The organism is Kribbella sp. C-35, assembly GCF_046549195.1.
GTDB lineage: Bacteria > Actinomycetota > Actinomycetes > Propionibacteriales > Kribbellaceae > Kribbella.
Window position 1 is genome coordinate 1,183,034 of record NZ_JAJPWG010000003.1, and the last position, 48,560, is coordinate 1,231,593.

38 protein-coding genes (1 of these 38 cut by a window edge) are annotated in these 48,560 nt (G+C 68.4%); 23 read left to right on the forward strand and 15 right to left on the reverse strand.

Features of this window, described 5'->3' with window-relative positions:
• The 3 genes in view from ACLJOO_RS25610 to deoC are tightly spaced (at most 5 nt apart) and all read right to left on the reverse strand, a layout consistent with a single transcriptional unit that may run on beyond the window.
• Positions 1–460, reverse strand: partial view of an aldehyde dehydrogenase family protein gene (locus ACLJOO_RS25610; RefSeq protein ID WP_131344378.1) — the 5' portion only. 413 nt of this gene lie to the left of the window's left edge; 460 of the gene's 873 nt are visible here — the first part of the coding sequence; it begins with the start codon at positions 458–460; its stop codon lies beyond the left edge, outside the window.
• Positions 450–1,886: an aldehyde dehydrogenase family protein gene (locus ACLJOO_RS25615; protein ID WP_410789904.1), complete on the reverse strand. Its 1,437-nt coding sequence runs from the start codon at positions 1,884–1,886 to the stop codon at positions 450–452. Before ACLJOO_RS25615 ends, ACLJOO_RS25610 begins: the two co-directional genes overlap by 11 nt.
• Before the next feature lie 5 nt (positions 1,887–1,891).
• The gene (gene deoC, locus ACLJOO_RS25620) at positions 1,892–2,848 is read right to left on the reverse strand and encodes a deoxyribose-phosphate aldolase (protein ID WP_410789905.1); all 957 of its coding nucleotides are present in this window, start codon (positions 2,846–2,848) and stop codon (positions 1,892–1,894) included.
• 46 nt (positions 2,849–2,894) lie between these two features.
• Between deoC and ACLJOO_RS25625 the strand changes: the two genes are divergently transcribed.
• From ACLJOO_RS25625 to ACLJOO_RS25640, 4 genes are all read left to right on the forward strand, one after another.
• Entirely contained in the window at positions 2,895–3,455 is a 561-nt protein-coding gene (locus ACLJOO_RS25625; protein ID WP_410789906.1) for a PH domain-containing protein, read from the forward strand.
• Between the two features lie 7 nt (positions 3,456–3,462).
• On the forward strand, positions 3,463–4,359 hold the full coding sequence (locus ACLJOO_RS25630) for an alpha/beta hydrolase (RefSeq protein WP_410789907.1): 897 nt from the start codon (positions 3,463–3,465) through the stop codon (positions 4,357–4,359).
• Between the two features lie 114 nt (positions 4,360–4,473).
• The gene (locus tag ACLJOO_RS25635; protein WP_410789908.1) at positions 4,474–5,433 is read left to right on the forward strand and encodes a neutral zinc metallopeptidase; all 960 of its coding nucleotides are present in this window, start codon (positions 4,474–4,476) and stop codon (positions 5,431–5,433) included.
• Between the two features lie 163 nt (positions 5,434–5,596).
• Positions 5,597–6,046, forward strand: a complete 450-nt coding sequence (locus tag ACLJOO_RS25640) for a hypothetical protein (RefSeq protein WP_130382735.1) — start codon at positions 5,597–5,599, stop codon at positions 6,044–6,046.
• A gap of 66 nt (positions 6,047–6,112) precedes the next feature.
• Here the strand turns inward: ACLJOO_RS25640 and ACLJOO_RS25645 are convergent, their stop codons facing one another.
• Both ACLJOO_RS25645 and ACLJOO_RS25650 read right to left on the reverse strand, forming a co-directional pair.
• On the reverse strand, positions 6,113–7,747 hold the full coding sequence (locus ACLJOO_RS25645) for a phospho-sugar mutase (RefSeq protein ID WP_410789909.1): 1,635 nt from the start codon (positions 7,745–7,747) through the stop codon (positions 6,113–6,115).
• Between the two features lie 9 nt (positions 7,748–7,756).
• Positions 7,757–8,218: a gamma-glutamylcyclotransferase gene (locus tag ACLJOO_RS25650; RefSeq protein WP_410789910.1), complete on the reverse strand. Its 462-nt coding sequence runs from the start codon at positions 8,216–8,218 to the stop codon at positions 7,757–7,759.
• A gap of 31 nt (positions 8,219–8,249) precedes the next feature.
• On the opposite strand from ACLJOO_RS25650, the gene ACLJOO_RS25655 reads away from it, so the two are divergent.
• The 4 genes from ACLJOO_RS25655 to ACLJOO_RS25670 all read left to right on the forward strand — a co-directional run bounded on the left by ACLJOO_RS25655 (position 8,250) and on the right by ACLJOO_RS25670 (position 15,826).
• Positions 8,250–9,629, forward strand: a complete 1,380-nt coding sequence (locus ACLJOO_RS25655; RefSeq protein ID WP_410789911.1) for an NAD(P)H-quinone dehydrogenase — start codon at positions 8,250–8,252, stop codon at positions 9,627–9,629.
• A 250-nt stretch (positions 9,630–9,879) separates the two neighbouring features.
• Positions 9,880–13,986, forward strand: coding sequence for a S8 family serine peptidase (locus tag ACLJOO_RS25660; protein ID WP_410789912.1), 4,107 nt, complete (start codon positions 9,880–9,882; stop codon positions 13,984–13,986).
• 36 nt (positions 13,987–14,022) lie between these two features.
• Positions 14,023–14,922 carry a hypothetical protein gene (locus tag ACLJOO_RS25665; protein WP_410789913.1) on the forward strand — a complete coding sequence of 300 codons (900 nt, stop codon included), beginning with the start codon at positions 14,023–14,025 and terminating at the stop codon, positions 14,920–14,922.
• Between the two features lie 25 nt (positions 14,923–14,947).
• Positions 14,948–15,826: a hypothetical protein gene (locus ACLJOO_RS25670; RefSeq protein ID WP_410789914.1), complete on the forward strand. Its 879-nt coding sequence runs from the start codon at positions 14,948–14,950 to the stop codon at positions 15,824–15,826.
• Positions 15,827–15,888: 62 nt separating this feature from the next.
• On the opposite strand, the gene ACLJOO_RS25675 is transcribed toward ACLJOO_RS25670, so the two are convergent.
• Entirely contained in the window at positions 15,889–16,719 is an 831-nt protein-coding gene (locus ACLJOO_RS25675; protein WP_410789915.1) for a hypothetical protein, read from the reverse strand.
• A gap of 161 nt (positions 16,720–16,880) precedes the next feature.
• On the opposite strand from ACLJOO_RS25675, the gene ACLJOO_RS25680 reads away from it, so the two are divergent.
• The 3 genes from ACLJOO_RS25680 to ACLJOO_RS25690 all read left to right on the forward strand — a co-directional run bounded on the left by ACLJOO_RS25680 (position 16,881) and on the right by ACLJOO_RS25690 (position 20,716).
• Positions 16,881–18,254 carry an N-acetylmuramoyl-L-alanine amidase gene (locus tag ACLJOO_RS25680; protein ID WP_410789916.1) on the forward strand — a complete coding sequence of 458 codons (1,374 nt, stop codon included), beginning with the start codon at positions 16,881–16,883 and terminating at the stop codon, positions 18,252–18,254.
• Positions 18,251–19,435: a SpoIID/LytB domain-containing protein gene (locus tag ACLJOO_RS25685; protein WP_410789917.1), complete on the forward strand. Its 1,185-nt coding sequence runs from the start codon at positions 18,251–18,253 to the stop codon at positions 19,433–19,435. Before ACLJOO_RS25680 ends, ACLJOO_RS25685 begins: the two co-directional genes overlap by 4 nt.
• Positions 19,436–19,546: 111 nt before the next feature.
• Positions 19,547–20,716, forward strand: a complete 1,170-nt coding sequence (locus tag ACLJOO_RS25690; protein WP_410789918.1) for a glycoside hydrolase family 76 protein — start codon at positions 19,547–19,549, stop codon at positions 20,714–20,716.
• 69 nt (positions 20,717–20,785) lie between these two features.
• Here the strand turns inward: ACLJOO_RS25690 and ACLJOO_RS25695 are convergent, their stop codons facing one another.
• The 4 genes from ACLJOO_RS25695 to ACLJOO_RS25710 form a co-directional block, all read right to left on the reverse strand.
• Positions 20,786–21,631 carry a peptidylprolyl isomerase gene (locus ACLJOO_RS25695; RefSeq protein WP_410789919.1) on the reverse strand — a complete coding sequence of 282 codons (846 nt, stop codon included), beginning with the start codon at positions 21,629–21,631 and terminating at the stop codon, positions 20,786–20,788.
• Between the two features lie 113 nt (positions 21,632–21,744).
• On the reverse strand, positions 21,745–22,122 hold the full coding sequence (locus ACLJOO_RS25700; protein WP_410789920.1) for a VOC family protein: 378 nt from the start codon (positions 22,120–22,122) through the stop codon (positions 21,745–21,747).
• The gene (locus tag ACLJOO_RS25705; RefSeq protein WP_410789963.1) at positions 22,122–23,882 is read right to left on the reverse strand and encodes an acetyl/propionyl/methylcrotonyl-CoA carboxylase subunit alpha; all 1,761 of its coding nucleotides are present in this window, start codon (positions 23,880–23,882) and stop codon (positions 22,122–22,124) included. Before ACLJOO_RS25705 ends, ACLJOO_RS25700 begins: the two co-directional genes overlap by 1 nt.
• 92 nt (positions 23,883–23,974) lie before the next feature.
• Positions 23,975–24,424 (reverse strand): Lrp/AsnC family transcriptional regulator, encoded by a 450-nt coding sequence (locus ACLJOO_RS25710; protein WP_410789921.1) that lies wholly within the window; start codon positions 24,422–24,424, stop codon positions 23,975–23,977.
• 28 nt (positions 24,425–24,452) lie between these two features.
• Between ACLJOO_RS25710 and ACLJOO_RS25715 the strand changes: the two genes are divergently transcribed.
• Positions 24,453–25,160 carry an SMP-30/gluconolactonase/LRE family protein gene (locus tag ACLJOO_RS25715; RefSeq protein ID WP_410789922.1) on the forward strand — a complete coding sequence of 236 codons (708 nt, stop codon included), beginning with the start codon at positions 24,453–24,455 and terminating at the stop codon, positions 25,158–25,160.
• On the opposite strand, the gene ACLJOO_RS25720 is transcribed toward ACLJOO_RS25715, so the two are convergent.
• Positions 25,151–26,542 carry a three-helix bundle dimerization domain-containing protein gene (locus tag ACLJOO_RS25720; protein ID WP_410789923.1) on the reverse strand — a complete coding sequence of 464 codons (1,392 nt, stop codon included), beginning with the start codon at positions 26,540–26,542 and terminating at the stop codon, positions 25,151–25,153. The genes ACLJOO_RS25715 and ACLJOO_RS25720 overlap by 10 nt on opposite strands.
• 109 nt (positions 26,543–26,651) lie before the next feature.
• On the opposite strand from ACLJOO_RS25720, the gene ACLJOO_RS25725 reads away from it, so the two are divergent.
• Entirely contained in the window at positions 26,652–27,581 is a 930-nt protein-coding gene (locus ACLJOO_RS25725; protein WP_410789924.1) for an SMP-30/gluconolactonase/LRE family protein, read from the forward strand.
• Positions 27,582–27,669: 88 nt separating this feature from the next.
• The gene (locus ACLJOO_RS25730; RefSeq protein WP_410789925.1) at positions 27,670–28,452 is read left to right on the forward strand and encodes an aminoglycoside 6-adenylyltransferase; all 783 of its coding nucleotides are present in this window, start codon (positions 27,670–27,672) and stop codon (positions 28,450–28,452) included.
• Between the two features lie 78 nt (positions 28,453–28,530).
• On the opposite strand, the gene ACLJOO_RS25735 is transcribed toward ACLJOO_RS25730, so the two are convergent.
• Complete coding sequence (locus tag ACLJOO_RS25735; protein ID WP_410789926.1) at positions 28,531–29,967, reverse strand: Nramp family divalent metal transporter; 1,437 nt, start codon at positions 29,965–29,967, stop codon at positions 28,531–28,533.
• 93 nt (positions 29,968–30,060) lie between these two features.
• Here ACLJOO_RS25735 and ACLJOO_RS25740 point away from each other — a divergent pair, with 93 nt between their 5' ends.
• Positions 30,061–33,084 carry a helix-turn-helix transcriptional regulator gene (locus tag ACLJOO_RS25740; protein ID WP_410789927.1) on the forward strand — a complete coding sequence of 1,008 codons (3,024 nt, stop codon included), beginning with the start codon at positions 30,061–30,063 and terminating at the stop codon, positions 33,082–33,084.
• Here the strand turns inward: ACLJOO_RS25740 and ACLJOO_RS25745 are convergent.
• The gene (locus ACLJOO_RS25745; protein WP_410789928.1) at positions 33,071–33,511 is read right to left on the reverse strand and encodes a YdeI/OmpD-associated family protein; all 441 of its coding nucleotides are present in this window, start codon (positions 33,509–33,511) and stop codon (positions 33,071–33,073) included. The genes ACLJOO_RS25740 and ACLJOO_RS25745 overlap by 14 nt on opposite strands.
• 32 nt (positions 33,512–33,543) lie before the next feature.
• Between ACLJOO_RS25745 and ACLJOO_RS25750 the strand changes: the two genes are divergently transcribed.
• Complete coding sequence (locus ACLJOO_RS25750; protein WP_410789929.1) at positions 33,544–33,876, forward strand: hypothetical protein; 333 nt, start codon at positions 33,544–33,546, stop codon at positions 33,874–33,876.
• Between the two features lie 64 nt (positions 33,877–33,940).
• Here the strand turns inward: ACLJOO_RS25750 and ACLJOO_RS25755 are convergent, their stop codons facing one another.
• Both ACLJOO_RS25755 and ACLJOO_RS25760 read right to left on the reverse strand, forming a co-directional pair.
• The gene (locus ACLJOO_RS25755) at positions 33,941–35,953 is read right to left on the reverse strand and encodes a DUF222 domain-containing protein (protein WP_410789930.1); all 2,013 of its coding nucleotides are present in this window, start codon (positions 35,951–35,953) and stop codon (positions 33,941–33,943) included.
• 152 nt (positions 35,954–36,105) lie between these two features.
• Positions 36,106–38,229 (reverse strand): MMPL family transporter, encoded by a 2,124-nt coding sequence (locus ACLJOO_RS25760; protein WP_410789931.1) that lies wholly within the window; start codon positions 38,227–38,229, stop codon positions 36,106–36,108.
• A 147-nt stretch (positions 38,230–38,376) separates the two neighbouring features.
• On the opposite strand from ACLJOO_RS25760, the gene ACLJOO_RS25765 reads away from it, so the two are divergent.
• From ACLJOO_RS25765 to ACLJOO_RS25795, 7 genes are read left to right on the forward strand one after another with little or no spacing between them, the layout of a single operon-like run.
• Entirely contained in the window at positions 38,377–39,744 is a 1,368-nt protein-coding gene (locus ACLJOO_RS25765) for an MFS transporter (protein ID WP_410789932.1), read from the forward strand.
• Complete coding sequence (locus ACLJOO_RS25770) at positions 39,741–41,861, forward strand: molybdopterin oxidoreductase family protein (protein WP_410789933.1); 2,121 nt, start codon at positions 39,741–39,743, stop codon at positions 41,859–41,861. The genes ACLJOO_RS25765 and ACLJOO_RS25770 overlap by 4 nt, the downstream gene beginning before the upstream one ends.
• On the forward strand, positions 41,858–45,739 hold the full coding sequence (nirB, locus tag ACLJOO_RS25775) for a nitrite reductase large subunit NirB (protein ID WP_410789934.1): 3,882 nt from the start codon (positions 41,858–41,860) through the stop codon (positions 45,737–45,739). The genes ACLJOO_RS25770 and nirB overlap by 4 nt, the downstream gene beginning before the upstream one ends.
• Positions 45,736–46,074, forward strand: coding sequence for a nitrite reductase small subunit NirD (gene nirD / locus ACLJOO_RS25780; RefSeq protein ID WP_410789935.1), 339 nt, complete (start codon positions 45,736–45,738; stop codon positions 46,072–46,074). The genes nirB and nirD overlap by 4 nt, the downstream gene beginning before the upstream one ends.
• Positions 46,071–47,198: a uroporphyrinogen-III synthase gene (locus ACLJOO_RS25785; protein ID WP_410789936.1), complete on the forward strand. Its 1,128-nt coding sequence runs from the start codon at positions 46,071–46,073 to the stop codon at positions 47,196–47,198. Before nirD ends, ACLJOO_RS25785 begins: the two co-directional genes overlap by 4 nt.
• Positions 47,195–47,893 carry a sirohydrochlorin chelatase gene (locus ACLJOO_RS25790; protein ID WP_410789937.1) on the forward strand — a complete coding sequence of 233 codons (699 nt, stop codon included), beginning with the start codon at positions 47,195–47,197 and terminating at the stop codon, positions 47,891–47,893. The genes ACLJOO_RS25785 and ACLJOO_RS25790 overlap by 4 nt, the downstream gene beginning before the upstream one ends.
• Positions 47,890–48,375, forward strand: coding sequence for a hypothetical protein (locus ACLJOO_RS25795; RefSeq protein ID WP_410789938.1), 486 nt, complete (start codon positions 47,890–47,892; stop codon positions 48,373–48,375). Before ACLJOO_RS25790 ends, ACLJOO_RS25795 begins: the two co-directional genes overlap by 4 nt.
• The last annotated feature ends 185 nt before the right edge of the window (positions 48,376–48,560 follow it).

The window sequence follows — 48,560 nt, forward strand, 5'->3', positions numbered from 1 at the left end:
CCACGCCGGTTGCCTCGGGCAACGAGAAGTCGAAGTACGGCCCGGCGACCGGGTTCGACGAGCCGACCACCTGGGCGAGCTTGTCGGCCCATCCGGCGTACCAGACCCAGCGGTCGATCGACGCGTCCACGACCGCACGGGCCTTGGAGATCGACAGGCCTTCACCAGCCGCGACCTCGGCGCTGAACTGCTGGTGCCGGCCCTCCATCACCTCGGCGATCCGGTACAGCACCTGACCGCGGTTGTACGCCGTCCGCGCGTGCCAGCCGCCGAACGCCTTACGGGCCGCGACGACCGCGTCCCGGGCGTCCTTGCGGGAGGCTTGCGACGCGTTCGCCAGGAACTTGCCCTTGGCATTGTTGACGACGTACGACCGGCCGGATTCGCTGCGGGGGAAGGCGCCGCCGATGTAGAGCTTGTAGGTCTTGCGCACCTCGAGCCTTTGCGTGTCAGTGGGCAAGGTAGGCCTCCAGACCGTGGCGACCGCCCTCGCGGCCGTAGCCCGACTCCTTGTAGCCGCCGAACGGCGACGTCGGGTCGAAGCGATTGAACGTGTTCGCCCAGACCACGCCGGCGCGCAGCTGGTTCGCCATCCAGAGGATCCGGGAACCCTTCTCGGTCCAGATCCCCGCGGACAGGCCGAACGGGGTGTTGTTCGCCTTCTCGACCGCCTCGGCCGGGGTCCGGAAGGTCAGCACGGACAGCACCGGGCCGAAGATCTCCTCGCGGGCGATCCGGTGCGCCTGGGACACGCCGGTGAACACCGTCGGCGGGAACCAGTAGCCGTGGGCCGGCAGCTCGCACTCCGGCGACCAGCGCTCGGCGCCCTCGTCCTCGCCGATCTGCGACAGTTCGCGGATCTTCGCCAGCTGGGCCGCCGAGTTGATCGCGCCGATGTCGGTGTTCTTGTCCAGCGGGTCGCCGACGCGCAGCGTGCCCATCCGGCGCTTCAGCCGCGCGAGCACCTCGTCGTACACGCTCTCCTGGACCAGGAGCCGCGAACCCGCGCAGCAGACGTGGCCCTGGTTGAAGAAGATGCCGTTGACGATGCCCTCGATGGTCTGGTCGATCGGCGCGTCCTCGAAGACGATGTTCGCCGCCTTGCCGCCGAGCTCCAGCGTGACCGCCTTGTGCGTGCCCGCGACCGACTTCGCGATCGCGCGGCCGACGTCGGTGGAGCCGGTGAAGGCGACCTTGTCGACGTCCGGGTGCTCGACCAGGGCCTGGCCGGTGCGGCCGGCGCCGGTGACGATGTTCACCACGCCGGGCGGCAGATCGGCCTGCTGGCAGATCTCCGCGAACGCCAGCGCGGTCAGCGGCGTCGTCTCGGCCGGCTTCAGTACGACGGTGTTGCCGGCGGCCAGTGCCGGCGCGATCTTCCACGCCAGCATCAGCATCGGGAAGTTCCACGGGATCACCTGGCCCGCGACACCCCACGGCTGCGGGTCGTCGCCGACACCGGCGTACTCGAGCTTGTCGGCCCAGCCCGCGTAGTAGAAGAAGTGCGCAGCTACCAACGGGATGTCGACGTCACGGGACTCGCGGATCGGCTTGCCGTTGTCCAGCGACTCCAGCACCGCCAGCTCGCGCGAACGCTCCTGGATCAGCCGGGCGATCCGGAACAGGTACTTCGCCCGGTCCTTCCCGCTCATCGGGCCCCAGACCTTGTCGAACGCCTTGCGGGCCGCGCGCACCGCCTTGTCGACGTCGGCCGGCCCGGCCTCGCTGACCTCGGCCAGGACCTCTTCGGAAGCAGGCGAAACGGTCTTGAACGGCTTCCCGTCCGTCGCCTCGACGAACTGCCCGTTGACGAAGAGCCCGTACGACGACTTGATGTCGACGATCGCCCGCGACTCGGGGGCCGGTGCGTACTCGAATCTGCTCATGCCTGTCAGTCCAAGGTGAAGTAGTCGGGGCCCGGGTAGTGCCCGGTGGCCAGCTTGGTGCGTTGCATCAGCAGGTCGTTCAGCAGGCTGGACGCCCCGAAGCGGAACAGCTCCGGGTCCAGCCAGTCCGGTCCGGCCGTCTCGTTGACGGTGACCAGGTACTTGATCGCGTCCTTCGCGGTTCGGATCCCGCCGGCCGGCTTGACACCGATGTGCAGTCCGGTGGCCTCGTGGTAGTCGCGGACCGCCTCCAGCATCACCAGCGTGACGGGCAGCGTGGCCGCGGGGGACACCTTGCCGGTGGAGGTCTTGATGAAGTCCGCGCCGGCCAGCATCGCCAGCCAGGACGCCCGCCGGACGTTGTCGTAGGTGACCAGTTCGCCGGTCTCCAGGATGACCTTCAGGTGCGCGTCGCCGGCCGCCTCGCGGATCGCGGCGATCTCGTCGAAGACCATCGCGTACCGCCCGGACAGGAAGGCGCCGCGGTCGATCACCATGTCGACCTCGTCGGCGCCGGACGCGACCGCGTCCTTGGTGTCCTGGATCTTGATCGCGAGGCTGGAACGCCCACTGGGGAAGGCGGTTGCGACACTCGCCACGTTGATGCCGGAGCCCTGCAGCTCACGCTTCGCGGTCGCCACCAGGTCCGGGTACACACAGACCGCGGCGACCTGCGGAGCCGTCGGGTCGGCCGGGTCGGGCCGTTTCGCCTTCGCGCACAGGGCCCTCACCTTGCCCGGGGTGTCCTGGCCCTCCAGCGTGGTCAGGTCGATCATCTGGATCGCCAGGTCCAGCGCGTACTGCTTCGCGGTGGTCTTGATCGACCGGGTGCTCAGGGTGGCGGCGCGGGCCTCCGCGCCGACCTGGTCGACGCCCGGCAGCCCGAGCAGGAACCGGCGCAGCCGATCCTCGGACGAGGTCACGTCGGCCAAGCTGTCGACGCCGCTGTCGAGTGTGGTCACCCACGGCAGTCTAGTGCCGTTCCGGACTGCCGGTTACTTTGTGCGGGTGAAGTCGAAATCGCCGGAGAGCGAGCAGTACCTGTCCGCCTCGAACCGGATCACCGGGTCCATCGTGATCGTGATCGGGGCGCTCGGCCTGGTCGACGTACTGCTGGAGTGGCGGACCGCGACCGGGCTGCTGGTCGGCAGCGTCATCGGGATGTTCATGGTGCTGGCGTACGTCGGACTGATCCGGCCGTCCGTCACCCTCAGCCCCGAGAACCTGCTGCTGCGTAACCACCTGCGCGACCACCAGATCCCGTGGTCGAAGGTGACCGGCGTCGACGTGACCGACATCCTCCGGGTGCACATCGACGGCGACCGTTTCCGCGCTCCCGGCGTCCAGCTGGTGATGCGGGACCTTCGCAAGCAGCGCGTCGGCGGTCGCAAACTCGCCGCGGACAGCTCGATCTCCAAGGCCGATTTCGTCGTGAACCGGATCGAGCACCACCAGGAGCAGTACGCCGAGAAGTCCCAAGGCGATGTGGTGAGCGGCTGGGCGGGGCCCGAATTGATCGTCCTCGGCGTCCTGGCCGTGATCGCGGTCGTCGCCGCCGTGGTCCGCTGACCGGCACGTGCTGACCCGGCGCGCGTTCGTCCGCACCGGCGCTGCGGCGGCGGTGACCGGCGTTGCCGCAGTGGCTGCCCTGGAAACGGGGGTGATCCCCGGCCGCGCCCGGGTGCACGACCTGCTCGGTCTCACCGGCGCCGACGGCGTCGTACCCGACGTACCCCCAGGTCCGGTGGTGTCCGGGAGCTTCGACTCGTTCGGCCGCCGTACGAAGGTCGGCTACAGCCTCATCTACCCCGACGGGTACGACGCATCGGCCGAGTTGCCCGTCGTCCTCGTGCTGCACGGTCGTGGGGGCGACCACACGTCGGCCGTCAACGACCTCGGCATCGACCGCTACCTGACGGCCGCGGTCCGGGCGGGTACGCCGCCGTTCGCGCTGGCAACCGTCGACGGCGGCCAGGACAGCTACTGGCACCGACGGGCCGACGGCAACGACCCGGGGTTCATGCTCGACCAGGAGTTCCTTCCCTTACTAGCCCGTAGCGGCCTGCAGACGAGCCGGTTCGGCGTCCTCGGCTGGTCGATGGGCGGGTACGGCGCTCTGCTGTGGGTCGCCTTGCACTACTGGCAGCGGCGGGTCAGGCCGTCCGCGCAAGCGGTCGCCGTCGGTGCGCTCAGCCCGGCGCTGTGGCGCACGTACGCCGACGTACAGCCGGGAGCGTTCGACGACGCCGCGGATTTCGAGCGCAGCCAGGTGTTCGACCGGCCGAGCGGATTCCGAGACGTTGCCGTCCGCATCGATTGCGGCCGCGACGACCCGTTCGCCGACGCCGCGCGGGAGCTCCGCGAGCAGTTGCAGGCGTCCGGCGGGCAGCAGGCCGGCGTCCACACTCCCGGCTACTGGCGGCGCATGCTCCCTGACCAGCTGCGATTTCTGGGCGAGAAAGTCGGCCGTTGAGCGGAACTGTGGTGTGAATCGCGGCGTCAGAACCGGTGTCCAGCCCCCGAGTGAACCCCTGTGCACTCCAGGATTGGTCCCGACAGGTCCCTAGACACATCGAGAGTGGAGCTCATGGTCAACCTCTCCCGCTACACCCTGCGTGGTTTCGCCACCGTCGCAGCCCTGGCCGGGCTCGCGGCGACGGCGCTGCCGAACGCCCAGGCCGCGCAGACCTCCAGCACGACCAAGACGGCGGCCACGTCCGTTGCAGCGACGACCGCGGACCCGCTGCCGGTCGGCGGCCCGGCCTTCGCGATCGGCAACCCGCCGGCTGGTGAAGGCGTGAGCACGAAGTCGTCGACGCTGAACCTCGTGCGCTACAACCGCCTGTACAAGACGGGGCCGATCACCCCGTCGAAGTGCAAGGAGGTCAACGTCTCGATGCGCACGCTCGCGGGCGTTCAGGCCTACGTCTCCCAGCACTTCAGGTGCACGTACGCCGAGTGGGCGCTGCCGCTGAAGCAGGCCGGCGCGGCATACAAGGTGGCCCCGAAGCTGGTCTTCTACACCGCCGCCACCGCCAACTCGTACTGTGGCTCGGTCACCAGGACCTCGTTCTTCTGCGGCTACAACGGGAAGGCCTGGATCTACATCTACGCCCCCGAGATCATCAGCTTCTGGAACTCGAGCCCGACCCTGGCGCGTGCCTACGCGACCCAGGTGACGTCGCACGAGTACGGTCACCACGTCCAGTGGCTGACCGGCATCCTGGGCGCCTCGTGGGCGCGTCAGCGCGCCTTCAGCACGTACGCCGCGCAGATGGAGGAGAGCCGTCGTCGTGAGCTGCAGGCGTCCTGCCTCGGCGGGGCCAGCATCGGCGCGAACAAGCGCTACTACCCGATGAGCGGTGGCCTGTACACGCAGTGGCTGTACGTGGTCAACAACTCCGGCGACCAGCCGGGCTACCCGCGTGACCACGGCTCGACGAAGAACCACGGCTTCTGGTCGAAGGCCGGCTTCAACGCGTCGCGCAGCTACACCGTCGCGGGCAACTGCAACACGTGGAACGCGAATTCCACGTACGTCGCCTGATCAGCTGACGTAAGTACGTAACTCAGCCGCCCGGTACGCGTTGGCGTACCGGGCGGCTGTTTCTTTTTGGCGACACCTGCACGATCTGCGATCGTGTGGTTACTTGTTTCGGGTGCGGACGCCCTAGAGTTCTTGAGTCGAGCATCGAACGGCAGGAGTCACAGTGAACTACGACGAGTTCAACACCGAGTACGCGAAGGTGCTGGACAAGATCAAGAGCGGCCGGAGCACCTGGTCGGAGCTGTCCGGGCACGTCACCCGGCTGCGGCAGGCGACCGCGGGGATCACCGTGCCGGTGGAGCGCACCCAGGTCGACCACGACCTCGCCGCGCTGAGCCAGATGGTGGACATGTCCCGGCGGACCAACGACAAGGAGGACGTCTGGACGGTCACGTCCGAGGCGATCCGCCGGGCCAGCAGCCAGGAGGGCTCGGTCGCCGACCGGATCGCCCGGATCGACGCGGCCATCAGCGACATCGCCGCCCTGGCCAACCGGAACCCGGACGAGCGGGACGCGCTGATGCAGTCCACCAGCACGCTCCGCATCCTGCACTCGTCGCTGCAGAGCTCCCTGCACGCCGAGGAAGCCGAAGCGGCCGCAGCCGCCCGCTGAGCTCCAGAGCCACCCGCCAGGTGTTCTGAAGCCCAGATACCTGCCGCGGCTAGATACCTGCCGCGGCTAGATACCTGCCGCGGCAGCCAGGTCGGTCTTGACGGCTGCCAACGCGGTGGCGGCCTGAGCGCGTGCCGCGGTGACGTCCGTCGTGACCGGGACGACCACCTCGAGGTAGCACTTCAGCTTGGGCTCCGTACCCGACGGGCGCACGACCACGCGTGCGCCGTCGGACAGCGTGTACCGCAGGCCGTCCGTCGGCGGCAGCGACTCCGACCCCTTGCTCAGGTCGTCGATGCGCTCGACGGCGTACGCCCCGAGTGTCGTGGGCGGTACCGCACGGAGCCGGTCCATCGCCTGAGCGATCAGTGAAAGGTCCTCGACCCGCGCCGACAACTGGTCGGTCGCGTGCAGCCCGTGCTTGACCGCGAGATCGTCCAGCAGGTCGAGCAGCGTGCGTCCCGCCGCCTTCGCCTGCGCGGCTAACTGCAGCACCCGGACCAGCGTCGACACGCCGTCCTTGTCCTTCACGGCCGCCGGATCCACGCAGTACCCGAGCGCCTCCTCGTAGCCGAAGACGAGCTCCGGCACCCGCCCGATCCACTTGAACCCGGTCAGCGTCTCGACGTACCGGACGCCGTACGACGCCGCGATCTTGCCGAGCAGCGACGACGACACGATCGAGCAGGCCGCCACACCGTCGGGGCGGGACGACAGCAGGAACTCACCGAGCAGCGCGCCGAGTTCGTCGCCGCGCAGCATCCGCCAGCCTCCCGCAGCCGCCGCGTCCGGGATCGCTACCGCGCACCGGTCCGCGTCCGGATCGTTCGCCGCCGCGATGTCCGCGTCCATCGAGCGGGCCAGCTCCAGCGCGGCGTCGATCGCGCCCGGTTCCTCCGGGTTCGGGAACGAGACGGTCGGGAAGTCCGGATCCGGGTCGGCCTGCGACGCGACCACCTGCGGTACGGCGAACCCTGCGCGGGCGACCGCGGCCTCGACGAGGGTCCGTCCGACCCCGTGCAGCGGCGTGTACGCGACGTTCAGGTCCCGTGGCGCATCGGGCGGCACCAGCTCGGCGATCCGGTCCAGGTAGGCGTTCAGCAGGTCGTCCCCGGTCGTCTGCCAGTCGTCGCCCCGCGGTACGTCGGCCAGCGGGCCGACCGCGGCGATCGCGGCCGCGATCTCGGCGTCGGACGGCGGCACGATCTGCGAACCGTCACCCAGGTAGACCTTGTAGCCGTTGTCCTGCGGCGGGTTGTGCGACGCGGTCACGACCACGCCGGCGACCGCGTGCAGGTGCCCGATCCCGAAGGCGACGACCGGTGTCGGGGCCGGCCGGTCGAGCAGTACGGCGTCCAGGCCGGCGCCGCGCATCACGGCCGCCGTGTCCTGCGCGAACACGTCCGACTTGTGGCGGGCGTCGTACCCGATCAGGACCGGGCCGTCGGTGAGCCCCTTCGCCTTCAGGTACGCCGCGAGTCCGGCGGCGGCGCGGATCACGACGACCCGGTTCATCCGGTTCGGTCCGGCGCCGACGGCACCGCGCAGACCCGCCGTACCGAACTCCAGGGTGCCGGAGAAGCGGTCGGCCAGCTCAGTAGTGTCCCCGGAGTCCAGCAGCGCCTCGAGTTCGGCGCGGGTGTCGGGGTCGGGGTCTTCGCTCAGCCACGCTTCGGCGGCGGCCTTCAGATCATCGCTCACATGGGCACTCTAATGACCCGACGACTGACAGGGCCGTGAGCGGATGTCCGCCACGTAGTCGTCGGGGGCTCCGGCCGCTTCGGCGGCCTCGGCCAGGATGCCCAGGTAGCGGGCCGAGGGCAGACCGCCCTCGTAGGCGTTCAGCACGTACATCCAGGCCAGTTGCTCGCCGTCCAGGGTCTGCACGCGGACCTGGATCTTGCGGTAGATGCCCTGGTCGATCGCTTCCCACTCGTCCAGCCGCTCGACGTCCTTGGGGTGGATGTCGTAGAGCGCCACGAAGACCTGGTTGGCGGGGTCGGCCGGGTCCTCGACCACGGTGGCCATCGCGCCCTCCCAGCCGAGCTCCTCGCCGCCGAAGGTGAGGCGCCAGCCGGTGATCCAGCCGGTCCCGCGCAGAGGCGAGTACGGGCACCGCTCGGACATCAGGTTCGGGTCCAGATTCGACGCAAACGCGGCGTACAGGGTCACGGAATCAGAGGATACGGAAGAATGACCTCCCGTGGCGCGAGTTGTGATCATCGGAGGCGGTCCAGGCGGGTACGAAGCGGCCAGTGCGGCCGCGCAGCTGGGCGGGGAGGTAACGGTCGTCGATTCCGACGGGATCGGCGGTTCCGCCGTGCTCACCGACTGCGTACCGAGCAAAACCCTGATCGCCACCGCGGAGGTGATGACCGAGGTGGAGGAGGCCGGGGAATTGGGCGTCCGGCTGGACGACGGTGACGACGACCCGGCGAACTCCGTGCGTGTCGATCTCTCCGTCGTCAACAAACGGGTGAAGGCGCTCGCCACCGCCCAGTCCGAGGGCATCGAGCGCCGGCTGGACCGCGACAAGGTCCGGATCGTCAGGGGCCGCGGCCGCCTGGACGGGCCGGAAACCGTCGTCGTCGGGGACGAGCGCCTGGCCGCCGACGTGATCCTGATCGCTACCGGGGCAAGGCCCCGCATCCTCCAGGGCTCGGAGCCGGACGGCGAGCGGATCCTGACCTGGGAGCAGGTCTACGAGCTCGAGGAACTGCCCGAGCGGCTGATCGTGGTCGGCTCCGGCGTCACCGGTGCGGAGTTCGCCAGCGCGTACGACGCGCTCGGCAGCGACGTCGTCCTGGTCTCGTCGCGGGACCGGGTGCTGCCCGGTGAAGACGCTGACGCGGCAGCGGTCCTGGAGGACGTGTTCAAGCGCCGCGGACTCACCGTCCTGGGCAAGTCCCGGGCCGAGTCGGTCAAGCGGCAGGGCGACGGCGTCGTGGTGACGCTGACCGACGGCCGGAAGGTCGAGGGGTCGCACGCCCTGCTCGCGGTCGGGTCGCTGCCGAACACCGACGACATGAACCTGGTCGAGTCGGGCGTGTCGCTGACCGACGGCGGGTTCGTCCAGGTCGACCGGGTCTCGCGGACCACGGCCCGCGGCGTCTACGCGGCCGGCGACTGCACCGGCGTACTGATGCTGGCCTCGGTGGCCGCGATGCAGGGCCGGATCGCGATGGCGCACGCGCTCGGCGACGCCGTCACGCCGTTGGACCAGTCAACGGTCTCCGCGAACGTCTTCACGGCGCCCGAGATCGCGACGGTCGGCCTGACCCAAGCGGTGGTCGACGCCGGCGGCAGTACGGCGATGGTTGTGAAGGTGCCGCTGGCCGACAACGCCCGCGCCAAGATGCAGGGCGTCCGCGACGGTTTCGTGAAGCTCTTCTGCCTCCCCAACACCGGCATCGTCGTTGGCGGCGTGGTCGTGGCCCCCCGCGCCAGCGAGCTCATCCACCCGATCTCCCTCGCCGTCGGCGCCCGCCTGACGGTCGACCAGGTAGCCCAAGCCTTCACCGTCTACCCGTCGGTCTCCGGCTCAGTGGCCGAAGCCGCTCGCCGTCTGCACCTGCGCAGCTGAGAGACCCCCCGGAAAGTTGCGGGAAAACCTGCACGTGGGGTGTGTACGCAGCGTAGCCGCCCTCAAGGGCGGGATTCCGGGGAGAAATCGGCTCCGAGAATGTATTGGGCACGAATAGTTACCGTTGTCGGCGGCAACCACCGAAGACGGCGTCGTGAATCGCTACCGGAACCGTGACCAGCGCCTTACTCTCCGGATGTTGAGCCTGCGGTTGGCTCGGGGGAGCCGCTCCACGTCCCGGAGGGGAAGTATGAGACGACGCCTGAAGTACGTCGCTGGGCTGGTTGGCCTGGGCAGTCTGATCGTCGCATCGATGTCGGTGCCCGTTCAGGCCGCAACCGGCGAGCACTCGCCGCCGGGACCGAAGCCCGGAGCGCTACAGGTGCAGTCGGCGGCCGATGCGGCGCTGGCGAAACTCGACCCGAAGCTCGAGGCGCGCGTGAAGAAGGGTGACACCGCGGCCGTCGCGGTGTTCGCCACGGTGCAGGGCGACACCTCGAAGGCGCAGCAGGCGCTGGACAACGCGCACGTCGCGAAGTCCGGTGACGCCGCGCTCGTGATGGGTTCGATCCCGGTGCAGGCACTGCCCAAGCTGGCCGCCGCGCCAGGCGTCGTCGCAGTCCGGCCGATCGAGCTGTCCCGTACCGGGCAGCCGCTGTCCGACCCGGATCCGGACCTGCACCAGGCGCCGACCGCGGCCGAGCAGCAGGCCGCGCTCGCCAAGGTGAAGTCCGACGACGTTCCGTACGGCGAAGCGCCGCCGCTGCGGCCGTCCAACTTCGACAAGCTCCGCAAGCAGAACCTCCTGGACGCCAAGTCGCACAACTTCACCGGCGCCTGGAACGCGGGCTTCACCGGTCAGGGCGTGACCGTCGGCGTACTCGACGGGGGCACCGACTTCGGCCACCCGGACCTGCTGAACACCTGGCAGACCTGGACCGGCCAGACCGGAGCGAAGGCCGGCTGGAACGGGTGGCCGAAGGCCTTCGACCCGTACGGCACCCTGCAGTGGCTGGCCGCTCCGGACCAGGTCGACCAAGGCCTGTCCTGGTACACGAAGACCACCGCGGCGACCTGTGCTGTCAACGGATCGACCTGCTCCGTCGACTTCGCCACCAAGACCGGACCGTCCCGGAACTTCAACGCACCGGCCGGCACCAAGCAGCACACGTACAGCTTCCCGGCGAAGTGGAGCAAGTCCGGCAAGGTCATGCTCGGCAGTCACCCGGACGACCACCTGCTGCAGCTGTACGGCGAGCGCCCGGGCTTCCTGGTCACGGACCCGCACACCGCCGGCGTCTACGACACCGTGTACGTCGACCTCGACGACGACTACTCGTTCGCCGACGAGAAGCCGGTGACCAAGTCCTCGCCCGCGTCGTACCGCGACATGAACGGCGACGGTTACACCGACCTGTCCGGCGGCCTGATGTACTACGTCTCCGACGGCAAGACCCCGATCCCCGGCGGCCTGGACGCGTTCGGTGTGGACGACACGTCGTACGGCTCTGGTCAACTGGTCGCGTGGACCGGTGACTTCGACCCGGCGATCGAGGGTCACGGCACGCTGACGGCATCGAACATCGTCGGCCAGGCGGTGATCAACGGGAAGGCGCCGACGTTCAAGGACCTTCCCGGCGGCAAGTACGCCGGCGCGGTCCTCGGCGGCGCCCCGAACGCCAAGCTGGCGCCGTTCGGCGACATCTACATGGGCTTCGACTTCTCCACCCAGTTCGGGTACTTCCTGTCCACACGCGGCGGGGTCGACGTCACCTCGAACTCGTACGGCTCGTCGACCAGCGACAACGACGGCTGGGACGCCGCGAGCCAGGAAGCCGACGTGATCCACGACGGCTTCAAGACGACCGCACTGTTCTCCACCGGCAACGGCGCACCAGGATTCGGTACGGCGACCGCGGCGGCGCCCTCGACGGCGATCGAGGTCGGCGCGTCGACGCAGTTCGGCGGCTCCGGCTGGGACTCGCTGCTCCGGACCAGCCAGATCAACGACAACGACGTGATGGTCTGGTCGAACCGCGGCTTCGGCGCGAACGCCACGAACGGCGTCGATGTCGTTGCCGACGGCGCCTATGCACCGGGTGACGCGACGCTGAACACCGTCCTCGACGGCCGGAACGCGTGGACGACCTGGGGCGGCACCAGTCGCTCGACCCCGGTCGCGGCGGGTGCGACCGCACTGGTCTACCAGGCGTACGAGAAGGCGCACCACGACGCCGTACCGGCCGGCTTCTACTCGACCGCGCAGGACATCCTGAAGTCGTCGGCGCAGGACCTCGGGTACGACGCCAACGTCCAGGGATCCGGGTCGATCGACGCCGGCAAGGCGGTCGCGAGTGCGTTGGGCCGGCGCGCGACCGTGACGCCGACCGAATGGCGCGTGGGTGACTACCGCGGTACGGAGTACCCGGTGTTCGCGAACGTCATCTCGCCCGGCGGCACCGACACGCAGAAGTTCAACCTGCAGGGCAACGGCGTCTGGCAGGTCAGCGACCGGCAGCTGGTGCGGACCGACTCGGACACGATCTCCTTCAGCAGCAAGGATCTGAGCCAGGAGAGTACGGGCAACTTCAACGCGCCCGACTACCTGATCGACCTGACCAAACAGGTGAAGCAGCATCGCAACGCGGATCTGATGGTGGTCAAGCTCGAGTACCCGCGCAGCCAGTTCGACGGTGACGACAACCTGACCGAGGACCAGGCGTGGCGGCTGCTCACCTACAACTGGACCGACGTCAACCACGACGGCAAGCTGTGGACGGACAAGAACCACAACGGCGTCGTCAACCACACGGACAAGACGACCAGCTCGAACATCGACGGCTTCCTCGACCTGGACTTCGCCACATCCGAGATGGAGCAGGGCGAGTACGCCCGGTTCATGTACCACCGGCCCGGTGCGAACACGATGCAGTCGTACGTGCGGGATCCGGCGCAACGGATGGCCGACGGCCTGTTCCTCGGCCTGCAGCACTCGGCGAAGAACGCGAAGATCCCGGTCACGGACTTCAAGGTCTCGATCGACTGGTACCAGAACACCGACTGGAAGTGGGTCAGTACGCCTCGGTATGCCAACGGGTCGTTCACGGCGTCGATCAAGGTGCCCAGCAACGCGCCGTACGGTATGTACTCCGGTGCCGTCGTACTGAAGCGTGGCTCGGACGAGATGGTGGTGCCGGTGTCCGTGGCGGTCGCTGCCAAGGCGGCGCAGGACGCGAGCGGGAAGATCACCGGGGCGATCACGTTCGGCGGTAATGACGTCGCGCAGGCGCAGCGCAACCTGACCTACAACAACGGTTCGGTGTTCGGTGCGAACGACTGGACCTGGCGAGCGGAGTCCGGTGACTGGCGGTTCTTCTATCTCGACGTACCGAAGACACCGGCGGAGGGCACGAAGTTCCTGGCCAACACCAGTTGGGAGGATTCGGGTCCGTACACCGACCTCGACACGTTGATCATGGGCAGATCGGTGAACCACTTCCAGCTGGAGCCGGACTCCGTGTACGGCGCGCCGTACACGATCGACACGGTCGGGAAGAGTCCGAACACCAACGTCCGGGCGGGTGCCTGGCGGTTCAACACCGCGACCGGTGGACCGGCCGACGTGGTCACGGCACCGGCGCAGGAAGGGCTGCAGGCAGTCGCGCTGCACCAGGTCAGCTGGCAGGGCGACAAGTTCAACACCCCGTTCAAGGTGCAGCTGGGGAGCGCGTCGGTGAGCCCGTCGTCGGTCACCCAGACCGCGACCGGTGACTCCGGCGGGTTCGACGTGACGTTCGAGTCGAGCGTGCCGCTGGACGGTCTGAAGGCGGATGCCTTTGGTCTCAGCCAGCCGAGTCCGACGACCGAGACGGCGCATCAGGACAATCCGGACGACCCGTCGACGGCGAGTGTGAAGCGGAACATCACGCTGTCGCACGCGTCCCGGTTGAGTGTGAGTACGGCGCTCGCCAACAACGACGTGGACCTGTTCGTGGTGCGGGACGCCAACAACGACGGTGTGTTCGCGCCGTCGGAGATCGTCGCCTCCTCGGCCGGCGGGACCGGGGACGAGGCGGTCAACCTGGTCAACCCGCCGGACGGCAACTACCAGATCTGGGTGCACGGGTTCTCGGTCGCCGGTACGCCGACGTTCACGCTGAACGTGGACGCGATCCAGGGCAACGACCTGACCGTCAGCGGCCTGCCCAGCGGACCGGTCGCGGCCGGCACGCCGGTCACCTTGCACGTCGACTACAACAAGGCGATGACACCCGGCCAGAGCTACAACGGCGAGCTGCTCCTCGGCCCGGCCTCGGCTCCGTCCGCACTGTCTGTCCCGATCAAGATCACCAGATAGCGCAACTTCGGCGGCGGAGGCCGCATCGAGTCAGGTATGAAGACCCTGACCTCGAAACGAGCCTCCGCCGCGGCCGCGGCCGCCGTACTGCTCGGTGGACTGGCCACTGCAGCGACTACTCTTCCGGCCGCTGCGAGCGCCACCGCGGCCTGCACGATGACCGTCGGATCGATCACGAGCGGCGGTGACATCGCCAACACCGACATCACCGCGACGGCGCCGATCACCGCCAAGCGCACGGCCGGAGTCCACCTGTTCACCCCGGGTGTAGCCAAGTTCAGCGCGACCTGGACCACGCGGGTCACCCCGCCGTCCGGCAAGTCCACCAGCGGCGAGCTGGTGCTCAACTCGGCCTTGTACTCGGCCTGGTACGGCACCAAAGCCGACGGGACACCGCAGAACGGGATCAGCAACGGCAGCAAGGGCTGGCAGGGTTACCACGTCGTCCAGACCTCGGAATACTCCGCCGCGGGGTCCTACTGGACGGCCACGTACGGCCTGCGGAACGACGGCGTGATGTACCGCTGGAGTGGCGAGTACGGCGACCTGGCCCGCTACACCGGCTTCGCCTCGGTGAAGACGATGGCGCTGATCAGCCAGACCAAGACCTACGACACCTTCCTCGCGAACGCCCGTGGCGGCGCCCTGTACACGATCCGGATCGCGCGGGATCCCAAGGTGCTGCCGATCGTGAGGAAGCTCCGCACCTCGACCTGGCAGACCTTCGAGAGCCTGGTCGTCCAGAAGTGCGGCGTGCAGAGCACGCTGCTCACCGCGATCGACAAGGAGACGGGGTCGGCCTACCTGTACGCCGTTGGCCACGCCAACGGTGCGTCGACCGTGATCAAGGGCCTCGGCAAGGTGCCCGGCACCTTCACGGACCCCGTCGACTACCTCCGGACCGACGAAGGCATCGCGCCACTCTTCGGTGAGTGAAGCCCAACTCTTGAAAGGCGTTCCGATGAAACTCCACCGGGCTTCCGCAGTAGCGGTCTCCGCCCTGATGCTCGGCGGGCTGGCAGCCGTGCCGGCAAGTACGGCGACCGCCGCCACGACCGCCGCCTGCGCGATCAACCTCGGCTCGATCACGGCCGGCGGTGACATGGCCAACGCCGCGGTCACCGCGACGTCGCCGGCTACGGTCAAGCGGTCGACCGGTCCGCACATGTTCTCCCCGGGACTGGCGAAGCTCGCGTCGACCTGGACCATCTCGCTGGGCGTCGGGGCGGACTACACGTGGTACGGCGACGTGATTGTCAGCGGAACTCTGTACCGCGGCGCGTACGGCGTGGATTCCACGGGCAAGCCGTTCACCTCGCTGAAGTCCCGCGGCGTCGGGTACATCGGCTACAAGACGATCGAGTCCTCGTGGTACTGGGGCAAGGTCGACCGCACGGCGGAGTACCGGCTGCGCGGCGACGGGGTGCTCTACCGGTATACCTCGGGAGGCCGGGTGGTGACGCGTTGGCCGGGCTACTCGTCGGTGAAGACGATGGCGCTGATCAGCGAGACCGCGACGTACGACACCTTCCTGGCCACGACGAACGGTGGTGCGCTCTACACGATCCACATCCCGGTCAAGGGAACGCCGGTTGTCAAGAAGGTCCGCACGTCGACCTGGCAGGGCTTCGAGTACCTCGTCGCGGAGAAGTGCGGCGCGCAGAGCACGCTGCTCGCCGGGATCGACAAGGACACGGGCTCGGCGTACCTGTACGCCGTTGGCCACGCCAACGGTGCCGCGACCGTGATCAAGGGTCTGGGCAAGGTGCCTGGCGACTTCAAGGACCCGATCTACTTCCTGAACACCGCCGAGGGGAACGTCCCGCTGTTCGGCGAGTGAGCACAGCACAGGGCCCCGGTGACCAGCTGGTCACCGGGGCCCTGTGGCGTTCTTGGCAGTTCCTAGAAGTCGCCGCCGAAGTCGAAACCGCCGCCGTCGCCGCCGTCCCCGCCGTCGAAGGGGTTGTAGTCGCCCCCGCCATCGCCGCCGTCGCCACCCCCGCCGTCGCCGCCGCCATCGCCGCCGCCGTCGTAGCCGCCCGCGTAGTCGCCGTAGCCGCCGCCGGCGAACATGCCGCCGAGCATCGTGCCGAGGAACATGCCGGTCATCACACCGCCGAGCGCGCCGAACATGCCCTGCGCGTACGGCGAGTAGGCCGGGCCGGCCTCCCAGTACGGCACCCGCTGCGGGCCGACCATGACCTTGCGGACGTCCGGCTCGGCGCCGGCGCGGACCCGCTCGGCGTCGGCCGCACAGGCCGGCACTTCACGCTGCGCGCCACCCGGCGGCGCCCACATCACGTCCTCCACGGATGGACCGTGCTGCGGGTTGAAGAAGCAGGACGGGCGGCGCTGCGGCAACGGCTGGCCGTTCACCCGGGCGCGCACACAGGTAGCGGCGTACCGGCCGTCCTCGAGGATCTCGATCACGTGCTTGATCTGGTCGGCCTCCGTGACCTGACCGACCGCCTGCTTCGCGGACTCGTAGGAGTCCAGCGCGCGCTGGTAGTCCTGCCGCGCGCCGTCGCCGAGGTCCTTGCCGACCATCTCCAGGTCGAGGTCCTGCAGCTCTTCGCCGAACCGGGTGATGTCCTCGTCGGCGGTCCGCTTCACCGACTCGAGCTCGGCGGCCGTGATCTCGTGCTGCTGCTTGGTCTGCAGCTGGGTCCGACGGTACGAGCGGTACGCCAGGACCGCGATCACCGCCACGGCGATGATCAGGATGTATTCCATTGTCGGGCCTCTCTCGGGGGCTTTAGGGAGAGCCTATCGAATCCCTCAAGACCGGCGACGCCACGCAGGGTGACGTAATCCCGGGAAAGCGGTCACCGTCGGCGCATAATCGAGGAGCGCGCCGCCCAGCGACTGTCCGTCCCCGCGCCGGAAGGCTGTTCATGGGCAAGATCGCGCGACTGCTGCCGCTTGTGTTGACGGCGGCCGCCCTGGTCCCGCTACCGCACGACCTTCCCGATCTCTCGTATCAGGAGATCCCGCTCGACGGGCCGTCGGTCAAGGCTGAAACCGCGCCGTTCGGAATGGTCGGCATCACCTGGCCCGAAGGCGTGGCTGGAGTCACGGCGAAGGTTCGGGTCCAACGTGATGGGCAATGGACCGATTGGCAGCCGATGCAGATCGAGGACGATCACGGTCCCGATCCATCGGATCCCGAAGGAGTTGAGCGAGCGGGCACCGAGCCGTTGTGGGTCGGTAATGCCACGGGTGTCCAGGCGAGTGCGGTGAATGGTGCAGGTGCCGTGCGTGACGCCAAGGTGGTGCTGATCCAGCCCGGCGTGCTCAGCTCCGACTCCGAGGAGCCGAGCGGCTCGGTCGAGGCGGCGTCGAGCAGGGCGCCGTACCCGATGCCTTTGATGGTGAGCCGGAAACGCTGGGGCGCCGACGAGCGACTGCGCGCGCACAACGGGGCTTCATGCGTGCGGCCGAAGTACACGAAGACTGTGCTGGCGGCGTTCGTCCATCACACCGCCGACCGGAACGACTACACCCGCACGCAGGTCCCCGCGATGGTGCGCGCGATGTACGCGTACCACGTGAAGAGCCGCGGCTGGTGCGACCTCGGGTACAACTTCCTCGTCGACCGGTTCGGCCGCGTCTTCGAGGGCCGGTACGGCGGGGCGCAGCTGCCGGTGCTCGGCGCGCACACGTCGTCGTTCAACGCGAACTCGTTCGGCGTTGCGGTGATCGGAAACTTCGAGCAGACCGCACCGCCGCCGGCGATGCTGGAGTCCACGGCGCGCGTGATCGCGTGGAAACTCGACGCCAACTACCGGTCGCCGCTGGCCACGATCGTGCTCGACGGAAGCCGCCTGCACACGGTTTCCGGACACCGCGACACCAAGGCGACCGCGTGCCCGGGAACCCAGCTGTACAACAAGCTCGGCTGGCTGAAGCAGCGCGTGAACACGTTGATGAGCGGTAGTTTCTCGACCCCGATTTACGAGTACGCGCGGAAACTCGGTTTCCGGAACCTCGGCCAGCCGTTCTGGGGCGAGCATCGGACCCGGACCGGCTGGGCGACGTACTTCAGCACCCGCGACGTCTTCTACTCCGTTGCCACCGGCCCGCATTCCACGTCCGGCGCTTTCCGGACCCGGTACCGGCGGCTCGGGGCCGGCAGTGCGCGGCTCGGACTGCCGATCACCGACGCCTATCAGGTGGCGGGCGGATCGCGCCAGAAGTTCCAGCGCGGCTGGCTCGTCTGGGACCGGCGGGATCGCCAGGTCCACCTTGTCTACGGGAGACCATCATGAGGAATCGTGCCATCGCCGTCGTCGTTCTGTCGTCCACGGTGATCAGCGCGACCGCCCAGGCCCGTGAGGTCGTGCCTGCCGCGGCGCCGGACACGACGATCAACGGGCGCGGATTCGGGCACGGCCGCGGACTCTCGCAGTACGGCGCGCAGGGGGCGGCGCTGGCCGGGAAGCCGGCGAAGCAGATCCTCGACTTCTACTACCCGGGGACGACGACCGGGAGGGCGACCGGCAGCATCCGAGTTCGGGTCAGCGCCGACACCACCGACGGCGTCCGGGTCGGCGCGGTGAGCGGGCTCGCGGTCCACTCGCTGGCCACTGGCAAGGTCTACCCGTTGCCCAGGGCATTGACCCGGAACCAGTGGTCGATCGACCCGAACGGCGAGCACGGCACGAAGGTCAGCTCGTACGACGCGAAGGCCCGGAAATGGACGCTCTACAAGACGTTCACGGGGATGGCGCAGTTCGAGGGCGCGGCGGTGATCGGGCTGGTGCTGCCGAGTGGCGCCGTACGGCGGTATCGCGGTGCGCTGCGGGCGATCGACGTGTCCGGGGCGCATCTGGACACGGTGAACGTGCTGCCGCTCGAGTACTACCTGCGTGGTGTCGTACCCCGGGAGTCGGTGTCGAGTTGGCGGCCGGCCGCTTTGCAGGCGCAGGCCGTTGCCGCTCGCACCTATTCGGTGTTCCACCGGGCTCGCGCGGCGCGGAAAGCGTATGACTTGTGCGACACCACGTCCTGCCAGGTGTACGGCGGGTACGACTCGGAGGAAACGTCGACGAACAACGCGATCGCGGCAACCGCGGGACAGATCCGGCTGTACAAGGGGAATCCGATCATCGCGGAGTTCTCCTCGTCGAACGGCGGAGCGACGGCCGCGGGTGACGCGCCGTACCAGCTCACCAAGGCGGACGGCTGGGACGCGTACCCGAAGAATGGGAACCCGAACGTGTCGTGGACGGTGACCCGGACCGCCTCGCAGATGCAGGCGGTCTTCGCCGTCGGCTCGATCCGCTACGTCCGCGTCCTGAAGCGGACCGGCGTCGGCCCGGGCGGCGGGCGGGCGCTCACCGTCGAGGCGGTCGGGTCGCGCGGAAAACGTGTTCTGACGGCCGACCAGGTGCGGATCCGGCTGCACCTGCGGTCCTCGTGGATCAGTTTCCCGGCCCGGACTTCTTGATATACCAACTAGTGGTTCCAGAAGGCCTGTTCGCTGAGGCATTGACGGGGTGTCCTTGCGCCGGTTAGAACGTGACATCGCTGTCAACCACCGCCCAGGAGGAGCAGGTCGATGCGCAGAAAGATTGGTATATCAACCCGGCTGGCCGCCGGAGTGCTCGCGGTCGCGGTCCTCGGCTCGCTGAACATGACCACGGCCAGTGCCGGCGAGGCGGCGGGCACCGACCCGACCGCTGCCGCTCGGGCGCGTGCGTCGTACGACGCGATCAACAAGTACTTCGACGCCGGCAAGGGGTTGCTGCTGGAGGAGTACCCGAACACCCAGAGCAACCCGTACTCGTACGTCTGGCCGTACTCGCAGGCGGCGATCGCGGCGGAGAACCTGGCCGGCGTACCCGGTGCGGGCCGGAAGGGCTCGGCGGAGGCCGATCGGCGGCTTGCGGCGTACGAGTTCTACTGGAACTCCGGTACGACGCCGACCGGGCACGACTCGTACGTGCGGCCGCCGAACGGGCAGGGCGGCGACAAGTTCTACGACGACAACGAGTGGATCGGGCTGAACCTGATCCAGCGGTTCAAGCGGACTGGTGACCGTGCTGCACTCGCTCGCGCGAAGGAGATCTTCGCACTCGTCGTCCACGGCTGGGACACGGATCCGTCGCACCCGTGCGCCGGCGGCGTGTACTGGACCCAGGCGCCGTGGAGCCAGGACCGGAACACGGTGTCGAACGGCCCGGGTGCCGAGCTCGGGGCGCACCTGTACCTGTTGACGCGGGACAAGTCGTACCTGACGTGGGCCCAGCGGATGTACCAGTGGGCGCAGGACTGCATGCTCGCGCCGAACGGGCTGTACTGGGACCACATCGACCTGGCCGGCAACATCGAGAAGACGCAGTGGAGCTACAACCAGGGCGTGATGCTCGGCGCCGGCGTGTTGTTGTTCAAGGCAACGGGTAACGTCAAGTACCTGCGGGACGCGAAGTCGGTCGCCAACGCCTCGCTGGCGTTCTACAACACGCCTGAGATCCTGGCGAAGAACGGTGCGGCGTTCAACTCGATCTGGTTCAAGAACCTGTTGATCCTGGACTCGGTCGTCCCGGACCCCCGCTACCGCAAGGCGATGCAGGCCTACGCCGATTACAACTGGAACACCACCCGCGACCCCGCAACAAACCTCTACAAGTTCCGCGAGGGCTCGGTAGAACTGCTCCAGCAATCCGGCATAACCCAAATCCACGCCCTACTGGCCTGGCCCCGCTCGCAGTACCACCTCCTCGCCTGACGACGAGGAACTAGCAAATAGCCGCGCCGCCCGTCCCCGGCAGGGGGCGGGCCGCGCGGTTGTTCTGTCTCAGGCTGCTGCTGTTGCTGACTTGATGTCGACGGGCGTGATGGGTGTCCCGTCCTGGGGGCCGTTCTGCGGTGTGACGCCGGCCTCCGCGACCTTGTCGATCAGCTTCACGCTCGGCTCGTCGATCGTCCCGAACGCCGTGTACTGCGGGGTCAGCCCGGAGGCGTCGCCGTACACGATGAAGAACTGGCTGCCGTTCGTGTTCGCGCCGGAGTTCGCCATCGCGAGGATGCCGCGGCCGTACTTCAGCGTCGGGTACACCTCGTCCGCGAAGCTGTAGCCCGGCCCGCCGGAGCCGGTCCCGCTCGGGTCGCCGCACTGCAGCACCTGGAGGCCCTCACCGACCGTCAGCCGGTGACACTTGGTGTTGTCGAAGTACTTCTGGCCGACCAGGCTGAGGAAGTTCTTCACCGTGCAGGGCGCGAGCGCGCTGTCTAGGGTGAGCTGCAGGTCGCCGATGGACGTGTTCAGGCTGACCTTCGACGTACCCGACGCCTTGGTCTTCCCGTCGGCCGGCGGATCGACCTTCTTCGCGGCCGGCTCGGTGGACTTCTTGTACGTGCAGTTCACCTCGGACGCGAGCGGCGTCGCCCGCTTCGGGGCCGGTGCCATCGCGGTCGGGATGCTGGCCGGCTTGTTCTCCGCCGGCACCGGCGACGCGGCCGGCTTGTCGTCGCCGCCCACCCCGAACACCACGAAGACCCCCACGAGCACCACGACCACCGCCGCGATCGCGGTCACGGTGATCCCCAGATTCCGCCGCTGTCGCCGCCGCTCCACCTCCCGCTCAGCCTGCCGCTTCGCCTTCCGCGCCGCCAGCTGCTGCTGATGGGTCTTCTTGGACATGCAGTAACCCTCCTCACCGAGACACCTGCAGGGAACCTACAGCGAAAACCTGAGAACTGTCTGTCAATCCACCCGAATCGTGAGGTCACCGGGGGGTGTCACCACATCCGCGGTTAGGGGTGGTCGGCGCCCCAGATGAGGCAGAATTCGTTGCCTTCGGGGTCTCTTAGGCATTGCCAGAGGGGGCCGTCGTAGATGTCGTCGGCTCGGGTGGCGCCGAGGGACAGGGCTCGGGCTATGGAGCGGTCCTTGGTTTCCGGGGGGACGTACAGGTCCAAGTGGACGCGGTTCTTGCGGACCTGCTTGCCTTCGGGGACCTGGGCGAAGTCCAGGCGGACCCGGCCGCCGTGGAGTTCGGTGACGCCGTGCTGATCGGGGCGGAGCTCGCCGCCGATCAGCGCCTGCCAGAACCGCCCCAGCGCATCCGGATCCGCACAGTCGATCGCAACCGCGTCGATCACCGGCACCGGCAGGTACTCCTCGTCCTGCATTAGTCCTTGATTTCGCAGATGGCGGCGCCGGCTGAGACTGTGGCGCCTACTTCTGCGCTGAGGCCGGTGACGGTGCCGGATTTGTGGGCGTTCAGGGGCTGTTCCATCTTCATCGCCTCGAGGACCACGATCAGGTCGCCCTCGGCGACCGTCGCGCCTTCCTCGACGGCGATCTTGACGATCGTGCCCTGCATCGGCGACGTCAGCGAATCGCCGGAGGCGGCCGAGTTCTTCGTACCGCCCGCCCGCCGCGACGGCTTCTTCTTCGAAGACCCGCCGGCCGCAGGCACGGCGCCGATCGCACCGAGCCCGGCGGGCAGAACGACCTCGAGCCGCTTGCCTCCGACCTCGACCGTGACCTTCTCCCGCTCGGCGTCGACAGGCGCCTCGGCCGTCGGACCGTCGTACGGCGTGAGCTGGTTGTCGTACTCGGTCTCGATCCACCGCGTGTGGACCTTGAACCCGTCCGTCCCGACGAACGCCGGGTCGGAAACGACCGCGGCGTGGAACGGAATGACCGTCGGCATGCCCTCAACGACGAACTCACGCAGCGCCCGTCGCGACCGCTCCAACGCCTGCTGACGGTCCCGCCCGGTGACGATCAGCTTCGCGACCAGCGAGTCGAACGCGCCCGGCACCGTCTCGCCCTGGTCGTACCCGCCGTCCAGGCGAATGCCCGGACCCGACGGCGCGTGCCAGCGCGTCAACGTCCCCGGCGCCGGCAGGAACCCGCGCCCGCCGTCCTCGGCGTTGATCCGGAACTCGATCGAGTGCCCTGACACCACGGGGTCGTCGTACCCGAGTTCCTCGCCCTGAGCGATCCGGAACATCTCCCGCACCAGGTCCAGCCCGGTGACCTCTTCCGACACCGGGTGTTCGACCTGCAGCCGGGTGTTCACCTCGAGGAACGAGATCAGCCCGTCCTGCCCGACCAGGAACTCGCACGTGCCGGCGCCGACGTACCCGGCCTCGCGGAGGATCTTCTTCGACGACGAGTACAGCAGCTCCAGCTGCTCCGGCGACAGGAACGGAGCCGGCGCCTCCTCGACGAGCTTCTGGTACCGGCGCTGCAGCGAGCAGTCCCGCGTCGACACCACGACAACGTTGCCGTGGGCATCGGCCAGGCACTGGGTCTCGACGTGCCGCGGCTTGTCCAGGTACCGCTCGACGAAGCACTCACCGCGGCCGAAGGCGCTGACCGCCTCACGCGTTGCCGACTCGAACAGCTCCGGTACTTCCTCCAGCGTCCGCGCGACCTTCATCCCGCGCCCGCCACCGCCGTACGCCGCCTTGATCGCGATCGGCAGCCCGTACTCCGCCGCGAAGGCAACGACCTCGTCGGCGTTGGCAACCGGGTCCGGAGTGCCAGGGACCTGCGGCGCGCCGACCTTCTCCGCGATGTGCCGCGCCTTGACCTTGTCGCCCAGCGAGTCGATCGCCGACGGCGGCGGACCGATCCAGATCAGCCCGGCGTCGATCACCGCCTGGGCGAACGCAGCGTTCTCGGCCAGGAACCCATAGCCCGGATGTACGGCGTTCGCGCCCGAGCGGGCCGCGACGTCCAGGATCTTCGCGATGTTCAGGTAGGAGTCGGCCGGTGTCGACCCGTCCAGCGCGTAGGCCTCGTCGGCGAGCCGCACGAACAGCGCGTCCCGGTCCTGGTCGGCGTACACGGCGACGCTGCTCAGCCCCGCGTCGGCGGCGGCGCGGACGATCCGGACGGCGATCTCGCCCCGGTTCGCGACCAGCACCTTGGTGATCTGCAAGCTGTCGGACACAGCGACTCCCTTCGGCTGGCCCGAGTCTAGGGTGAAGCAGCCGTCCTGCGGGCAGGGTGTTGCTCACACCACGATCACAGCACGGCGGGTCGTCCCTCGAAGAAGGTCTCCAGGACCACCACTGTCTGAGTGCTGGTCACGCCGTCCACCTGATGGAGCGCGCGCAGCGTCGCCTGCAGGTCCTCGGTGGTCGCCGTGCGGACCTTCACCAGGACCGACGCCGGCCCGGCGATGATGTGCGCCTCCTCGACCGCGGGGATCTTCCGCAACGCCTTCAGCGTCGGCTCGTCGCCCATCCAGGCGCCCGACTCGAGCAGGACGAACGCCAGTACGCCGAGTCCGACCGCGGCCGGGTCGACGTCGACCGTCGTACGCCGGATCACGCCGGCCGCCTTCAGTTTCCGGACCCGTTCGTGGGCGGATCCGGCCGAGAGCCCGACCGCCTGCCCGAGCGCGGCGTACGACTGTCCGGCGTCCTCCTGCAACGCGGCCAGCAAGCCGCGATCCACATCATCTACTGTCATATCGGTCACAAACCAAATCTCGTTCTGTTTGAGTTGTCAGCGACAGGATAGCGTTCGTCAGCCGTCCGGCTACGTCAACGGCAACACCATCGACCGCACCGGCCGCCTGATCAGTTGCTCGCAGGGCGATCGCCAGGTGATCAGGACGGAGTACGACGGAACTCGCACCGTCCTCGCGTCACACCTCGACGGGCGGCGGCTGAACAGCCCGAACGACGTGGTCGAACGCAGCGACGGGTCGATCTGGTTCACCGACCCGCCGTACGGGATCACCTCGAGCTACGAGGGACACGCCGCCGAGCAGGAGATCGACGGCTGCCACGTCTACCGGATCGCCCCGGACGGCGCGGTGACCGTCGTCGCGGACGACTTCATCCGCCCGAACGGCCTGGCTTTCTCGCGCGACGAGAGCCAGTTGTACGTCGCCGACACCCCGGGCAAGCACATCCGCCGGTTCGACGTGGACGGCGAGAAGCTGACCGGGGGTGAGGTGTTCGCGCCGTGCGAGGGCGGGATGTTCGACGGCATCCGGCTGGACAGCACCGGCCGGGTCTGGGCGGCGACGCACGAAGGCGTGCACTGCTTCGACCCGGACGGCACGCTGATCGGCAAGCTGCTGCTGCCGGACGTGGTGTCCAACCTGACGTTCGGCGGCCCGAAGGGCAACCGCCTGTTCATCACCGCGACCACTTCGGTGTGGTCATGGCTGTCGAACGTGCAAGGGGCTCAGCGGTAGGACTTGGACACCGCGTCCAGCAGTCGCTCGAGGGCGCCGTACGTCGGGGTGTCCGCGACGTCGATGACGTCCTTCGCGACCGGGACGTCGTACTGGTTGACCACATTCGCGAACTGCGACTTGTCCGCGGTCCGGAACCCGTGCCGGGCCGCGAGCCGCTGCAACTCGGCGTCCGTGGAGAGCAGCTCACCGAGCTTCTCCCCGTTGCCGTTCAGCGAAATCAGCGTGTGCTTGGACTGAACGGTCGGCGACGGGTACATCAGCACCATGCCGGGCTTGAGCTTGCGCTGTACGGCGGCGTCCACGAACTGCGCCTCGTAGATGTTCACCATCGGCGACTTGCCCATGCCGAGCGACAGGTAGTCGTCGAACGGGCCCTCGCTGGAGTTGTCGGTGTAGCCCTGGTTCACGAACAGCGGCGCGACCAGCGGCAGCACCTTCTGCTCGTCCGCGGCGCTCTCCACCACACTGTTGTGGTTGGCAACATAACTGACGATCGACAGGAACATCGCCGCCGAGTTCGAGGTGCGCGGGTCGGTGGTGGTGATCAGGATCCGCTTGTTCACCGGGTACGTCGTGTTGCCGCGGATGTTGGTCCAGCGCCAGTTCGCCTTCGCGAGGTCGACGTACTTGCGGATGTCGAGGTACCAGATGCCGTTGACCTGCTTGGCGATCCCGGTTGCGGACAGCAGGTCGACGATCGGCTGGTACGTCGCGATCGCCATCGGCGACGAGAAAACGCTGTACTTTTTTCCGCTGACCGCCGGGCGGCCCGCGGCCGGCTGCAGGATCCGTTCCGCCGCGGTGGTGCTGGACGGGAACGCGAAGTCGTATTTGCCCAGGTCGACCGAGGTGGCGATCTCGCGCGACCCCGCGGTGTCGACCTTCACCTCGAGACCGTGCTTGGCGAGCGCGGCCTTCACGTCGGGATCCTCGAAGAACGCGCGCTTCTCCGAGCCGATCACACCGCCGACGGTGGTCAACCCGGTCTGCGCCTGAACGTCGTCGCCGTTACGTACGACGAGCACGGTCGCGACCGTCGCGACCACCAGCACGCCCGCAACCGCGGCCGGCAGGGCGACGGGGATTCGCCGGCGTGCTGTTCCGGCGGTGGCGATCGAAGGAACCGAGGGTGGTCTGGACCATTTGTCGTGCCCGTCGGGCTGCTCTTCGACCTCCGGTTTCGGGGCGAGTTCTGCGCGGACCATGCGTTCGATCAGGACTGGTACGTAGTCGCGGACCGGGTCGCCGGCGAAGGACTCGCGGGCGGTGCGGATCGCGGTCTCGATGTCTTCGGGAGTATGGATGTCGGCGAAGCTGTCGTTGAGTCGGCGAGTGAGGTTCTCGATCGCCTTGTCTTCGCGAACGGTGTCGAGCGTCAAAGGATGTCTCCACATCACGGTGTCTGACACGGCGCTGTACCTCTGTGCCCCCGTTGCGGCGCCACGCATATCCTTCCGTTCGAGAGGTCCACAATCAGGAGGAGTCGTGATGACGGGAATTCTCGAACCGTTGGCAGGGACCGCACCGGCCGTCTGGGAGAAGCTGGACGACCGGTTCACCGGGATTCGCGGTGACAGCCGCCTCGAACGGTTGTGGACCGGCGGCCGCTGGGTCGAGGGCCCGGTGTACTCCGCCGCGGGCCGGTACCTGCTCTGGAGCGACATCCCGAACGACCGCATCCTGCGCTGGGACGAGACGTCGTACCAGGTCTCCGTCTTCCGGCACCCGGCCGGCAACACCAACGGCCACACCCGCGACACCGAGGGCCGGCTGGTGAGCTGCGAGCACGGCAACCGGCGCGTGACGCGGACCGAGCACCACGGCGGCATCACCGTCCTCGCCCACGAGTACGACGGGAAGCGGCTGAACTCCCCGAACGACGTGGTGGTGAAGCGGGACGGATCGGTCTGGTTCACGGATCCGGCGTACGGGATCGACAGCGACTACGAGGGGTACAAGGGCGAGATCGAGACCGGCGGCTGTCATGTGTACCGGGTCGCGCCGGACGGCGGGCTGACCCGCGTCGCCGACGACTTCAACCGGCCGAACGGGCTCGCGTTCTCACTCGACGAGTCGTTGCTCTACATCACCGATTCGGAGGAGGCGACGATCCGCGTCTTCACCGTCGACGGTGACAAGCTGAGCGGCGGCGAACTGTTCGCCGAGTGCGGCAACGGCATCTTCGACGGCATCCGCCTCGACACCCAGGGCCGCGTCTGGGCGTCCGCCGCCGACGGCGTCCACGTCTACCACCCCGACGGCACGCTGCTCGGCAAACTCCTGGTCCCCGAAACCGTCAGCAACCTCACCTGGGGCGGCCCGAAACGCAACCGCCTGTTCCTCACCGCGACCACCTCCGTCTACTCCCTCTTCACCACCGCCAACGGCGCCCCGGAGGCCTACGGACCACGTGCCTGATCAGGAGTCCGCGGTCTGCTCTAAATCCGTTCGCCTCGATGTAGGTCGGTGGGTGATGATGGCCTGCTGACCTGATGGAGGAGGAACTGTGGAACTGGTCGGCGTGCCGGAGCATCTTCGGGTGCTTGCGGAGAGTGTGGTGGCGGAGGCGAACAAGGATCCGCGGGTTCTCGCGGTGGTCGTCGGTGGATCGGTTGCCTCGGGCACCAGTGATGAGTATTCGGATCTGGATCTCGTGCTGGTGTGTACGCCGGAAGGGCAGCCGGAGTGCCTGGCGGAGGCGAAGGAGTTCGCGGGGCGGGTCGGGTCGCTGCTTTCGAGCTTTACCGGTGAGCACGTCGGTGAGCCGCGGTTGCTGATCGCGTTGTTCGGGCCGCCACTTGTGCATGTCGACCTGAAGTTCGTGACGCCCGACGGGCTGCGAGAGCGGGTCGAGGACGGTCTCGTGTTGTGGCAGCGGGACGACACCGTCGACCGCGTGCGTGCCGAGTCCACGGCGCAGTGGCCGCAGCCGGATGCGCAGTGGATCGAGGATCGGATCTGGGTCTGGGTGCACTACGTCGCGGTGAAGATCGCCCGGGGCGAGTTGTTCGAGGCGATCGAAGCGCTCGGCGCGATTCGCGGGGTCGCGATCGCGCCGTTGGCCGGGATCGGGCGGACCACGCGGCCGGCCGGCGTACGGCGGCTGGAAACGCTCGCACCGGAACTCGTGCCGGCGCTGCGAGAGACCGTCGCGACCGCCGACCGCGCCGACTGTCTACGAGCGTTGAAGGCGTCCGTCGACGTCTACCACACGGTCCGGGCGCGCAGCGGCGTCCAGGTCGTACGGCGTACCGCCGCCGAGGAAGCCGCCGTCGACTTCCTCGGCTGACCCTCCAGGCAGGCAGAACCCCGTCGTGAGCGGCTCAGATCGCCCTTCTGACGGGGTTCTGCATGCATGGCCGTCCGTCTACAGCTTCTTTGCCTGGTCGATGATGGTGAAGACGGCCAGGAAACCGAAGGCCAGGAACGAGAACCAGAGGACGGCCGAACGCCAGGTGGTGATGCGGATGGCGCGCGGGAGAGCCCTCGAGTTCATCCACCAGAGCAGGCCGGAGTAGACGAACATCATGGTGCCGGCGGTGCAGGCGGAGATCACCAGGAGCACCAGCGGCTGGGTGACACCGGCCAGCAGGACGATGATGCCGAAGGCAACCAGTCCCCAGACCAGCCAGAAGTACAGCTTGGACTCGGAGACCTGCGACTCGCGCAGGTACCGGGCCTTGACCATGTCGGCCGCCAGGCGGGACGTGTAGTCGACGATGCCGGCCGCCGCGGCGAACAGCGAGAAGGCGCCGATCGCCCAGAACAGGTAGCCGAACCAGCCGCCGACCAGGGTCTGCAGCGTCGTACCCTCGATCTTCAGGAAGCCGATGTTGTTCTTCACGGCGCTGTCGCCGAACAACGTCGCGTGCGCGAGCATCGAGGTGAAGATGATCGTCACCACGGTGATCGCCACGAAGGTCGCGGCCTGCTCGATGTTCGCGAACTTCCACCAGCGCTTCCAGCGGGCCAGGTTCTCGTCGTTCGGCGGGAACGTGTACCCGTTGGCGGTCGGGTCGGCCTCGGTCTCACCGGTCACCGGTGACGTCAGCCGCGGCACATGCACGCCCATCCCGAAACCCTTGTCCCGGATCCAGTTGCTCTGCACGAGGTTCTGGCCGCCGCCTGCCCCGGCGTACGCGATCGCGCCCATCACCAGCGCGAACCCGAGCTGCTCGGCCGGGAACTGCGGGTGCGTGACCGCGTCGCCGAGCGCGCCGTACGTCTTCCCGCGGATCGCGAACACGAGTGCGAGGATCACGAGCAGCGCGACAGCGGCGATCTTCACCGCGATCAGTCGTTCGAGCATCACGTAGACGACCGGCGCGAGGGTCAGGATCGCGCCGATCAGCACCAGCATGCCGATCGCGATCCAGCGCGGATCGCCGGCGCCGAAGAGGTACGTGAGCATGCTCGCCGAGCTCGTGGCCCAGCCCGGCCAGAGGTTCGCGAAGTACGTCATGATCGCGAAGAACAGGCCCCAGTGCTTCCCGTACCGGTTGAAGCCGGTCAACGCTGTCTCACCAGTTGCCAGCGTGTACCGCTCGATCTCCATGTTCAGGAACCACTGGACCAACACGCCGACGACGGCGCCCCAGAGGAACACCAGGCCGATCTGGCTGGAGATGTAGGGCCAGAGGATGAACTCTCCCGAGGCCAGCCCCACCCCGGCGCCGACCATGCCGGGGCCGATGATCTTCCAGGTCTTGGTGGGCGGCTCGGGAAGGTCGCGAACCTGCGGTGCGGGCAGGTTCTTGGTCGGTAGCGCGAATCGTCCGTGGTCAGTCGACGTGGTGTCTGCCATCAGGCTCCTCACTTCTTCGACCCCCCTTTCGGGAGGGTAGCGAATACTGTCGACAACGGCGACCCCACACAGCCGAATGGCAGACTGGCGGCTATGGGTGGGGTGACAGTCCTGATCGCGTCGTACGCCGGTGCCGCCAGCGCACCCGCCTACGCGCGCCTGGCCGGCCTGGCCGCCGAGCTACCCGGGGAGCAGCTGGTACGCCGGGACGCCGGATGGCCCGTCCTGGTGTACGACGATGCGGCCGACGCGACCTCCGCAGCGCGATCGCTCCGGGACGCAGCATCCCAGGTGCCTGCTGGTGAGCTGCTCCGAATCGCCTTGCACACCGCACCGACTACCGCACCCGCGGTCCGCCACGCCGAACACCTGCTGGCCTTGGCGAACCCCGGCCAAACGTTGCTCACCGCAACTACTGCCGCGGGTCTGCGGGACGCCGATCGTGGCTCCCCGGACATCGTCGACCTCGGCGTGCACAGGCTGCGGGATCTCGGTACGCCGGAGCGGGTCTTCGAGCTGACCTCCACCGCCGAGCCGCTGCAGTCCTTGGACAGGGTGCCGAACAACCTTCCGGTGATGTTCACCAGCTTCGTCGGCCGGGAGACCCAGGTCGCAGCGCTCCGTACTCAACTCTCCGGCAGCCGCCTCGTCACCCTCACCGGACCGGGCGGTAGCGGCAAGACGCGCCTGGCCGCGCAGACCGCGGCGCAACTGGCCGAACGCTGGCCGGACGGAGTCTGGTGGGTCGACCTCTCTGCTGTTACCGACAGTGTGCAGATCCCTGAGACGGTCGCCGCCGCGATCGGTCTGCTCATCGAGCCCGGCGACCGCCTGCTGATCGGCCAACTGCGCACCAAGCAGGCACTCATCTGCCTCGACAACTGCGAGCAGATCATCGAGGGTGTCGCCGAGTTCGTCGTCGCCCTCCAGACCGGCTGCCCGGAGGTCTCTGTTCTGGCGACGAGCCGGGAGCCGTTGGACGTGCCCGGCGAGGCGATCTGGCGCGTACCTGCACTTGCTCCGGATGAGGCGCGGGCGTTGTTCCTTGAGCGTGCGGGCGGTCTTGCGTACCCCGAGTCGGACCAGGCGATCCGCTCGATCTGCGTGCGTTTGGACGGCATTCCGTTGGCTCTGGAGCTGGCGGCCGCCTGGGTCCGCACGCTGACGCCGGAGCAGATCTTGGCAGGTCTGAGCGATCGGTTCGGTCTGCTGACGAAGAACGTTCGCGGTGTCGCGGCCCGCCAGCGCACTCTCGCCGCATCCATCGACTGGAGCTACGACCTGCTCGACGAGGACGAGCGTCAGGTCTTCCGCCGGCTGGCGGTCTTCGCGGGTGGGTTCACCCTCGACGCCGCATCGGCCGTCTGCGGCGCCGTACTGGAGGTTCTCGCACGGCTTGTCGACAAATCGCTCGTCGTCGCCGAGGGTGGACGGTACCGGCTGCTGGAGACGATCCGCGAGTACGCCGGAACACGCTTGACGGCGGACGACGACGTACGGGATCGGCATCTCGGCCATTTCCTCGAGGTCGCCGAGGCCGCGGAACCCTTGCTGGACAAGGATCGCGACGCTTGGCGCGCGCTCATCGAACCGGATCGCGAGAACTACCGCGTTGCCCTGGAAAACGGACTTTCCGCGGACGATCCGGAACGCGGCCGACGGCTCGCCGCGGCGCTGCGGTGGCTGTGGAACCTGCAGGCGACCGGCAACGAGGGCATCGGCTACCTGCGCCGCGCGATCGATCGCGCGCCGGACGACCGAACGTTGCTCCAGGCGCGTTTGCTCTACGGGTACGCGACCGTCGCCGACACGGTCGACCCGTTCGGGTACGACGCGGCAGGCCGCGGGCTCGAACTCGCGACCGAACTGGATGACGACCGGCTGCGTTCGCTGTTCCTCGCGCTGGTTGCTGTCGGCGAGTTCTTCACCGACTTCCAGAAAGCGTGGGATCTGACGGCGGAGGGTGCACGGCTCGCTGACGGCATCGGCGACGAATCGGCCCGGAACGCGAACGTCGCCCTGCAGTGCGTACTGCTCTCGCTGTGGGATCGCCATGACGACCTCCGCCCGCTGCTCGATCGCGCCGCCGACGGTCTGATCACCAGCGGCGAACGCGGAATCGCCTCGACCGTGCTGACCGTCTGGTCCGAGAGCCTCGTCTCCACGGGCGAACCGTTGAAGGCGGTCGAGATCGCCGAACGCGCCCTCGCCGCCGCCGAACCGCTCGCCGACTTCCACCGCGTCGGCACCGCACGCGGACAGCTGGCGTCGGTGCTGGCCAGAACGGGCCGACTCGACGAAGCGCGTGAGTTGATGCGGCCGCTGCTCGAGCTGGCCGACACGGCGGGCGCCGTCGTACCGAATCTCGGTCAGGTGATGGCGCTGATCTCGTTCTGGAGCGGCGAGTACGACGCAGCGGTCGAATGGCTCGCCCGCGACACCGCGCCGGACAGCCCGCTCGCCGGGACGTTCGCCCCCGCGATGTTGCTGCCCACGGTCGCTGCTGCGAAGCGTGCCGGCGGACAGGACGCGACCGAGCTGCTTGAACGTGCCGCCGCGCTGGCGCGCCGGTACAACCTCCCGCGGATCCTGGCTGACGCCCTCGACCAACTCGGCCGGATCGCGATCACCGACCACCCGGACAAGGCCGCCGACCTCCTGCACCAGGCGCTCACGATCCGCGTCGACCACGGGCTGCGCACGTACGTCATCGACAGCCTGGAATCCCTTGCTCTGTTGGCAATCCACACGAATCGTCCCGCGGACGCGAGCCGTCTCGGTGGGGCCGCAACCGCCGCCCGTAAAGAGCTCGGCCTGGCAACACCGCCCGACCTCCCGCCACTCAAAACCTCGAATGAGCCGCCGCTCGGGTTGGACGAGGCCGTCGCGTACGCCCGCCGTGCCCGCGGCGTCCGCGGCCGCCCATCATCCGGCTGGGCCAGCCTCACACCAACCGAGGAACAGGTCGTCGCCCTCGCCGTCGAAGGCCTCAGCAACCCAGAGATCGGCGAGCGCCTGTTCATGAGCCGCGGCACGGTAAAGACCCACCTAGCCCACGTCTACGCGAAACTCGGCGTCTCCAACCGCACCGAACTGGCCTCCCTCAAGAAGCCCTAACCATCTCCAAAGCCTTAGCAATCCGCCGAGCCCGCGTCTCCGGCTTCTTCGCGTCGTTGATCGCGTTCACGTGCTCACGCCGATGGCTGTAACTCAACCCGTCGAACGCCTCCCGCAACCCAGCCTCCGCCAAGGCCGCCGCGAAATCCTCCGGCACCTCCACAACCCGGTCACCGGTATCCCGCTCAACGGTCACAGTCACAGAGTCGCCGTCCCCCTTCCCCAACTCGCTGCGAATGCTCTTCAACACCCCCAACGCCATACACCCGCCCATCGACGCGATCGACCCCCGATACCCCACCCCGTCAAACGAAGCCACCACCGGAATCCGCCCACCTCCCCCCAACCCAGCAATCACGTCTTCAGGCACCTCCACCCAGGCACCCCCACCCTCATTAACCACGATCCTGCCCTCGAACGTCGCCATACCCCCACGGTACAAACATGAGGAGCTGACAGATGACTACTCCGGATCCTGAGAGCGTCCTCGGAGACCATTGGATCATCGACACCAACTTGCGGCCGCTGTGCGAGTCAGTGGCGGAGTTTGTGGGATATGCGTTCGACGACTCGGACTGGCAGGCCATCGACACTGCTCTGCCGACGACAGATGTCGAGCAGTCCGCCTGGTATGACTACCCGCTGCTGGGACAGGTATCGGTGACGTTGCTCGTCGCAGCCGACCCAGGGTCGTCCGTGGTCTTTGTCAGGTTCGTTGGAGTGTCCGACGATCGTACGAAGGCCCAGATCGAAGCGGCGCTGCACATCTTCGCGAGGTGGGAGTTGGTTTGACATTCGCTTCGGCTGCCGAGCCGGATCGCAACTCAGCTTGGGCACGGCGGGGGCTCAACGGGACTCACGGGTCGACTCGGTGGGTGCCGTTGGGGTCGACGTGGAAGGTGAACCCGTGGGGTGTCCTCCACTCGAGTGTCCTGTCGTCGATCCGGCGCACACTCCAACCACGCGCGTGGGTTTTCACCCGGTGCCCGAAGCGACCGAGAGGCGCGAGATTCGTCGTACTCGTCTGCCCGGTAGGCCCGTGCGGGTCGTACGGCTGGATGTGGTCGAGGTCGATGGTGTTGGTGGTTTCGCGGGTCCCGTACGGGAACAGTTCGGCGGGGTGGGTGAGTTTGACGCGCTCGCGGATCCGGGTGGGAATCTCGTAGGCGTCGACGCTGACGGCGTCGTTGAGGTCGATGACCGGCTTGACGGTGCAGGGACCGTAGCCGATGAGCTCGGCGAGCTGAACCGCGAGCAGCGGTCCGATGGTCTCGGCACGCAGCACACCGGTGCCGGTGGCGAGCGTGTGGTCAGTGAGGTGCACAACCACCTCGGTCTGCCCCGGACGCACGTGACCCGGACGCACTCCTCCCGGGCCCGCCTGTCCTGCCCGCGCCTGACCCGGACGCACCTGTCCCTTGGTTCCGTTGACCCGGTCTGCCTGCCGAGCCGGCATCGAGCCGCCCACACCCATTGGACCGCCGGGAGTTCCTGAACCGCCCAGCTCTCCGGGACTGATCGCAGGCAGTGGGATGCCCTGGCCGCCGACACGGGCTGTGGTGTCTTGCCCGATCGCGGGGGCTGGGCTGTCTGGGCCGGCGGGGTGGGTGAGGTAGCTCGGGTTGGCGTAGGCGTCGTTCTTGATCTGCGCGAGCCGGGCGCGCAGTGCCCGCAACGCAGCAGCATCCATCGCCGAACCCTCGCCGGGTTCGCTGCACGGTTGCGCGTCCGTGTTCTCGGCCTGGGCCTGGGCCGGTGTTCGCCGGTCGAACGGGTCGGTCGGCGGGTCGGGGTCGTACGGCGCGGCGGCTTCCAGCCACGGATCGTCCGGTGGACCCACCGGCTCCACCAACTCGCCTGGCATCGCTGGGTTGTCCGGCGCTGTCACGTCGCCTTGCACCACCACACCACCCGGCGCGGCCGCGTCGTCTTGCAGCACCGCGTCGTTCCGCGCCGCTAGGTCGTCCTGGCCCGCCAGGTCGTTCGACTTCGCTGGGTTGTCGGGGGTTGTGGGGGTGCGGGGTTCGCGGTTGGTGTCTGGCTGGGGTTCGGTGGGGCTGCTCGCTACGTCGCCCGGCGGGTTTGGGTGGGGTTGGGTGCGGGCTTGGGTGAGGAGTTCTTGGGTGAAGCGGGGGTCGGCGAGGATGTCGATGGCTTCGGCGCGGCGGTGCTGGACTGGGCGGGTGTCGCCGAGGGTTTTGAGGGCTTCGGCGATGTCGGTGATGGTGGTGTTGCAGCGGTTGACGGCTGCGGCGGGGGCTTTGATGTAGATCGTCTTGTTGCCGTGCCCGTCGCCGCGGCCGACATACACACCGCGTTCGTCGGCGGCTTCGGCGGCCTCTTGGGTGGCGCGGGCGGGGTCGGCGTGTTTGCGGGCGGCGCTGGCGATCTTTTCCAGCCGGTGCGGGGAGATGGTGTCGATGATCGCGGCGACCTTCCGGTCGACGTACTCCGCGGCCGCATGGTCGAGCTTGGTGCACGCCCGCACGATTTGGCGGGCCTTCCAGGGGGTGGCTTGGCCGGCCTGGATGCGGGTCCAGGTGCGGGGGAAGCGGTGGCGGAGGGCGAGGGCGTCGGCGAGCAGGTCGCGGCCGACGCCGGGTGAGACGCCGAGCACGACGGCGAATTCGGCGATCGCGAACTCGGCGATCTCCGGGCAGCCCTCGCCGCCCAGGATCACGGCGCGTTCGCGGCCGTCGGAGGCGCGGCGGGTCGGGCGGGTTCCGCACACGGAGGGGTGGAAGCGGTCGGCGTAGATCTGGGCGCATTCCAGTAGCCGCGCGTCGGCCCTGCTGGCGATGGCACGGCATTCCGCGGCGCCTTCCAGCAGGTCGCGGGTCGGGAGCGACTCCAGATCTTCCTCGAACATGTGTTCGATTCTATGTGAGGAAGAGTGCGTACTGCAAGTTGACGAGTGCTCGATTTCCCTTATCCACAAGGGGAAACGTCACACGACCGACGTGCCGAAAACGTGTAGGCGCACGGCGGTCCAGGCGCGGTGTGGGCGTGTGTTCGGCGTTCTTATTCTTCTTTGGCTAGTTTGCTGGGCCACCAGACCTTCTTGCCTAGGTCGTGGGCAAGTGAGGGGACCAGGAGGGAGCGGACGACGGTGGTGTCCAGGAGGACGCCGAAGGCGACCATGAAGGCTATTTGGGCCAGGAAGAGGATGGGGAGGACAGCGAGGGCGGAGAAGGTGGCGGCGAGGACCACGCCGGCGGAGGTGATGACGCCGCCGGTGACAGCCAGGCCGACCAGGATGCCGGGCCGGGTGCCGTGTTCCTGGGATTCCTCGCGGACGCGGGTCATCAGGAAGATCGAGTAGTCGATGCCCAGGGCAACCAGGAAGACGAACGCGTAGAGCGGGATGCCGGGGTCGGCGCCAGGGAACTTGAAGACGTGGTTGAACATCAGTGCGCTGACGCCGACGGTCGCGCCGAACGACAGGACGTTCGCGATCACCAGCAGGATCGCGGCGACCAGCGAACGCAGCAGCAGCATCAGGACGACGAAGATCACCGCGAGGATGGTCGGGATGATCACCCGCAGATCGCGTTGCGCGGCATCCAGTACGTCGAGGTTGATCGCGGTGTTGCCGCCCACCAGGATGTCGGGGCTGACCTTGTCCAGTTCGGTCCGCAGGTGCTTGACCACCTTGGTCGCATCCGGTGAGTCGGCCTGCACCTTCAAGGTGGCCTGGACCAGTACCTTGCCGTCGACAACCTTCGGCGGTACGCCGGGAGCGGCCGAGGCGGAGGCGCCGCCGACACCGTCGACCTGCGTGGCGGTCTGGACCACCTGATCCGCCTGAGCCACCGGGGTCAGGATCTGCACCGGCGTACCCGCTCCGGCGTCGAAGTGCTTGGCCAGCCGCTCCTGGCCCGTCACCGACTCGACCTTGTTCAGGAACAGGTCCTCCTGCGACGTGCCGCTGGCCTTGAACGTCGGCAGGAACGCGGCGCAGGCCAGCAACGCCAGCGCCGTGATCGCCCAGACCCGCCGGGAACGGCGGCCGACCAGCCCGGACACGCGTCCCCAGAGCCGGCGTCCGCCGACCTGGTCGCTGGAGTGCACGTGGTCGACGCGCGGGATCGACGGCCAGAAGATCCGCCGGCCGAACGCGAGCAGGATCGCGGGCAGGAACGTCATCGACGCGATCAGCGCACCGGCGATGCCGAGCGCGCCGACCGGCCCGAGGCCTTTTGTACTGCCGAGCTGCGAGAGCAGCAGGCAGAGCAGACCGAGGATGACGGTCGCCGCGCTGGCCGCGATCGGCTCGATCGAGGCCCGCCACGCGACCCGCATCGCCTGGTACTTGCTGTCGTAGTCGTGCAGCTCCTCCTTATAACGGGACACGAGCAGCAGCGAGTAGTCGGTCGCCGCGCCGACGACCAGGATGAAGAGGATGCCCTGGCTCTGACCGTTCAGTTGCAGTACGCCGTTCTTCGCCAGCGGATAGACCACGAGCGCGGCGAGCGCGAGACCGAAGACCGCGGTGAGGAGTACGGCGACCGGGAGGATCGGGCTGCGGTACACGATCAGCAGGATCACGAACACGACCGCGAGCGCGACGCCGAGCAGGATCCCGTCGATCCCGCTGAACGCGACCACGAAGTCCGCGAACACCCCACCCGGACCGGTCACGAAGACCTGCAGACCAGTCGGTGTGAGGTCTTGTTTGATCTCGGCCCGGAGCGATTTCGCGACCGCGTACAGCACGGTCTCGCCCTCTCCGACCACCTCGTCGGCGCGGTCACCGTCGGTCTGCACCGTGAGCAGCAGCGCCTTGCGGTCCGCTGACGGGATCGGCTCCGCGACCGGCGCGGCCAGGTAGTCGCCGACCTTCTTGCCGTCACCGAGTTCCAGCGTGGGGATCCGCGTCCGGAACGCGTCGACCTTGTCCAGGTCGTCCGCGGTGATGCCGGAATCGCGCTCGAGCAGCACGAAGTACGGCAGCGCCTCGGAGTCGATGAACTTGGCGGACTCGTTGGCCACCAACGTCGACTCGGCCTGTTTCGGAAGGAAGTTGGCGTTGTCGTTCTGCTGAACCTCGCTCAGCTTCCCGACGGCCGGTCCGCCCACCGCCCCCAGCACGAGCCAAAGAATCAGTACGGCGGCGATCCCCGCCCTCCACCTCCACCGGTTCACCCCGGCACAGTACCCGGGACCTCTCACCACCCTTCGGCAGGTGTGCGGGAGCCGTTTCGGCGACGTAACAACAAGATGACTACTCGGAAACACCCCGGTCATAACGTCCAGGCCTAATCAGTGAGGTCGGATGATCGGAGACTTGCGATGACGCTCGAGGCAGGACAAGCGACTGTCGCCACCCGCGAAGGAAGTGGCGCGGTCGGCACGGTCGAGGCCCCGCGGCGCGGGCGCTGGATCGACGTCTGGGATCCCGAGGACGCCACGTTCTGGGCCGGGAAGGGCCGGGCGCTGGCCCGGCGGAACCTGTGGCCCTCGATCTTCGCCGAGTTCCTCGGCTTCTCGGTGTGGCAGCTGTGGAGCATCGTCGTGGTGTCGATGCCGAAGGCGGGCTTCACCTACAGCACCGACCAGTTGTTCTGGCTGGTCGCGCTGCCGAGCCTGGTCGGTGCGACGCTGCGGTTGCCGTACACGTTCGCCGTACCGCGGTTCGGCGGGCGGAACTGGACGATCGTGTCCGCGCTGCTGCTGCTGATCCCGACCGCCGGGCTCTCGTACTTCATGACCCAGCCGGACACCTCGTTCTGGGTGATGGCGCTGGTCGCGGCGACCGCGGGTGTCGGCGGCGGAAACTTCGCCAGCAGCATGACGAACATCTCGTTCTTCTACCCGGAGAAGGAGAAGGGTTTCGCGCTCGGTGTGAACGCGGCCGGCGGAAACCTCGGGGTCGCGGTGGTGCAGCTGCTGGTGCCGATCGTGATCGTCGCGGGCGCCGGTCTGACGCTGAACCGGGCCGGCCTGATGTGGCTGCCGCTGATCGCGCTGGCCGCGTTCTGGGCCTGGAAGGCGATGGCCAACCTCTCGGTGGCGAACTCGTCGTTCCGTACGTCGATCGCCGCGGCGAAGCGCCCGCACACCTGGGTGATCTCGTTCCTCTACATCGGCACGTTCGGGTCGTTCATCGGCTTCGGGGCGGCGTTCCCGCTGCTGATCAAGACCACCTTCCCGGACATCACCCCGGCCCACTTCGCGTTCCTCGGCGCCCTGGTCGGGTCGGTCGCGCGGCCGTTCGGCGGCAAGCTGTCCGACAAGGTCGGCGGCGCCTGGGTGACGGTCTGCTCGTTCGTGGTGATGGGCCTCGGAATCCTTTCCGCGGTCGTCTCGCTCAAGTCGGGAAGTTTCCCGGCGTTCCTGACGAGTTTCCTGGTGCTGTTCGTGGCCAGCGGAATCGCGAACGGATCGACGTACCGGATGATTCCGGCCGTTTTCCGGCTCACGACGCCGGGCGACCCGGGCCGGGCCCGGCGTGAGGCGGCGGCCTGTATCGGGATCGCCTCCGCGGTCGGTGCGTACGGCGGTTTCCTGGTTCCCCGCGGATTCGCGATGTCGACGAGCCACTTCGGCTCGCTGATCCCGGCGCTGTACGTGTTCTGCGGGTTCTACGTGGTCTGCCTCGCGGTGACGTACTTCTGCTACCTGCGTAAGGGTGGCCCGCTCACCCGGGAGCGCGTGTGACGGCAGTCGCGACTCATTGTCCGTACTGCGCTCTGCAGTGCGCCACCACGCTGCACCCGGTCGCTCGACCGGGTGCGGTGGAGGTGCGGCCCCGAGACTTTCCTACCAATCGGGGTGGGTTGTGTCGCAAGGGCTGGACGGCTCCCGAGGTACTCACGGTGCCGGACCGGTTGACCGTGCCGCTGGTCCGCAACGCCGCGGGCGAGTTGGTGGAGACGAGTTGGGACAGTGCGCTGGACTTCGTCGCCGACCGGATCAAGGCGTTGCAGACCGCTCACGGGCGGGACGCGATCGCCGTGTTCGGTGGCGGCGGGCTGACGAACGAGAAGGCGTACGCGCTGGGCAAGTTCGCCCGCGTGGCGCTGAAGACGGCGAACGTGGACTACAACGGCCGGTTCTGTATGTCGTCGGCGGCCGCTGCGACGAACCGGGCGTTCGGAATCGACCGCGGACTGCCGTTTCCGCTGGCCGATCTGGGCGGTGCCGGAGCAGTACTGCTGGTCGGCAGCAACATCGCGGAAACGATGCCGCCGGCAGTGGCGCATCTGCAGGGCGCGCGCGACACGGGTGGACTTCTGGTCGTCGACCCGCGTCGCTCCGCAACCGCCGGGCTGACTGAGGAAAACGCTGGAATTCACCTGCAGGCGACGCCGGGCACCGATCTCGCATTGGTGCTGTCGCTGACCCACGTGGTGCTGCAGGAAGGGCTGGCGGATACGGCGTACCTGCAGGAGCGGACCGATGATCCCGATGCGCTCGTCCGTACGACGGCGTCCTGGTGGCCGGAGCGGGCCGAGCGGGTAACTGGTGTACCGGCTGCGACGATCCGGCGTGCCGCAAGGGTGCTGGCGGCGGCTGCTCCGGTGCATGGTGGCGCCGGGGCGTTCATCCTGACGGGCCGCGGGGCCGAGCAGCACAGCAAGGGCACCGACACGGTGACTGCCTGCATCAACCTCGCGTTGGCGCTTGGCCTCCCGGGCCGGTTGGGCAGCGGGTACGGCTGCATCACCGGGCAGGGGAACGGGCAGGGCGGCCGCGAGCACGGGCAGAAGGCGGATCAGCTACCTGGTTATCGGAGCATCGAGGACCCTGCAGCGCGTTCGTATGTTGCGCAGGTCTGGGGTGTGGATCCGGAGGAGTTGCCGCGGTCCGGGAAGAGTGCGGTCGAGTTGATCGACTCGCTCGGGACGGCCGATGGACCGAAGGCGTTGTTCGTGCACGGGAGCAATCTGCTCGTGTCGGCGCCGAATCTTGCCTCGGTCCGCGAGCGCCTGGCGTCTCTCGATCTGCTCGTGGTCGCGGACGTCGTACCGTCGGAAACGGCGCTGCTCGCGGATGTGGTCTTTCCGGTCACGCAGTGGGCCGAGGAGGACGGGACGATGACGTCCCTCGAAGGCCGGGTACTGCGGCGGCGCACCGCGGTGGCCGCTCCGGGTGAGGTGCGGAGCGACCTCGCGGTGTTCGCGGGGATCGCCGAAAGGCTCGACGTACCAGGGTTTTCCACTGATCCGGCCGAGGTGTTCGAGGAGCTGCGGCGGGCGAGTGCCGGTGGGAAGGCCGACTACTCGGGGATCACCTGGGAGCGCTTGGACGCGGACGAGGCGTTGTTCTGGCCGGTGCCGCACGACCGGCATCCCGGGACGCCGCGGCTGTTTGCCGACGGATTTCCGACGCCGGACGGGCGGGCGCACGTCGTGCCGGTCGACCACCGGCCGGTCGCGGACGATCTCAGCACGGAGGCACCGCTCTATCTGGTGACGGGGCGGTTGCTGCAGCACTACCAGAGCGGCGCGCAGACGCGGCGGGTTCCGGAGCTGGCCGAGGCCGAACCGGAGGTGTACGCCGAGATTCATCCGCGGGTCGCCGCGCAGTTGGGGATCGGCGACGGGCGTCCGCTGCGGTTGCGGACCGCGCGCGGGTCGATGGTGCTGCCGGCGCGGGTGACGGCCGACGTCCGGCCGGACACCGTTTTCGTGCCGTTCCACTTCGGTGGCGCCGAGGCGGTCAACGAGCTGACCAACGACGCGCTCGACCCCGTGTCGAGGATGCCCGAGTTCAAGGCGTGTGCCGTCGAAGTCACCGCCGCTGCCTTGCCAGCGACGGGAGTTCCGGCATGAGAGTAGTGATCATCGGCGGTGGGATGGCCGGTCGGAGGCTGGCCGGCCTGTTGCCGTCGGACGACGTCACGGTCCTGGGCGACGAGCCGTCGTACAACCGGGGCCGCCTGACCGAGTACGTCGCAGGTCGCGCGGAGGTTGCCGTCGGCAACGAGCCGCGCAAGACCGCAGTGGCGGTAGATCGGGTACGGCGGGTTGTCACCGACGAGGGTGGCCGCGAATACACGTACGACCGGTTGGTGTTCGCGACCGGCGCGGTTCCGGTGGTTCCGCAGGGCATCGAGGGCGGGCAGCTGCTGCGGTCCGCGGACGACGCACGGGCGGTGGTTGCGGCGACCGGCGCGGCCCGGCGGGCCGTCGTCCTCGGCGGCGGGGTGCTCGGGGTCGAGACGGCTTGTGCGCTGCGTGAGCGTGGAGTCGCGGTCACGTTGGTGCACGACGGCGAAACCCTGCTGGACAAGACGATTCGGGCATCGGCCGGGCGTCGCGTGACGCGCGCTGTCCGGCGGCTCGGCGTCGAGGTCCTGCTCAATACGGAAATCCACGGAACGGAAACAAAGAACGGCAGTTTCCGCGCCCTCCGGCTGCGGAACGGCCGCCAGGTGTTCGGCGATCTGCTCGTCGTCGCCTGCGGTGTGCGGGCCCGGACCGACCTGGCAACCGACCTGACCGTGCGCGGCGGAATCGTCGTGGACAACACGCTGACGAGCCCGGATGACCCACGCGTACACGCGATCGGCGACTGCGCCGAGATCGACGGCCGCGTCACCGGCACCGTCGAGTCCGCGTGGACGCAGGCCGAGGCGCTGGCGAAGCACTTGACGAACGAGACCGCGCAGCTACCCGACTACGAGGTCGTGCGGGTGACGGCCGGCGGCCTCGACCTGCTTGTTCTTGGCGACAAGGACGAAGAAGGGGAGGTGGTCCGGCTCGAGGACGAGACGCGGTACGTGCGCGCCGTTCTGCGGGACGGCGTGGTCCGGTCGGCGGTGGCAGTAGGCGCTCCGGAAGTAGCCGCGGAGCTGGTGCTGCTGGCCGACCGGGGTACGCCGGTCGTCGCGGACGGTTTGTTCGCGGAAAACGTCGTACAGAAGAAGAAAGTGGCGACCGTGTGCAGGTGCAACGGCGTCACCAGGGTCGCGATCGAAGCGGCCTGGCGTGGGGGTGCCGACAGTGTCGCCGGCATCGCCGCCACGACGCGGGCGACGACCGGGTGCGGAAGCTGCACCGGCGCCGTCGGCGAACTGCTCGACCGCTTCCGGCGCGGCGAGACCGAACCAGTCCCGAGCAGGAGGGCGACGATGGCAGAGCTGAACAAGGCCAAGCACGTGGTGGTGGTCGGTGGGGGTATGGTCGCGCACCGCCTGGTCGAGGCGCTGCGGCAACGCGACACGGAGGTCAGCTACCGGATCACGGTGTTCGGCGAGGAGCCGCGGCTGCCGTACGACCGGGTCGCGCTGACCAGCTACTTCTCCGGCCGCGACCCGCACGACCTGTCGCTCGGCGACCCGGACCTCTGGGACGACCCGGCGGTCAACCTCCGCAAGGGCGTGCAGATCACATCGATCGACACCACGGCGAAGACCGTGACCACAGCGCGGGGCGAGCAGGTCGGGTACGACGAACTCGTCCTGGCGACCGGCTCCGCGGCGTTCGTCCCGCCGGTGAAGAACAACGACGCACAAGGCTGCTTCGTCTACCGGACCATCGACGACGTCGCCGCGCTGCGCGTGTACGTCGAGCGGCTGAAGAGCGAAGGCAAGGACGTCAACGGCGTCGTCGTCGGCGGTGGCCTGCTCGGCCTGGAAGCGGCCGGCGCGCTGCGGGCGCTCGGCGCCGGCACCAAGGTCGTCGAGTTCGCGCCGCGGCTGATGCCGCTGCAGGTCGACGAGGGCGGCGGTTCCGCGCTGGCCCGGCTGATCGAGGGCCTCGACGTCGACGTCCTGACCGGGACGGCGTGTCAGCGCGTGAAGCTCACCTCGCAGGGCGCGGCCCGCGCGATGGGCGTTGCCGACGGCCCCGATCTGCCGGCCGATGTGGTGGTCTTCGCGGCCGGCGTCCGGCCGCGCGACGAGCTCGGCCGCGAAGCCGGTCTGCAGATCGGCGAGCGCGGCGGTGTCGTGGTCGACGAAGCCTGCCGAACGTCCGTTCCTGGTGTCTGGGCGATCGGCGAAGTGGCTTGTATCGAAGGGCGCGTGTGGGGCCTGATCGCCCCCGGCTACACGATGGCCGAGATCGTCGCCGACCGGTTGCTCGGCGGCGAAGCGACGTTCCCGGGTGCGGACACCTCGACGAAGCTGAAGCTGCTCGGTGTCGATGTCGCGAGCTTCGGTGACGCTTTCGGCGCCACCGAGGGCGCGCTGGACATCGTGTACGCCGACCCGGTGGCCGGTGTCTACAAGAAGCTCGTGCTGTCGGACGACGCCCGTACCCTGCTCGGCGGCATCCTGGTCGGCGACGCGTCCGCGTACTCCGGACTGCGGCCGATGGTCGGCCGGGAACTCGGCGCGGATCCGGCCGCTTTCCTGCTGCCCGAGGGCTCCGGTCCGGTGCAGCTCGAGCTGCCCGACGACGCGCCGGTGTGCTCGTGCAACAACGTGTCCGCGGGGACGATCCGCTGCGCGGTCCGCGACGAGGGCTGCGGCGACATCAAGTCCGTGTGCGGGAAGACCAAGGCCGGTACGTCGTGTGGCTCGTGTCTGCCGATCGTGAAGAATCTGCTCAACAGCGAGCTCACCAAGGCCGGCGTCGAGGTCAGTAAGGCGCTGTGCGAACACTTCGCGCTGTCGAGGGCCGAGCTGTTCGACGTCGTCCGGATCACCGAGCTGCGGACGTTCAGCGAGATCGTCGAGCGGCACGGCAGCGGTCGCGGGTGCGACATCTGCAAGCCCGTGGTCGCGTCCATTCTGGCGAGTCTGGACCCGGCCGGTCACGTGCTCGAGGGCGAGCGCGCGACGCTGCAGGACACCAACGACCACGTCATGGCCAACATGCAGAAGGACGGCACGTACTCCGTCGTACCGCGGATCCCCGGCGGTGAGATCACGCCGGAGGGACTGATCACGATCGGCGAGGTGGCGCGCGACTTCGGGCTCTACACGAAGATCACCGGCGGCCAGCGTGTCGACCTGTTCGGGGCCCGGATCGAGCAGCTGCCGGCGATCTGGAAGCGGTTGGTGGACGCGGGCTTCGAGTCAGGACATGCGTACGGCAAGGCGTTGCGGACCGTGAAGTCGTGCGTCGGGTCGACCTGGTGCCGGTACGGCGTACAGGACTCGGTCGGGATGGCGATCGCGCTGGAGCTGCGGTACCGCGGGCTGCGATCGCCGCACAAGCTCAAGCTCGGTGTCTCCGGTTGTGCGCGGGAGTGCGCGGAGGCGCGCGGCAAGGACGTCGGCGTGATCGCGACCGAGAAGGGCTGGAACCTGTACGTCGGCGGCAACGGCGGGATGACGCCGCGGCACGCCGAGCTGCTCGCTTCGGACCTGACCGACGAGGAGCTGTTCCAGGCGATCGACCGGTTCCTCATGTACTACGTCCGCACCGGTGATCGTCTGCAGCGTACGTCGGTGTGGATGCGCGAGATCGGTCTGGATCAGGTGCGGGACGTCGTACTCAACGACAGCCTCGGGATCGCGGCCGACCTGGATGCCGCGATGGCGAAGCACGTGGACGCGTACGTCGACGAGTGGCAGGCGACTCTGAACGACCCCGAGAAGCTGGCCCGGTTCGTGTCGTTCGTGAACGCGCCGGACCAGCCCGACGCCGACCTGCGGTACGTGGTCGAGCGCAACCAGCCGCGCCCGGCCACCTCGGCCGAACGCGGGCAGCTGGAGCCGGTCCTGCTGGCCGGCCCCCGATTGGAGGTACGTCGATGACCATGACGACTGTCGGGCACACGGTGGTCTGCGCGTTTGAGGCACTGCTGCCGGAGCGTGGGGTCGCAGCCCTGCTCGGGGATGTGCAGATCGCGCTGTTCCGCACCCACGACGACGAGGTGTTTGCCATCGGCAACCAGGATCCCTTCAGCGGGGCGAACGTGATGTCGCGGGGCATCGTCGGCAGCCGCGGCGACGTACCGACGGTGGCGTCGCCGATGTTCAAGCAGGTCTTCGATCTGCGCACCGGGGCGTGCCTGGACGATCCGGAGGTGTCGCTGCCGGTGTACCCGGTCACCGTCGTCGACGGACAGGTCGTGGTGGGTACCCAGTGACGACCAGGCCGGGGCCGCTGAGCGGCTGCACGATCGCGATCACCGCGCATCGGCGCGCGGAGGACCTGATCGCGTCGTTCGAGCGGCGCGGCGCGAAGGTGCTGCACGCGCCGACCTTGCAGATCGTGCCGGTCGCGGACGACCACGCGCTGATCGAGGCGACCCGGCGGGTGATCGCGAACCCGCCGGACGACGTCGTGGTGACCACCGCGGTCGGGTTCCGCGGCTGGATCGAGGCGGCCGACACCGCCGGTCTCGCCGCGGACCTGCTGGGCACGTTGGAGCAGTCGCGGATCCTCGCCCGCGGTCCGAAGGCGCGCGGCGCGATCCGGGCGGCCGGGCTTGTCGAGCACTGGTCGGCGCGGTCGGAGACGACGGCCGAAGTAGTCGAATGGCTGCGCGCGCAGGGCGTCGTCGGGCGGAAGATCGTCGTACAGCTGCACGGTTTGTCGGATCCCGCGTTGCAGGACGCATTGCGGTCGGCCGGCGGGTCGGTGCGTGGGCTGGAGGTGTACCGGTGGGGGCCGTCGCCCGATCCGGCGGTCGTGGAGCGGATGATCTCGCAGGTGTGCGCGGGGACTGTCGACGCCGTCGTACACACCTCGGCGCCGGGTGCGCAGGCGATGCTCGACGCAGCGGCGTTGAACGGGCAGTACGACGACCTCACGTCGGCGCTGCGGACCGGGCGAGTGCTGAACGCCTGCGTCGGTCCGGTGACCGCGGGACCGTTCGGGGCGTTGGGGCTGGACCCGTTGGTGCCGGACCGGTATCGGTTGGGTGCGCTGATCCGGATCGTGACCGATCGGCTCACCGACGACAACGCCCGGTCGATCGAGACAGCCTTCGGCCAGCTGGTGATCCGTGGCGGCGCGGCGGTGCTGGACGGCGTCGTACTGCCGCTGGGTCCCGGGCCGCGCGCTGTCCTGGCGGCACTGGTCGCGGCCGGGGGAGACGTGGTGTCGCGTCCTGAGTTGCTGGCTGTCCTGCCTGGTGCGGAGGACGTTCATGCCGTCGAGGTGACAGTCAACCGCTTGCGGACGGCCGTCGGGCGTCCCGAGTTGGTGCGCACGGTTGTCCGTCGCGGCTATCGGTTGGCCGTTGAGCCCGCGGGGGTTCCGACATGACCGATCTGGTGGCAGTAGCCCACGGTACGGCGGATCCGCGCGGGATCCGGGTTGTGCACGACCTGGTCCGGGAGATGGCTCGTCAGCGGCCGGATCTGCCTATTTCGTTGGGGTTCGTCGATCTGCTGACGCCGGCGCTCCCGTCTCTCGTTCGTCGCGTCACCACGGACGCCTCGGACGCTGTCGTCGTACCGCTGCTGTTGAGCTCCGGCTATCACGTGTACGTCGACGTTGCCGCCGAAGCTCGGCTCTACCCGGGGCAGGTTCACGCGGCCGGTGCCCTTGGGCCGGATCCTGTGCTGGTCGATATTCTCGCTGACCGCCTGGGCGACCTGTCCCGCGTGGACACCGTCGTACTGGCCGCCGCCGGCTCCTCCGACCCGCGCGCATTGGCCGACTGCGAGACCACCGCCAAGCTCCTGTCGGAGCGAGTCGACCGCCCGGTCCGGGTCGGCTACGTCTCGGGCGCCGGCGACCGCCTCCCCAAGGTCCTGTCCCGCACCCCAGGCCGCCTGGCGGTAGCGACGTACCTTCTCGCCCCCGGCTTCTTTCACACCCTCGTCCAGCGCCATGCCGCACCCCACCCCGTGACGGCTCCGCTAGCCCCCGACCCCCGCCTGGCCACCCTCGCCCTCCACCGCTACGAGGGGGCAAGAGCAGTGAGTCGTTTGTCCGCTCTATCGTCTTGCGCGTGAAGTACTGCTGCCCGCTTGCCTACTACTGCCCGGAACACGAGAGGGTCAGCTGCTATCGCCATGGCGGCACCGAACCGTGCTGCACGGAGGAGCATGCACACGAATGCCTCCAGGACATGTACGGCGCCGAGGACGAGATGATGCTCGGCGACGGGTTCACGTGCGCCCGCTGCGGCAACTACGCGATGACGGGCCTGGAGCACCCGCCGCCGTCCAAGCCGGGGTATCCGGTCAAGGGCTTACCGGCGACCGGCGACGACCGGCTGGTGTTCGTGATCGACGACGTGAACGACGTCATCGACCGCAACGACCTCCTGCTGGTGGGGCGCGTTCTTGCGGGTGTCGTCACCCGCGACACGATCCTGCGCACGTACCAGGAGGCCGCCGTCCGCGTGCTCGCGGTCGAGCCCTCGGGGGATCAGGTAACTCTCCTCGTCGGTACCGATGTCCCACTGACACCCGGCCACTACCTGACGGTGTGATCGCCGGACTCGCCGGATCGCCGCGTGAGGTGGGGAGTGCAGCGCATCTGAAGTGACCTGTGATGTGAAGGGACATGTCGGACAGGGTGTGAAGGGACATGTCGGACAGCGGGTTGTGTTAACTGGTCGAGGGTAGGGGTTTGGTGGCGCGGCGTGCGCGGGGCAGGCCGGACGGGGTGTCTTTG

Excerpts from the sequence above, each read along its gene's own strand:
- ACLJOO_RS25755 (WP_410789930.1), bottom strand. The coding sequence starts at position 35,953 with ATGTTCGAGGAAGATCTGGAGTCGCTCCCGACCCGCGACCTGCTGGAA.
- ACLJOO_RS25665 (WP_410789913.1), top strand. The coding sequence starts at position 14,023 with ATGAAGACCCTGACCTCGAAACGAGCCTCCGCCGCGGCCGCGGCCGCC.
- ACLJOO_RS25680 (WP_410789916.1), top strand. The coding sequence starts at position 16,881 with ATGGGCAAGATCGCGCGACTGCTGCCGCTTGTGTTGACGGCGGCCGCC.
- nirB (WP_410789934.1), top strand. The coding sequence starts at position 41,858 with ATGAGAGTAGTGATCATCGGCGGTGGGATGGCCGGTCGGAGGCTGGCC.
- ACLJOO_RS25745 (WP_410789928.1), bottom strand. The coding sequence starts at position 33,511 with ATGGCGACGTTCGAGGGCAGGATCGTGGTTAATGAGGGTGGGGGTGCC.
- nirD (WP_410789935.1), top strand. The coding sequence starts at position 45,736 with ATGACCATGACGACTGTCGGGCACACGGTGGTCTGCGCGTTTGAGGCA.
- ACLJOO_RS25790 (WP_410789937.1), top strand. The coding sequence starts at position 47,195 with ATGACCGATCTGGTGGCAGTAGCCCACGGTACGGCGGATCCGCGCGGG.
- ACLJOO_RS25740 (WP_410789927.1), top strand. The coding sequence starts at position 30,061 with ATGGGTGGGGTGACAGTCCTGATCGCGTCGTACGCCGGTGCCGCCAGC.
- ACLJOO_RS25710 (WP_410789921.1), bottom strand. The coding sequence starts at position 24,424 with ATGACAGTAGATGATGTGGATCGCGGCTTGCTGGCCGCGTTGCAGGAG.
- ACLJOO_RS25700 (WP_410789920.1), bottom strand. The coding sequence starts at position 22,122 with ATGCAGGACGAGGAGTACCTGCCGGTGCCGGTGATCGACGCGGTTGCG.
- ACLJOO_RS25675 (WP_410789915.1), bottom strand. The coding sequence starts at position 16,719 with ATGGAATACATCCTGATCATCGCCGTGGCGGTGATCGCGGTCCTGGCG.
- ACLJOO_RS25635 (WP_410789908.1), top strand. The coding sequence starts at position 4,474 with ATGGTCAACCTCTCCCGCTACACCCTGCGTGGTTTCGCCACCGTCGCA.
- ACLJOO_RS25750 (WP_410789929.1), top strand. The coding sequence starts at position 33,544 with ATGACTACTCCGGATCCTGAGAGCGTCCTCGGAGACCATTGGATCATC.
- ACLJOO_RS25695 (WP_410789919.1), bottom strand. The coding sequence starts at position 21,631 with ATGTCCAAGAAGACCCATCAGCAGCAGCTGGCGGCGCGGAAGGCGAAG.
- ACLJOO_RS25735 (WP_410789926.1), bottom strand. The coding sequence starts at position 29,967 with ATGGCAGACACCACGTCGACTGACCACGGACGATTCGCGCTACCGACC.
- ACLJOO_RS25670 (WP_410789914.1), top strand. The coding sequence starts at position 14,948 with ATGAAACTCCACCGGGCTTCCGCAGTAGCGGTCTCCGCCCTGATGCTC.
- ACLJOO_RS25615 (WP_410789904.1), bottom strand. The coding sequence starts at position 1,886 with ATGAGCAGATTCGAGTACGCACCGGCCCCCGAGTCGCGGGCGATCGTC.
- ACLJOO_RS25725 (WP_410789924.1), top strand. The coding sequence starts at position 26,652 with ATGACGGGAATTCTCGAACCGTTGGCAGGGACCGCACCGGCCGTCTGG.
- ACLJOO_RS25685 (WP_410789917.1), top strand. The coding sequence starts at position 18,251 with ATGAGGAATCGTGCCATCGCCGTCGTCGTTCTGTCGTCCACGGTGATC.
- ACLJOO_RS25690 (WP_410789918.1), top strand. The coding sequence starts at position 19,547 with ATGCGCAGAAAGATTGGTATATCAACCCGGCTGGCCGCCGGAGTGCTC.
- ACLJOO_RS25765 (WP_410789932.1), top strand. The coding sequence starts at position 38,377 with ATGACGCTCGAGGCAGGACAAGCGACTGTCGCCACCCGCGAAGGAAGT.
- ACLJOO_RS25660 (WP_410789912.1), top strand. The coding sequence starts at position 9,880 with ATGAGACGACGCCTGAAGTACGTCGCTGGGCTGGTTGGCCTGGGCAGT.